53 protein-coding genes, 1 tRNA gene and 1 riboswitch (1 of these 55 cut by a window edge) are annotated in these 56,221 nt (G+C 63.6%); of the genes, 17 read left to right on the top strand and 37 right to left on the bottom strand.

The genetic code is table 11. From position 1 onward, the window contains the following. Positions 1-273 precede the first annotated feature (273 nt). The 7 genes from IFT60_RS23500 to IFT60_RS23530 form a co-directional block, all read right to left on the bottom strand. Positions 274-657, bottom strand: a complete 384-nt coding sequence (locus IFT60_RS23500; protein ID WP_192056362.1) for a nucleotide pyrophosphohydrolase — start codon at positions 655-657, stop codon at positions 274-276. Further along, complete coding sequence (gene can / locus IFT60_RS23505) at positions 654-1,331, bottom strand: carbonate dehydratase (RefSeq protein WP_192056364.1); 678 nt, start codon at positions 1,329-1,331, stop codon at positions 654-656. The genes IFT60_RS23500 and can overlap by 4 nt, the downstream gene beginning before the upstream one ends. Positions 1,332-1,455: 124 nt before the next feature. After that, positions 1,456-2,586: a molecular chaperone DnaJ gene (gene dnaJ / locus IFT60_RS23510; RefSeq protein ID WP_192056366.1), complete on the bottom strand. Its 1,131-nt coding sequence runs from the start codon at positions 2,584-2,586 to the stop codon at positions 1,456-1,458. A 104-nt stretch (positions 2,587-2,690) separates the two neighbouring features. Continuing rightward, positions 2,691-4,646 carry a molecular chaperone DnaK gene (gene dnaK / locus IFT60_RS23515; protein ID WP_192056369.1) on the bottom strand — a complete coding sequence of 652 codons (1,956 nt, stop codon included), beginning with the start codon at positions 4,644-4,646 and terminating at the stop codon, positions 2,691-2,693. A gap of 101 nt (positions 4,647-4,747) precedes the next feature. After that, a complete protein-coding gene (gene grpE / locus IFT60_RS23520) occupies positions 4,748-5,287 on the bottom strand; it encodes a nucleotide exchange factor GrpE (protein WP_192056372.1) in 540 nt (179 codons plus the stop codon). Between the two features lie 481 nt (positions 5,288-5,768). After that, positions 5,769-6,872, bottom strand: a complete 1,104-nt coding sequence (hemH, locus tag IFT60_RS23525) for a ferrochelatase (protein ID WP_192056470.1) — start codon at positions 6,870-6,872, stop codon at positions 5,769-5,771. Between the two features lie 163 nt (positions 6,873-7,035). Further along, positions 7,036-7,464, bottom strand: coding sequence for an organic hydroperoxide resistance protein (locus tag IFT60_RS23530; RefSeq protein ID WP_192056375.1), 429 nt, complete (start codon positions 7,462-7,464; stop codon positions 7,036-7,038). Between the two features lie 191 nt (positions 7,465-7,655). Here IFT60_RS23530 and IFT60_RS23535 point away from each other — a divergent pair, with 191 nt between their 5' ends. Further along, complete coding sequence (locus tag IFT60_RS23535; protein ID WP_192056377.1) at positions 7,656-8,630, top strand: hypothetical protein; 975 nt, start codon at positions 7,656-7,658, stop codon at positions 8,628-8,630. Between the two features lie 50 nt (positions 8,631-8,680). On the opposite strand, the gene recN is transcribed toward IFT60_RS23535, so the two are convergent. The 3 genes from recN to IFT60_RS23550 all read right to left on the bottom strand — a co-directional run bounded on the left by recN (position 8,681) and on the right by IFT60_RS23550 (position 12,393). Beyond that, positions 8,681-10,345, bottom strand: a complete 1,665-nt coding sequence (gene recN / locus IFT60_RS23540; RefSeq protein WP_192056380.1) for a DNA repair protein RecN — start codon at positions 10,343-10,345, stop codon at positions 8,681-8,683. Positions 10,346-10,379: 34 nt separating this feature from the next. Further along, entirely contained in the window at positions 10,380-11,282 is a 903-nt protein-coding gene (locus IFT60_RS23545) for an NAD kinase (RefSeq protein ID WP_192056382.1), read from the bottom strand. A 130-nt stretch (positions 11,283-11,412) separates the two neighbouring features. Then, positions 11,413-12,393, bottom strand: a complete 981-nt coding sequence (locus tag IFT60_RS23550) for a DUF3667 domain-containing protein (RefSeq protein ID WP_374011022.1) — start codon at positions 12,391-12,393, stop codon at positions 11,413-11,415. 129 nt (positions 12,394-12,522) lie between these two features. On the opposite strand from IFT60_RS23550, the gene IFT60_RS23555 reads away from it, so the two are divergent. The 5 genes from IFT60_RS23555 to IFT60_RS23575 all read left to right on the top strand — a co-directional run bounded on the left by IFT60_RS23555 (position 12,523) and on the right by IFT60_RS23575 (position 16,377). Continuing rightward, positions 12,523-12,834, top strand: a complete 312-nt coding sequence (locus IFT60_RS23555) for a serine hydrolase family protein (protein WP_192056384.1) — start codon at positions 12,523-12,525, stop codon at positions 12,832-12,834. A 12-nt stretch (positions 12,835-12,846) separates the two neighbouring features. Then, positions 12,847-13,278, top strand: a complete 432-nt coding sequence (locus tag IFT60_RS23560; RefSeq protein ID WP_192056386.1) for an OsmC family protein — start codon at positions 12,847-12,849, stop codon at positions 13,276-13,278. 236 nt (positions 13,279-13,514) lie between these two features. Further along, positions 13,515-13,928, top strand: a complete 414-nt coding sequence (gene gloA / locus IFT60_RS23565; protein ID WP_192056388.1) for a lactoylglutathione lyase — start codon at positions 13,515-13,517, stop codon at positions 13,926-13,928. A gap of 63 nt (positions 13,929-13,991) precedes the next feature. Further along, a riboswitch (FMN riboswitch) is annotated at positions 13,992-14,143 on the top strand. A gap of 121 nt (positions 14,144-14,264) precedes the next feature. Next, the gene (ribB, locus tag IFT60_RS23570; RefSeq protein ID WP_192056391.1) at positions 14,265-14,909 is read left to right on the top strand and encodes a 3,4-dihydroxy-2-butanone-4-phosphate synthase; all 645 of its coding nucleotides are present in this window, start codon (positions 14,265-14,267) and stop codon (positions 14,907-14,909) included. Between the two features lie 166 nt (positions 14,910-15,075). Continuing rightward, positions 15,076-16,377: an HAF repeat-containing protein gene (locus IFT60_RS23575; protein ID WP_192056393.1), complete on the top strand. Its 1,302-nt coding sequence runs from the start codon at positions 15,076-15,078 to the stop codon at positions 16,375-16,377. 136 nt (positions 16,378-16,513) lie between these two features. Here IFT60_RS23575 and IFT60_RS23580 read toward each other — a convergent pair whose 3' ends face one another. The 5 genes from IFT60_RS23580 to IFT60_RS23600 form a co-directional block, all read right to left on the bottom strand. After that, on the bottom strand, positions 16,514-17,872 hold the full coding sequence (locus IFT60_RS23580; RefSeq protein ID WP_192056395.1) for a TolC family outer membrane protein: 1,359 nt from the start codon (positions 17,870-17,872) through the stop codon (positions 16,514-16,516). A 40-nt stretch (positions 17,873-17,912) separates the two neighbouring features. Then, complete coding sequence (locus IFT60_RS23585) at positions 17,913-18,236, bottom strand: rhodanese-like domain-containing protein (protein WP_192056397.1); 324 nt, start codon at positions 18,234-18,236, stop codon at positions 17,913-17,915. A gap of 12 nt (positions 18,237-18,248) precedes the next feature. Continuing rightward, a complete protein-coding gene (locus IFT60_RS23590) occupies positions 18,249-18,902 on the bottom strand; it encodes a protein-L-isoaspartate O-methyltransferase family protein (RefSeq protein ID WP_192056399.1) in 654 nt (217 codons plus the stop codon). A gap of 170 nt (positions 18,903-19,072) precedes the next feature. Next, positions 19,073-19,735 (bottom strand): TetR/AcrR family transcriptional regulator, encoded by a 663-nt coding sequence (locus tag IFT60_RS23595; protein WP_192056401.1) that lies wholly within the window; start codon positions 19,733-19,735, stop codon positions 19,073-19,075. 114 nt (positions 19,736-19,849) lie between these two features. After that, entirely contained in the window at positions 19,850-20,746 is an 897-nt protein-coding gene (locus tag IFT60_RS23600) for an SDR family oxidoreductase (RefSeq protein WP_192056403.1), read from the bottom strand. Positions 20,747-20,870: 124 nt separating this feature from the next. Between IFT60_RS23600 and IFT60_RS23605 the strand changes: the two genes are divergently transcribed. Further along, positions 20,871-21,128 (top strand): YkgJ family cysteine cluster protein, encoded by a 258-nt coding sequence (locus tag IFT60_RS23605; protein WP_192056405.1) that lies wholly within the window; start codon positions 20,871-20,873, stop codon positions 21,126-21,128. A gap of 246 nt (positions 21,129-21,374) precedes the next feature. Here the strand turns inward: IFT60_RS23605 and IFT60_RS23610 are convergent, their stop codons facing one another. Together IFT60_RS23610 and IFT60_RS23615 are read right to left on the bottom strand one after the other, a co-directional pair. Beyond that, positions 21,375-21,581, bottom strand: a complete 207-nt coding sequence (locus IFT60_RS23610; protein WP_192056407.1) for a hypothetical protein — start codon at positions 21,579-21,581, stop codon at positions 21,375-21,377. A gap of 65 nt (positions 21,582-21,646) precedes the next feature. After that, a complete protein-coding gene (locus tag IFT60_RS23615; protein WP_192056409.1) occupies positions 21,647-22,123 on the bottom strand; it encodes a hypothetical protein in 477 nt (158 codons plus the stop codon). A 198-nt stretch (positions 22,124-22,321) separates the two neighbouring features. Between IFT60_RS23615 and IFT60_RS23620 the strand changes: the two genes are divergently transcribed. Genes IFT60_RS23620 through IFT60_RS23630 form a run of 3 tightly spaced genes read left to right on the top strand, consistent with a single transcriptional unit; the run spans position 22,322 to position 26,325 of the window. After that, the gene (locus IFT60_RS23620; RefSeq protein WP_192056411.1) at positions 22,322-23,167 is read left to right on the top strand and encodes an undecaprenyl-diphosphate phosphatase; all 846 of its coding nucleotides are present in this window, start codon (positions 22,322-22,324) and stop codon (positions 23,165-23,167) included. A 28-nt stretch (positions 23,168-23,195) separates the two neighbouring features. Next, positions 23,196-25,019 carry a DNA helicase RecQ gene (gene recQ, locus IFT60_RS23625; RefSeq protein WP_192056413.1) on the top strand — a complete coding sequence of 608 codons (1,824 nt, stop codon included), beginning with the start codon at positions 23,196-23,198 and terminating at the stop codon, positions 25,017-25,019. A gap of 31 nt (positions 25,020-25,050) precedes the next feature. Next, positions 25,051-26,325 carry a sugar MFS transporter gene (locus IFT60_RS23630; RefSeq protein WP_192056415.1) on the top strand — a complete coding sequence of 425 codons (1,275 nt, stop codon included), beginning with the start codon at positions 25,051-25,053 and terminating at the stop codon, positions 26,323-26,325. A gap of 76 nt (positions 26,326-26,401) precedes the next feature. On the opposite strand, the gene trmB is transcribed toward IFT60_RS23630, so the two are convergent. Beyond that, the gene (trmB, locus tag IFT60_RS23635; protein WP_192056474.1) at positions 26,402-27,082 is read right to left on the bottom strand and encodes a tRNA (guanosine(46)-N7)-methyltransferase TrmB; all 681 of its coding nucleotides are present in this window, start codon (positions 27,080-27,082) and stop codon (positions 26,402-26,404) included. A 205-nt stretch (positions 27,083-27,287) separates the two neighbouring features. Between trmB and IFT60_RS23640 the strand changes: the two genes are divergently transcribed. Further along, positions 27,288-28,406 (top strand): succinylglutamate desuccinylase/aspartoacylase family protein, encoded by a 1,119-nt coding sequence (locus IFT60_RS23640; RefSeq protein WP_192056417.1) that lies wholly within the window; start codon positions 27,288-27,290, stop codon positions 28,404-28,406. 3 nt (positions 28,407-28,409) lie between these two features. Here IFT60_RS23640 and IFT60_RS23645 read toward each other — a convergent pair whose 3' ends face one another. From IFT60_RS23645 to IFT60_RS23655, 3 genes are all read right to left on the bottom strand, one after another. Then, positions 28,410-29,075 carry a DUF6064 family protein gene (locus tag IFT60_RS23645; protein ID WP_192056419.1) on the bottom strand — a complete coding sequence of 222 codons (666 nt, stop codon included), beginning with the start codon at positions 29,073-29,075 and terminating at the stop codon, positions 28,410-28,412. After that, the gene (locus IFT60_RS23650; protein ID WP_192056421.1) at positions 29,072-30,001 is read right to left on the bottom strand and encodes an aldo/keto reductase; all 930 of its coding nucleotides are present in this window, start codon (positions 29,999-30,001) and stop codon (positions 29,072-29,074) included. Before IFT60_RS23650 ends, IFT60_RS23645 begins: the two co-directional genes overlap by 4 nt. A gap of 84 nt (positions 30,002-30,085) precedes the next feature. Then, positions 30,086-30,316 carry a holin gene (locus tag IFT60_RS23655; RefSeq protein ID WP_192056423.1) on the bottom strand — a complete coding sequence of 77 codons (231 nt, stop codon included), beginning with the start codon at positions 30,314-30,316 and terminating at the stop codon, positions 30,086-30,088. Between the two features lie 126 nt (positions 30,317-30,442). Here IFT60_RS23655 and IFT60_RS23660 point away from each other — a divergent pair, with 126 nt between their 5' ends. Together IFT60_RS23660 and IFT60_RS23665 are read left to right on the top strand one after the other, a co-directional pair. Further along, positions 30,443-31,150, top strand: coding sequence for an XRE family transcriptional regulator (locus IFT60_RS23660; protein WP_192056425.1), 708 nt, complete (start codon positions 30,443-30,445; stop codon positions 31,148-31,150). Further along, positions 31,150-31,440: a hypothetical protein gene (locus tag IFT60_RS23665; RefSeq protein WP_192056427.1), complete on the top strand. Its 291-nt coding sequence runs from the start codon at positions 31,150-31,152 to the stop codon at positions 31,438-31,440. The genes IFT60_RS23660 and IFT60_RS23665 overlap by 1 nt, the downstream gene beginning before the upstream one ends. A gap of 47 nt (positions 31,441-31,487) precedes the next feature. On the opposite strand, the gene IFT60_RS23670 is transcribed toward IFT60_RS23665, so the two are convergent. Next, a tRNA-Gly gene (locus IFT60_RS23670) sits at positions 31,488-31,561 on the bottom strand. Positions 31,562-31,760: 199 nt separating this feature from the next. Here IFT60_RS23670 and xdp1 point away from each other — a divergent pair. Then, positions 31,761-32,570, top strand: coding sequence for an exosortase-dependent surface protein XDP1 (xdp1, locus tag IFT60_RS23675; RefSeq protein WP_192056429.1), 810 nt, complete (start codon positions 31,761-31,763; stop codon positions 32,568-32,570). A 59-nt stretch (positions 32,571-32,629) separates the two neighbouring features. Here xdp1 and IFT60_RS23680 read toward each other — a convergent pair whose 3' ends face one another. Then, on the bottom strand, positions 32,630-33,670 hold the full coding sequence (locus tag IFT60_RS23680; protein WP_192056431.1) for a TraB/GumN family protein: 1,041 nt from the start codon (positions 33,668-33,670) through the stop codon (positions 32,630-32,632). 115 nt (positions 33,671-33,785) lie between these two features. After that, positions 33,786-34,082 carry a helix-turn-helix domain-containing protein gene (locus IFT60_RS23685; RefSeq protein ID WP_192056433.1) on the bottom strand — a complete coding sequence of 99 codons (297 nt, stop codon included), beginning with the start codon at positions 34,080-34,082 and terminating at the stop codon, positions 33,786-33,788. An 85-nt stretch (positions 34,083-34,167) separates the two neighbouring features. Between IFT60_RS23685 and IFT60_RS23690 the strand changes: the two genes are divergently transcribed. The 3 genes from IFT60_RS23690 to IFT60_RS23700 all read left to right on the top strand — a co-directional run bounded on the left by IFT60_RS23690 (position 34,168) and on the right by IFT60_RS23700 (position 36,409). After that, positions 34,168-34,530: a VOC family protein gene (locus IFT60_RS23690; protein WP_192056435.1), complete on the top strand. Its 363-nt coding sequence runs from the start codon at positions 34,168-34,170 to the stop codon at positions 34,528-34,530. 159 nt (positions 34,531-34,689) lie between these two features. Beyond that, entirely contained in the window at positions 34,690-35,241 is a 552-nt protein-coding gene (locus IFT60_RS23695; RefSeq protein ID WP_192056437.1) for an LPP20 family lipoprotein, read from the top strand. After that, a complete protein-coding gene (locus IFT60_RS23700; protein WP_192056439.1) occupies positions 35,231-36,409 on the top strand; it encodes a flagellar assembly protein T N-terminal domain-containing protein in 1,179 nt (392 codons plus the stop codon). Before IFT60_RS23695 ends, IFT60_RS23700 begins: the two co-directional genes overlap by 11 nt. Positions 36,410-36,442: 33 nt before the next feature. On the opposite strand, the gene IFT60_RS23705 is transcribed toward IFT60_RS23700, so the two are convergent. From IFT60_RS23705 to leuS, 13 genes are all read right to left on the bottom strand, one after another. Continuing rightward, positions 36,443-37,927: a UdgX family uracil-DNA binding protein gene (locus IFT60_RS23705; RefSeq protein WP_192056441.1), complete on the bottom strand. Its 1,485-nt coding sequence runs from the start codon at positions 37,925-37,927 to the stop codon at positions 36,443-36,445. Continuing rightward, positions 37,924-39,156: a putative DNA modification/repair radical SAM protein gene (locus tag IFT60_RS23710; protein WP_192056443.1), complete on the bottom strand. Its 1,233-nt coding sequence runs from the start codon at positions 39,154-39,156 to the stop codon at positions 37,924-37,926. Before IFT60_RS23710 ends, IFT60_RS23705 begins: the two co-directional genes overlap by 4 nt. Before the next feature lie 276 nt (positions 39,157-39,432). After that, positions 39,433-42,198, bottom strand: a complete 2,766-nt coding sequence (locus IFT60_RS23715; RefSeq protein ID WP_192056445.1) for a M16 family metallopeptidase — start codon at positions 42,196-42,198, stop codon at positions 39,433-39,435. Positions 42,199-42,372: 174 nt separating this feature from the next. Beyond that, entirely contained in the window at positions 42,373-43,887 is a 1,515-nt protein-coding gene (locus IFT60_RS23720) for an SEL1-like repeat protein (RefSeq protein WP_307729709.1), read from the bottom strand. An 81-nt stretch (positions 43,888-43,968) separates the two neighbouring features. Beyond that, the coding region (locus IFT60_RS23725; RefSeq protein WP_229511131.1) for a putative bifunctional diguanylate cyclase/phosphodiesterase at positions 43,969-45,934 on the bottom strand (1,966 nt) is incomplete at its 5' end. Between the two features lie 166 nt (positions 45,935-46,100). Further along, positions 46,101-48,263, bottom strand: a complete 2,163-nt coding sequence (locus tag IFT60_RS23730; RefSeq protein ID WP_229511133.1) for an HDOD domain-containing protein — start codon at positions 48,261-48,263, stop codon at positions 46,101-46,103. Between the two features lie 283 nt (positions 48,264-48,546). After that, positions 48,547-49,827, bottom strand: coding sequence for a multidrug effflux MFS transporter (locus tag IFT60_RS23735; RefSeq protein WP_192056448.1), 1,281 nt, complete (start codon positions 49,825-49,827; stop codon positions 48,547-48,549). A gap of 19 nt (positions 49,828-49,846) precedes the next feature. Further along, positions 49,847-51,058, bottom strand: a complete 1,212-nt coding sequence (locus IFT60_RS23740; protein ID WP_374001267.1) for a THUMP domain-containing class I SAM-dependent RNA methyltransferase — start codon at positions 51,056-51,058, stop codon at positions 49,847-49,849. Positions 51,059-51,164: 106 nt separating this feature from the next. Then, entirely contained in the window at positions 51,165-51,578 is a 414-nt protein-coding gene (locus IFT60_RS23745; RefSeq protein ID WP_192056450.1) for a CopD family protein, read from the bottom strand. 14 nt (positions 51,579-51,592) lie between these two features. After that, entirely contained in the window at positions 51,593-52,858 is a 1,266-nt protein-coding gene (locus IFT60_RS23750) for a glutamate-5-semialdehyde dehydrogenase (RefSeq protein WP_192056452.1), read from the bottom strand. A gap of 183 nt (positions 52,859-53,041) precedes the next feature. Continuing rightward, on the bottom strand, positions 53,042-54,055 hold the full coding sequence (holA, locus tag IFT60_RS23755) for a DNA polymerase III subunit delta (protein WP_192056454.1): 1,014 nt from the start codon (positions 54,053-54,055) through the stop codon (positions 53,042-53,044). A gap of 16 nt (positions 54,056-54,071) precedes the next feature. Further along, positions 54,072-54,587, bottom strand: a complete 516-nt coding sequence (locus IFT60_RS23760) for an LPS-assembly lipoprotein LptE (protein ID WP_192056456.1) — start codon at positions 54,585-54,587, stop codon at positions 54,072-54,074. Positions 54,588-54,590: 3 nt separating this feature from the next. Continuing rightward, positions 54,591-56,221 carry the 3' portion of a leucine--tRNA ligase gene (leuS, locus tag IFT60_RS23765; protein ID WP_192056458.1) on the bottom strand. It continues 1,015 nt past the right edge of the window, so only the last 1,631 of its 2,646 coding nucleotides appear in the window; the start codon falls outside the window, past its right edge — the gene reads right to left on this strand; its stop codon occupies positions 54,591-54,593.

The following is a 56,221-nucleotide window of genomic DNA, read 5'->3' on the forward strand; positions in this document are numbered from 1 at the left end:
TATCGAGCAAAATCAGACATTTCTACTTTGCTCAAACCGGACATTACTACTTTGCTCTTACAGGGTGGGCTCTCCGAGCCCACGCGTTACGGGCGTATCACGTGGGCCATAACGGCGATGTGCCGCTCGTTGACGTTTGCACACGCTGCGTGGGATATGTCACGGTCGCCGCGAAACAGAGACGCGCGTAACGCGTGGGCTCGGAGAGCCCACCCTACGGTACGCAACCGTCAGCAGTGTTGACAGACATTCCAGGACACCATCGTCTCGAACTTAAACGTCTTTGTACTCGTGGTATTTGCGCGCATCGCCGCGCACTTTATCGGCGGGATATTTGGCGCGGTTGAGGATCATCTTTTCCTCGACCGCCGCCATCAGGTCGACGTCGAGTTTATCGGCCAGGCTCACCAGGTAGACCAGTACGTCGGCCATCTCGTGGCGCACTGCGGTCAATTTGGCCTCGCCGAGTTCATCGCTGCGCCCATGCTGCAGCCACTGGAAATGTTCGAGCAGCTCGGCCGCCTCGACCGCCAGCGCCGACGACAGATTCTTCGGCGTATGAAACTGGTCCCAGTCGCGCTCGTCGACGAAGGTGCGCACCAGTTCGCGCAAGCGGGACAGGTCTCCAACCTTGCCCTGTCCCTCGCCAGAACTCACAGCTCTTCCCCGCGGTCGCGGTAGCCGTCCAGCACGACTTCGAGCTTGGGGGCGATTTCATCGAAACTGCTGACCGTGATGCCAAGGTCGCGCAGCAGGCCGTCGTGCACGCCGTAGACCCAGCTGTGGATGGTCAGCGGCTGGCCGCGTTCCCAGGCGTCGCGCACGATCGTCGTGTGGGCGACATTGATGACCTGCTCGGCCACGTTGAGTTCGACCAGGCGATTCGTCGCCGACACGCCGGCCACGTTGCCCAGGTATTTGCCGTGCTTGTCGCGCACGTCGCGCACGTGGCCGAGCCAGTTGTCGGCCAGGCCGACGCGGGTGTTGGTGAGCGCCGCATGCACGCCGCCGCAGCCATAATGGCCGCAGATGATGATGTGCTTGACCTTCAGGACGTCGACCGCGAATTGCAACACGGACAGGCAGTTCAGGTCCGAGTGCACGACCACGTTGGCGATATTGCGGTGGACGAACAGTTCGCCCGGCGCCATGCCGAGCAGTTCGTTGGCCGGCACGCGGCTGTCGGAGCAGCCGATCCACAGGTATTCGGGTGCTTGCTGCGAGGCCAGGTCTTTAAAATAGCCCGGGTCTTGCTCGACCATCGAGCCCGCCCATTCACGGTTGCGCTTGAAAAGGTCGGCAGCCGTGAGGCCGGTCGGGGTTTTTGCCATCTGATTCTCCTGCTGGTTTAAGCTGCGCGTATTGTAAACGCAACACACGAACGCGACACCGCCGCACGCGGGACGAAAAAAACCGCCGGGGGCTTGCACCACCCGGCGGTTCGTCTTGCAGCGATTACTCGAAGAAGTCTTTGACCTTGTCCATCCAGCCCTTGCTTTGCGGGCTGTGCTTGGCGCCGCCCTCGTTGGTGAGGCGGTCGAACTCGCGCAGCAGGTCTTTCTGCTTGTCGGTAAGTTTGACCGGGGTCTCGACGATCATGTGGCAGAACAAATCGCCGGCATAGCCCGAACGCACGCCCTTGATCCCTTTCCCCTTGAGGCGGAAGGTCTTGCCGGTCTGCGTACCTTCCGGCACCGTGAACGAGACTTTACCGGTCAGCGTCGGCACTTCGATCTCGCCACCCAGAGCCGCTTTCGAGAACGAGATCGGCATTTCGCAATGCAGGTCGTCGCCTTCGCGCTGGAACACCGCGTGCGGCTTGATGTGGATCTCGACGTACAGGTCGCCCGACGGACCGCCATTCGTGCCCGGCTCGCCGTTGCCGGTCGAGCGGATGCGCATGCCGTTGTCGATACCGGCCGGAATCTTGACTTCCAGCGTCTTGTTGCGCTTGATGCGGCCGGCGCCCGAGCACGATGGGCACGGTTCCGGGATCATCTTGCCGCTGCCATGGCACTTCGGGCAGGTTTGCTGGATGCTGAAGAAGCCCTGCTGCATGCGCACCTGGCCATGGCCGGCGCAGGTGGTGCAAGTGACCGGCTGCGTGCCCGGCTTGGCGCCGCTGCCATGGCAGGTGTCGCACTTGTCCCAGCTCGGCACGCGAATCGTCGTGTCGAAGCCGTTGGCCGCCTGCTCGAGCGTGATCTCGAGGTTGTAGCGCAGGTCGGCGCCGCGGTAGACCTGCGGTCCGCCGCCGCCGCGCCCGCCGCGGCCGCCGCCGAAGATGTCGCCGAAGATGTCGCCAAAGGCATCGCCGAAACCACCGGCGCCGCCACCGAAGCCGCCGCCACCCATGTTCGGATCGACGCCGGCGTGACCGTAGCGGTCATAGGCCTCGCGCTTCTCCGGATTGGTCAGCATCTCGTAGGCTTCCTTGACCTCCTTGAACTTCTCTTCCGCTTCCTTGTTGTCCGGGTTGCGGTCAGGGTGGTACTTCATCGCCAGTTTGCGATAAGACTTTTTAATTTCTTCTTCCGAAGCACCCTTTGCGACCCCAAGGATCTCGTAAAAATCACGCTTTGCCATTTGGCACCTTGCTGTTATCTACTGAATCGAACTGTCTGAGCAAAAAAGCCGAGCCGCGAACCTTTTGGGATTCATCGGCTCGGCCGTTCTACGCGAATACCAAATTACTTCGCGTCTTTGACTTCCTTGAAATCGGCGTCGACGACGTCGTCAGCCTGGGCCGACGCGTTGGTGCCCTGCTGTGCGCCACCCTGCTGTGCACCCCCTTCGGCGCCCGCACCGCCAGCCTGCTGGGCCTGCATGTCGGCGTACATCTTCTCGCCCAGCTTTTGCGCAGCGGTCGTCAGGGCCGCGGTCTTGGCTTCGATGTCGCCCTTGTCGCCGGACTTGATCGAACCTTCCAGATCGGTGATGGCCGCTTCGATCTTTTCCTTCTCGCCCGCTTCCAGCTTGTCGCCGTATTCGGTCAGCGACTTGCGGGTCGAGTGCACCAGCGCGTCGGCCTGGTTGCGCGACTCGGCCAGTTCCTTGATCTTCTTGTCTTCCTCGGCGTTCAGCTCGGCGTCCTTCACCATCTTCTGGATTTCGTCCTCGGTCAGGCCCGAGTTCGCCTTGATGGTGATCTTGTTTTCCTTGCCGGTGGCCTTGTCTTTCGCACCGACGTGCAGGATGCCGTTGGCGTCGATGTCGAAGGTCACTTCGATCTGCGGGGTGCCGCGTGCTGCCGGCGGGATGCCCTCGAGATTGAATTCGCCCAGGCCCTTGTTGCCGGCCGCGATTTCACGCTCGCCCTGGTACACCTTGATGGTCACTGCCGGCTGGTTATCGTCGGCGGTCGAGAACACTTGCGAGAACTTGGTCGGAATCGTGGTGTTCTTGTGGATCATCTTGGTCATCACGCCGCCCAGGGTTTCGATACCCAGCGACAGTGGCGTCACGTCCAGCAGCAGCAAGTCCTTGCGCTCGCCCGACAGGACCGAACCTTGAATCGCGGCGCCGACGGCGACGGCTTCGTCCGGGTTCACGTCCTTGCGTGCATCCTTGCCGAAGAACTCTTTGACTTTTTCCTGCACCTTCGGCATGCGGGTCATGCCGCCGACCAGGATGATGTCGTCGATGTCCGAGACCTTGACGCCCGCATCCTTGATGGCGATGCGGCATGGCTCGATCGTTTTGGCGATCAGTTCCTCGACCAGCGACTCCAGCTTGGCGCGGGTCATTTTCAGGTTCAGGTGGACCGGCGCGCCGTTCGCCATGGCGATGTACGGCTCGTTGATTTCGGTCTGCTGCGACGACGACAGTTCGATCTTCGCGCGCTCGGCCGAGGCCTTGATGCGCTGCAGGGCGATCGCGTCTTTCGACAGGTCGAGGCCGTTGATCTTCTTGAATTCGTCGATGATGTAATCGATGATGCGCTGGTCGAAGTCTTCGCCGCCGAGGAAGGTGTCGCCGTTGGTCGACAGCACTTCGAACTGCTTCTCGCCGTCCACGTCCGCGATCTCGATGATCGAGACGTCAAAGGTACCGCCGCCGAGGTCATACACGGCGATCTTGCGGTCGCCCTTGTCGGTCTTGTCCAGGCCGAAGGCCAGCGCGGCCGCGGTCGGCTCGTTGATGATGCGCTTGACGTCCAGGCCCGCGATACGGCCGGCGTCCTTGGTTGCCTGGCGCTGCGAGTCGTTGAAGTAGGCCGGCACGGTAATGACCGCTTCGGTGACTTCTTCGCCGAGGTAGTCTTCGGCGGTCTTCTTCATCTTGCGCAGGGTTTCAGCCGACACCTGCTGTGGCGCCAGCTTTTTATCGCGCACGCTGATCCAGGCGTCGCCATTGTCGGCCTTGACGATAGCGTACGGCATCAGGCCGATGTCCTTCTGGACTTCCTTCTCGTCGTACTTGCGGCCGATCAGGCGCTTGACGGCGAACAGGGTATTTTTTGGATTGGTGACAGCCTGGCGTTTCGCAGGTGCACCGACGAGGATCTCGCCATCTTCCTGGTAAGCGATGATCGACGGCGTGGTACGCGCGCCTTCCGCGTTTTCAATGACCTTTGGCTGGCCGTTTTCCATGATCGCAACGCACGAGTTGGTGGTGCCCAGGTCGATACCGATGATTCTGCCCATGATTTTTTTCCTTTGAATTACTGAAGTTTCGGATGTAGTGGAATATTGGGAAAAACTGCGTGCTTTCAAGGGGTTTTGCCAATCAGCACAGGATGTTTTTCTTATTTTGCCTGCGCTGCGGTGACGATGGCCGGACGCAACAGGCGGTCGGCGATCATGTAACCCTTTTGCAGCACGCTGACCACGGTATTGGCTTCCTGGTCGGCCGGGACCACGGCCACGGCCTGGTGCTTGTTCGGATCGAGCTTGTCGCCCTGCGCCGGCAGCACTTCGACCAGGCGGTTCTTCTCGAACGCGGCGGTCAATTGCTTGAGCGTCATCTCGACGCCTTCCTTGATCGATTCGACCGTCGGGCTTTCCACTTTCAATGCCATCTCGAGGCTGTCGCGCACCGGAACCATGGCCTCGGCGAAGCTTTCGATGGCAAATTTGTGGGCCTTGCTCACGTCTTCCTGGGCGCGACGGCGGATGTTCTCGGCGTCGGCCTTGGCGCGCATGAACGCGTCGTGCATTTCAGCCAGCTTGGCTTCGGTCGCACTCAGCTGTTCTTCGAGGCCTGGCTCTGCCGCGGCGGCCTGGGCAGCAGGAGCAGCATCGCTCTCCGGCTGGGGAATTACCTCTGGATTTTCTTGATCATGCATCGAAAACACTCCTGAAATCAAATACTTGGCTGAATAATGAGACGGACACAACTCGTCGTACAGCGCCGCATATGGGGCGATCTCCTACAACTTCAAGGGGTATTGCACAGAGGCCGGCAGAAAGACTGACAACATTTGTTACAACAGTTACCGATGAGCTGATTCTTTCCGGCGCGAGGCGCTCTACCATGCTCGCAAGACGCGTAACGACGTCTTTCGAACAAGAACCAAGGCCAAGGGAGCCAGCATGAAATTGCGAATGATCAGCAGCGCCGTCGTGATCTACACCGTGCTTGCGGTGGCGTGCATCTGCTACGCCGGGGTGTAGGCACGCCGTCAAAACGTGCCATTTTAACAGGTCGGCGGAGCCGACCTGCGTAGGCTGGGCCTAGGCGGCCCCGCGGTCCCCCGGTAGGCTGGGCGGGTCCCCCGCCCAGTGGTGATAGGTAACGCCCGATATGGCACGCCAGTACTGGCTGATCTATGCGCCTAAGCGCAAAGCATGCTCCCGCCCCACCTCCGCCTCGCGCCGCTCCGCCTCCCGCTGCGACGGACTCATCATGGTCGGCCAGCCAATCAAATGCTGCTCGGCGATCTCGGCCAACCCGACGATCCAGGTCGGCGCCTCGTTCAGGCAGGCAATATAGTGAAACTCCTTGCCGCCGGCCGCCTCGAAATCGTGCTTCACTTCCATCGAGATCTCTTCCAGCGTCTCCAGGCAATCGCTAGTGAATCCGGGACAGATCACATCTACGCGCTGAACACCCTGGCGCGCCAGTTCAGCCACGGTCGGCGCCGTGTACGGCTGCAGCCACTCGGCCTTGCCGAATCGCGACTGGAAGGTCACCAGGTAGTCGTCGGGCGACAAGCGCAGGCGCGCCGCCAGTAATCTCGCCGTCTTCTGGCATTCGCAGTAATACGGGTCGCCCAGCATCAGGGTGCGCTTGGGTACGCCGTGGAAACTCATGATGAGCTTCTGCCCGCGCCCGTGGGCTTCCCAGTGCGCCAGAACGGTATCGTGCAGCGCGTCGATATAGCCGTCGTGGTCGTGGTAATGCTTGACCAGGCGCAGCTCGGGCACGTTGCGAATGTTCTTGTAATGGGCAAACACCGCGTCCCAAATCGAACCGGTGGTCGTGCCCGAATACTGCGGATAGGCCGGCAGCACCACGATCCGGTCGCAACCCTCCGCCTTCAACGCATCCAGCACCTCCGGCAGCGAAGGCGAACCGTAACGCATCGCCATGCGCACCTGCACGCCTTCATGGCCGCGCTCCTGCAAGGCTTCGCCCAGCAGGTCCGCCTGCTTCTGCGTGTGCACCTTTAGAGGCGATCCTTCGCGCGTCCAGATCATCTGGTATTTCTTGGCCGACGCGCCGGAGCGGAACGGCAGGATGATCAGGTTCAGGATGAACCACCACACCAGGCGCGGGATCTCGACCACGCGCGGGTCGGACAGGAACTGCTTCAGATAGCGCTTCACCGCCGAGCGCGTCGGCGCGTCTGGCGTGCCGAGATTGACGAGCACGATGGCGCTGCGAGGGAGCGCGCCGTGGGTGTGAGCGGGTTCTTTTCTGAAGGACATGAGCGAACGGGTGATGAATGGGGCCTTCATTATAGGTGCGCCCGCTGCGCCTTCGCGTTGATATTCTCGATCGGTGCGATAGCCCAGCCGTTCGGCAAAGTGATTGTCGCGGGAGGCAAAAAAAACGCCGCTCAAGTAGCGGCGTCTGGTTTCTACATGCTGCTCAGGTCGTGACCTTCAGGCGCACGTCGATGTTGTTGCGCGTCGCATTCGAATACGGGCAGACGATGTGGGCCTTGTCGACCAGTTCCTGCAACTGCCCCTGCTCCATGCCAGGGCCGTGAATCGCCAGGTCGACTTCGATACCAAAGCCGGTCGGGATCGGGCCGATACCGACGTCGCCGGTTACGGTCAACTCTTCCGGCAGTTTCACTTTGGCCTGGCCGGCGACGAATTTCAGCGCGCCGAGGAAGCAAGCCGAATAGCCGGCCGCAAACAGCTGTTCGGGATTGGTGCCGGTAGCGCCATTGCCGCCGAGTTCTTTCGGCGTTGTCAGTTTGACGTCCAGCACGCCGTTGTCGCTGCGCGAGGTGCCTTCGCGGCCGCCCTGCGAGGTGGCCTTGGCGCGGTACAGGACTTTGTCGATGCTCATGCGAACCTCCTTTGTTTTGGTTGGAGAGAGATTGTGGCAGATGACGGTAGAGCGGCGCGCCCGGTAGGTGTCATGCACAACACCAGCAGCGGCATAATTTGATCGACTAGCGACCAGATAATCAATTCCCCCACAGTAAAAAAACACATGTTGGGGCTTCAAAACTTCATTGCTGCTGGGCGTTAAATATCTTGAACAGTAAATTCATTTGGCGCGTATTATGTTATGCATCCGGTAATGGCAATCCTATTATTTCGGGAGGGAAAATGCGTTTTTCTCGATGGATAATTCGAACTGCAGCAGTTTTCTTGATGGCCTTCGCAAAGCCTGGCCTGACAGCGAACGAGTCAGCCTCTCTCACATATCCCAACTGTCCCACGCAGTCCTTCGAAGAAATTCGCGCTCAAACAAAACCAACTGCGGTTGGGCGAGGAGAGGCACTGATCGATCGCGCGGTTTTTTGGAATCGCATTGAAAAGATCGCCAACACAAAGGAAGTCTTTAAATTTAAGACAAGCAAGAAAAACAAGGTTACTGGATTGACAACAGTCGTGGAAAAGGAAGTCACTTTCCACAAGAGCATTACTGATAATGAACATAGGACTGTCATAGAAGCGGTTTTTGATCGTTGGGAAGCCACCGGAGGTGGCCACCCCAAGCATCTGGCGCTTCTCCTCGGTACGGCCTATCGAGAGACTTGCGGCATCATGGCGAGCACCGTTGGAGAAGCCTGCGGATGCAGAAAGACCTGCAGCAAGGATGAATTTCAAGCTAGCAAATACGGACGAAAGGATAGTTGCGGCCGAGCTTACTTTGGCCGTGGATTCGTGCAGCTCACAGGCACAAGTAATTACGACTCGGTAGGGAAGCGGCTTAGCATCCCCTTACAGGACTATCCGAACCTGGCATACGAGCAGCCTTTCGCGATCATGATGCTGGTCGATGGCGTCAAAGGCCGTTGGTACGCCGGAAAGCCCCTGAATACCTATCTCGATGACGAACGTTCAGATTGGGTACGTGCTCGCGAGTCAGTCAACCCTGGCTCTGCGAACAAGGCTGCTACCGGATATCTGTCATGTCGTTTTTATGATGCAATCAAGCCGGCCTACCATAAGCCAGCACCGGCACAAGACCCGGCGCTATGTATGGCACTCAAGAATTTGTAACTCTCAATGCGAAGTCGCGGTGCTGATTAAACGTCAGGCAACGACGTGTATTAGGAAGCCAGCAACTCCCGCGCATGCTTCCGCGTCGTCTCCGTAATCTCGATCCCACCCAGCATCCTGGCCACTTCTTCCACGCGCGCGCGGTTGTTCAGCACCTCGATGCGCGAGACCGTGCGCCCTTCGCCGGTCGTGCCCTTGGCCACCTGGAAGTGTTGATTTGCCTGGCTCGCCACCTGCGGCAAGTGGGTCACGCACAGCACCTGCCGTTCCTGGCCCAAGCGTTTTAATAAGCGCCCGACCACTTCGGCCACGCCGCCGCCGATGCCGCTGTCGACTTCGTCGAAGATCAGGGTTGGCGTGGTGGTGGCGTTCGAGGTGATGACGGAAATGGCCAGCGAGATGCGCGCCAGTTCGCCGCCCGAGGCGACCTTGGCCAGCGGGCGCGCGGCGACGCCGGCGTGGCCGGCAACCAGGAATTCGACCACCTCGAGGCCATGCGCGCCCGGCTCGGCTGGATTGAGGCCGACTTCGAAGCGCCCGCCCCCCATGCTCAGTTCCTGCATCGCGTTCGTCACCTGCTCGCTCAGTGCGCGCGCGGCGTGCAGGCGCCGGTTCGACAGGCGCTCGGCCACCTTGCGGTAGGCGGCTTCCGCATTCGCTTCCTGGCGTTTGAGTCCTTCCATGTCACTGGCGTCGGCCAGTTGGCGCAGCTTGGCGGCCAGGGTGGCGTGTTCTTCGTGCAGTTCTTCCGGCGTGACGTGGTACTTGCGGGATGCGCTGTGCAGCGCGTCCATGCGCGCATCGACGACGCGCAGGCGGCCCGGGTCGAGTTCGACCTTGTCGATGTAGCTATTGAGCGCGTACACCGCTTCCTGCAGCTGGATGCGCGCCGGTTCCATGCAGTCGAGCACGGTCTGCAGTTCGGCGTCGACGTCGACCAGTTTGCCGAGCTTGGTGTTCAGCGAACTCAATTGCGACAGGATCGGGTGGTCCGATTCGGAAATCGCAGCCAGCGCTTCCTGCGCGCCTTCGATCAGGCTGGCGGCGTGCGACAGGCGGCTGTGCTCGTTGGTGATCTCGGTCCACTCGCCGGCTTTCGGCGCCAGTTTATCCAGTTCGCTCACCTGCCATTCGAGGCGCTCACGCTCGATCAGGACGTTCTTCGCATTCGTTTCGTATTCCTCGCGCTGGCGCGACAGCGCACGCCAGGCGCGCCAGGCGAGCGCCACTTCCTGCGCTTCGGCGGCGGCTTGCGGGTCGCGCACGGCGATCTGGTTGTCGAGCAGGGCGCGCTGGGCGTCGGCTTTCAATAAACTCTGGTGCGCGTGCTGGCCGTGGATGTCGACCAGCATTTCGCCGAGTTCGCGCAGCTGGCTGGCGGTGGCGGCGATGCCGTTGATATAGGCTTTCGAGCGGCCGGCGTTGTCGATCACGCGGCGCAGCAGGGCGCCGCCCTCTTCCACCGCGAACTCGTTTTGTTCGAGCCAGCTGGTGGCCGTTTCCGTGAGCGCGAAGTCGGCCGTGATGTCGGCCTTGGCCGCGCCTTCGCGCACCATGCTGGCGTCGCCGCGCCCGCCCAGGGCCAGCTGCAGCGCATCGATCAGGATCGATTTACCGGCGCCGGTCTCGCCGGTGAAAACCGAGAAGCCGCGGGCGAATTCGAGTTCGATGGTGTCGACGATAACGAAGTCGCGGATGGTCAGTGTGCGCAGCATGAAAAAGGGTGTCTCCCGGTTCTGGAAAAATTTTTTATTTCAGTTTGCCGTCGTTCGACGGGTACTCGTGCCAGTGCAGCTTTTCGCGCAGCGTGTGGTAATAGCTCCAGCCTTCCGGATGCAGGAAGGTGATGGTGTTGGGCGAGCGCGAGATGACGATCTCATCGCCATGCTGCAGCGAGGCGAAGGTCTGCATGTCGAAATTCACCGAGATGTCGCGTCCGCTGACGATCTCGACCACGATCTCGCTGGTGTCGGGAATCGCGATCGGCCGGTTCGACAGCGCGTGCGGGGCGATCGGCACCAGTACCACGCCTTGCAGGCTCGGGTGCAGCAGCGGGCCGCCGGCCGACAGCGCGTAGGCGGTGGAACCGGTCGGCGTCGAGACAATCAGGCCGTCCGAGCGCTGGTTGTACATGAAGTGGCCATCGACCGTGACGCGCAATTCCGCCATGCCGGCGCCGCTGCCGCGCGCCACCACCACGTCGTTGACGGCCACGCCGCAATAGATCATTTCTCCGCCGCGCATGACACGTCCTTCGAGCAGCGTGCGCTTTTCGGCGGTGGACTTGCCTTGCAGGATTTCGCCGAGCGCGGGCAGCATGCGGTCGACCGGGATGTCGGTAATAAAACCGAGGCGGCCGAGGTTAATGCCGATCAGGGCGATGTCGTATTTGGCGAGCTGGCGCGCGATGCCGAGCATGGTGCCGTCGCCGCCCATGACGATGACGAGCGGTACTTGCGCGCCGATCTCGGCCACCGTCATGGTCTCGACGCCGGGCATGCCGAGGTTGGCCGCCGTGTCCGCCTCGAATACGACGCGGTGCCCGGCTTCCTGCAGGAAGGCGACGATGCTGGCGACCGGCTCTTCGATGCCGGCCGTATTTTGCCGCACTACCAGCGCGATGATCGATTGCGATTCGGGTGTGGCGGGCATAAAGGTCTCTCGGCGATGGATGGGCGAACACGCTGGAGATTAACCGATAATCCCGGCCGCTGCCACCCGGCCGCGCATCAAATACTGTACAAAATCACAGTATAGATGCGGCAGGGTAGGAACCGCAAGATCAGGCGATCACGGCCAGTGCGGCGGCGGCAACAACGGCCAGCACCGCGCAGCACAAATGCATGCTCATCAGCACCAGCCAGCGCAGCGCGGTCAGGAGGCGACTACCCCCATACACCTTGCGCATCGCCGTCGGCAAGTAGAAGGCCAGCCACAGCATCAACAGCGGCGACAGCAGCGGAATACCGTCGGGCAGAACCAACACCAGGCTCAGCATCAGGAAGGCAAAGGCATTCGTGTGCAACGCGAATAGCAAGTGCTCGCCATAGCGCCGCCCCGAGCCCAGGTACAGTAGCTTGAGCAGGGCTGCAAACACCGGCATCAGCAGGAAGATCGCATACGGTGCATAGCTGAAGAAGGCCCGGGTCAGGGCATCGCGCTGTGCGTCGTGCGACAGTGCAATGAAATTCTTGACCTTCTTTCCTAGCGCTGGGTGGATCGCCGCCGCTTTGCTGCCTATCTTGTCGTCGTCACCTACGTCGAATTCGATCAGGCTGTCGGGTTTTCGCCTCTTTCCCAGTTCCTCGCGTCCTTCTTCGAGCGTCCCCGGCTGCGTTTTAGGGACCAGCACCGCGGATTTTGCGTCGAGCGGTACGCCCTTTTCCCGCGCGGACGCCTGCGCCTGCTCCTTGGGCGGCGCGTCTGGCACCGCGTTGCCAAAACTGAGGCCGCTGAACTTGAAGATTGCAAAGAAGATGATACTGAAGCTCAGGTACAGGCGCAGCGGCTCGACATAGCGCGCACGTTTGCCTTCGATGTAGTCGCGCGTCAAACGGCCCGGCCGGAACAGCAGCAGCGCCACCGACTTCCACAGTTTTCCTTCCAGCGCGACATAGTGCGCGATGAATTCGTGCAGGAATTCGCGCGCGCTCGGCACGTGCAGGTGCGCCGCCTGGCCGCATCCCTGGCAGAACTGACCGGCAATGTGGGTGCTGCAATTCGGGCAAACGGTGACGTGGTCCAACAGCAGCTCGTTTTTCACGGTAGGTTCCGACAAAGATGGCGAATACACATGGTAACTATTTAATTGCAAAAAAGCATCATCCAATTGCGCGACTCGCGTCCGAACGACACGTTAGGATTCATGCAAGAGTCAGCAGAGGAGAACCATATGGTTACCGAAACCAAAGATCGCTTCGTCAATACCGATGCGAAGATCGAAAACGACGGCGTCAAGCGCCAGCCGCACGAGCGCGACGAGTCGCCCGACGGCCAGGACACCAAACCGCGCGGCGTCATGAAGCAAGCCGCCGAAGACCTGGCCCAGGGCCTGGTCGACACCGACCTGCGCAACACGCCCGGCATCAGCGAAGCCGTCGAACCCGAAGCCGGCGCCACCGGCCAAGCCAACCCACAACCCGACCGCCATCGTTCGATGCGCGATCACGATTCGGTCGAGCCCGTTCCGGGCAAGAACCGCTGAAAGGATTTACCCATGACCATCAAACGCAACGGCAGCGCCGTCTGGAGCGGCGGTTTAAAGGACGGCAAGGGCGCCGTCTCGACCGGCAGCGGCGTGCTTCAAGATTCGCAATATGGTTTCAATACCCGTTTTGAAGACGGCCCCGGCACCAATCCGGAAGAACTGATCGGCGCCGCGCACGCGGGCTGCTTCACCATGGCCCTGTCCGGCCAGCTGGGCCAGGCCGGCTTGACGGCCGAGGAACTGCGCACCACCGCAACGGTCTCGATGGAAAAGGTCGAGGGCGGCTTTTCGATCACGGCCGTGCACCTGGACCTGGTGGCGAAGATCCCCGGCGCCAGCCAGGAAGCCTTTGATAAGGCAGCCACGACCGCAAAGGAAAACTGCCCGGTGTCGAAGCTGCTCAATGCCGAGATCACGCTGACGTCGCGCCTGGAAAACTAGCGCACTACACGGCTTATGCCGGAGGGCGTAGGGTGGGCACTCGTGCCCACGCGGGCTCATCGGTCGATCTGAAGAGCAAACGAGCCTAAGCCGCGATGCGTGTGCAAGCATCGCTATTGTTCACATGCCGTACCGCGTGGGCACAAGTGCCCACCCTACAGTACATGGCCGCATCGGCAAAAATTGTCCCAAGCGCATAAAATTACCGCTTTCAGAACCAACCAGAAAGACACCCCATGCGCTTCCTGCATACCATGCTCCGCGTCGGCGACCTGCAACGCTCGATCGACTTCTACACCAACGTGCTCGGCATGAAACTGCTGCGCACCAGCGACAATCCCGAATACAAATACAAACTCGCCTTCCTCGGCTACGGCAGCAATCCCGACCATGCCGAACTCGAGCTGACCTACAACTACGGCACCGACAGCTATGACATGGGCACCGCCTATGGCCACATCGCCATTTCCGCCGAAGACATCTACGCCACCTGCGACGCTGTGCGCGCCGCCGGCGGCAACATCACGCGCGAACCGGGCCCGGTCAAGGGCGGATCGACCGTGATTGCTTTCGTCACCGATCCGGATGGCTACAAGATCGAGTTCATCCAGCGCAAGGACGACGGCGCTCCGGGCGGCCTGAGCAATTAAGCGCCCGTCGGCAGCATCTGGACGATGCTGCTACAATCCTCTCGCCTGATTTCCAGGCAACAAATACGTCTTCGGGGCGGGGTGGAATTCCCCACCGGCGGTATGACCGGCAACGGTCGAGCCCGCGAGCGCCTGTTTTCATCCTGAAAATAGGGTCAGCAGATCTGGTGCGATGCCAGAGCCGACGGTCATAGTCCGGATGAAAGAAGATGTGCGTTATGACGTGTGAAGCACGTGCGTGCTCGCCAGCTTGCCTGGCAGCCCGCCGGCGTGCTCGCGCGTGCCTTCGCTTGCCCTGATGCGTTTTTCGCCAACTGACCGCGAGGAGCGTTTCACATGTTAGTCAATACCTACACCCTTCACAGTCCTGACCTGGACGGCCGCATCGCAGCAGCACTGGCCGCGACCCGTGCCGGGATTCCCGTCATCCTGCTCGACGACTTCGACCGCGAGAACGAAGCCGACCTGATCGTCGCCGCTGACAAGCTGACCGTCGAAACGATGGCCCTGATGATCCGCGAATGCAGCGGCATCGTCTGCCTGTGCCTGGCGGCCGATACCGTGCGCAACTTGCAGCTGCCGCCGATGGCGGCCGAGAACGGCAGCCGCTACGGCACGCCGTTTACGGTGTCGATCGAGGCGCGCGACGGCGTCACCACCGGCGTGTCGGCACAGGACCGCGTCACGACGATCCGCGCCGCCATCGCCCACGACGCCAAGCCGGAACACCTGGTGCGTCCAGGTCACGTGTTCCCGCTGCGGGCGACACCGAACGGCGTGCTGGCCCGCGCCGGCCACACCGAAGGCTCGGTCGATCTGGCGACCATGGCGGGCTTGCAGCCGGCCGCCGTCCTCTGCGAACTGATGAACCCGGACGGCACCATGATGCGTGGCGACGCCATCGAACGCTTCGCCGAAGAGCGCGGCTTTCCGATCCTGACGATTGCCGAGCTGATCGCATGGCGCAAGCGCCAGGCGTAACAAAGCATCGGCATGAATCGACGGCGCTGCGGCGCCGTTTTTCATTTGAGAAATTTTTGCACAAGGTCACCGAGCCGTTTGACCGTGGCCAAGCAAACTCTTCAATGGGCGAACGAACCCGCGCGTGCGTCCTAGACTGGACCGTCAACTCGTCAATGGAGGCGTCATGTTCACGTTCCGGTCAGCAAGCACAACTTTTCGTCCCGCGCATGCAGCGGCACTCGCACTGGTCGCCGTGCTCGCCGGCTGCGGCGGTGGCAGTGGTGGTCATGGCGGTGGCAATGGCGGTGGGGGCGGTGGTGGTGGCGGCGGTGTATCGCCCCCAGCGCCAGCACCTGCACCAGCGCCAGCGCCAGAACCGACACCGGCCAATCCGCCGCCACAGGCCGATCAGGGCCCGGTCTACGATTTCATCGCACTCGGCCTGCCCGGCAGCACCTATGGCGACATCGGGCGCTACGGTCTGACCCATAACAACTGGGTCGCGGGCACCTCGTACGACGCGTCAGGCAACCCGCGTGTCTTCGTCTTCAACGGCAAGACCAATGTCGATATCGGCACCTTCGGCGGTAGCGGCGGCCGGGCCCTGTCGATCAACCGCTGCGGCCAGGTAGCGGGCTGGGCCCTGACGGCAGCGGGCGTCCCGCATGCATTCTTCTATGACGGCACCAAACACGACATCGGCACGCTGGGGGGCACCGAATCCTACGGCTATGCGATTACCACCTGCGGCAGGGTGGCGGGCTGGGCCAGCACGGCGCAAGGCGAGACCCACGCTTTCTACTACGACAGCAACGGCATGCGCGACCTCGGCACCTTCGGCGGCAATGGCTCGTATGCACTGGCCTTGAATAGCGTCGGCCAGGCGGTCGGCTATGCGTATGGTCCGAACAACGCCTGGTTCCGCGCCTTCCTGTACGACGCCCGCACCGGCGCGCCGATCCAGGACCTCGGCGCACTGGGCACCAGTTCGCTGGCGCAAGACATCAACGATGCCGGCCAGGTTGTCGGTTATGCCCGTGACGGCTTCGGCCCGCTGCGCGCCTTCCGCTACGAAGCCGGAACAATGCACGACCTGGGCTTGCTGCCCGGTGCGGAAGGGGCGGAGGCGCGTGCCATCAATGCCGCCGGCCACGTCGTCGGGTATGCCTATTTTGCCGGCAGCCGCCACGCATTCCTGCACGACGGCAGCACGCTGCGCGACCTGGGTACGCTCGGTGGCAGCAATTATTCCGATGCGCTCGCGATCAATGCCGGCGGCCTGGTGGTCGGCTCGTCCGTGAATCCCACGGCCGGGGCCGAGCACGCAACCGCATGGGGTCCCGGCTACGGCATCGTCGACCTCAACGAGCGCGTCAAGGAGCTGCCGGCGGGGACAGTGCTGGTGTCGGCGCTGGCGGTGGCGGATGACGGCGCGATCGCGGTACGTACGAATACCGGATTGGGATTGCTGCGTCCGCGTAAGTAAGTAAGTAAATAAGTAAATAAGTAAATAAGTAAGTAAGTAGCACAACAACGAAAAACGGCGCCAGATCGGCGCCGTTTTTTATTTGCACTCCGAGCTCAGGATGCAAATTTTATGTGCACGCGTAATTCCCGCGGAATTACTTTTGCAGCAGGTTATTCACCGGCACCAGGTCCGCTTCGCGCAGCGAGCCGGACGCGGCCTTTAAACGCAGGCCGTTCAGGATCGTGTTGTAGCGGGCGCGCGCCAGGTCGGTGCGGGTCGAGTACAGCTGGCGCTGGGCATTCAGGACGTCGATGTTGATGCGCACGCCGACCTGGTAACCGAGCTTGTTCGACTCCAGCGCCGACTGGCTCGACACTTCGGCTGCCTGCAGCGCCTTGACTTGCGCCAGGCCGCTGTTCACGCCAAGGAAGGCCTGGCGTGCCTGCAGGGCGGCATTGCGGCGCGTGGTCTCGAGGTCGTTGCGCGCCCGGTCTTCCAGCGCGATGGCTTCGCGCACGCGGCTGGTGACGGCAAAGCCGCTAAAGATCGGCACCGTCCATTGCACGCCGATGGCATTGCCGCGCGAGTCGCCCGACGCGCCCGCGACGCGGCCGTTGACGTCGCGGCGGGTAGAGCTGGCCACCAGGTCGAGCGTCGGCAGGTGGCCGGCGCGGTTTTTCGAGATGTCGCGCTTGGCCGACTCGAGCGACAGCTGCGACACCGTCACACCGTAGTTCTGGTTCTCGGCCGACGACACCCAGGGGTCGACGTTGGCCGGCTGCGGCGGCGCCAGCGTGACACCGCTCTGCAGCGGCGCCAGCGTGCCCGGCTCGGCGCCGATAATCATCTGCAGCATCGTGCGGCGGTTTTCCAGCTCGTTCACGGCCGCGAACTCCTGCGCCACCACCAGGTCGTAGGCCGCCTGCGCCTCATGGGTGTCGGTGATAGTCTGGGTGCCGACCTCGAAGTTGCGCTTGGCCGAGGCCAGCTGCTCGGTCACGGCGCTTTTCTGGGCGCGCGTCGATTCCAGCGTGTCCTGGGCCGACAACACGTCGAAATAGGCTTGCGCCACGCGCGTGATCAGGTCTTGCTGGGCCTGCGCGAACTGGGCTTCGGCGATCGCCTGGGCCAGCTTGCTTTGTTCATAGGTCTGCCAGCGGTCCCAGCGGAACAGCGGCTGGCTCAGCGCCAGCGTGTAGTCGTTGGTGCGCAGGTTCGAGCCGCTGGCGCCGACCACGGTCGGCACACCGCCCACGACGACCGTCTGGCCTTCGTTGAACGGCGAGAAATCGCTGTTGTTCTTGGTGATCGCGCCCGACAGGCCGACCGTCGGCAGCAGCCCCGCCCTCCCCTGGGTGATACGCTCGCGTCCCGCCGCGAGCGAAGCACGCGCGCTGGCATAGGTGGCGTCGTTGGCCAGGGCCTGCTGGTACACCTGGATCAGGTCGATCGCGTGCGCATTGAGCGACACGAAGGCGCTGGCCAGCAGCACGGCGATGAGGGGTTTCTGCATTGCGGTCTCCGTCGGAGTCATCAAAAGTTGAGGAATGAGGTCAATACTTCGGCATCGCCGGATCGACCTGCAAGGCCCAGGCGTGTATTCCGCCCGTTAAATTCGTTACGTTCTCGAACCCGTTGCGTTCGAGGAAAGCGGCTACCTGCATGCTGCGCGCACCGTGGTGGCAGATGCAGACGATGTCCCGGTCGTCCGGCAATTCGCCGGCGCGGATCGGTACCAGGTGCATCGGGATCTGGGTCGAGCCGGCGATGTGGCAGGTCTCGAATTCCCAGTTCTCGCGCACGTCGAGCAGGAGCGGCTGCGGCCTGGCCTGGTCAGCCAGGCGTTCGGCCAGCTCGGGCGCGGTCATGTGTTGCATCGCGCGTCCCGATCAGAAGGTGAAACGCGACACGGCCGGGGCGCCCGACAGCATCTTGACGTTGGTCTCGAATACCGTGACAGTCTCGTAGGCGGCATCGGACACGCGCGTCACCAGCACGCACTGCATGGCCGGCGCGTTACCGATGATGGCGGCGATGCGGCCGCCGACCTTCAACTGCTTCAGGAAGGCTTCCGGCATGTTTTCCAGGGCGCCCGAAATCACGATCACGTCGTAGGGGGCGTCCTTTTCCCAGCCGCTGGCGCCATTGCCTTCGACTACGGTGACGTTCTGGATGCCGGCGCGGGCGATGTTCTGTTCGGCCAGGGCCTTGATTTCCGGCGAGATCTCGACCGTGGTCACGTGACGCGCTTTATGCGCCATCAGCGCGGCCATGTAGCCCGAGCCGGCGCCGATTTCCAGCACGTTCTCGTGTTTTTGAATCTTCAATTCCTGCAGGATGCGCGCTTCGATCTTCGGATTAAACATCGCTTCGCCGCCCGGCAGCGGGATTTCCACGTCGGCGAACGCCAGGTTCTGATAGGACTGCGGCACGAACTGTTCGCGCTTGACCACATGCAGCAGGTCGAGCACGTCCTGGTCCAGCACGTTCCACGGACGGATCTGCTGTTCGATCATGTTAAAGCGGGCTTGTTCGATATTCATCTCAATACTCGGTGGAAAGGAAATAATCCGATATTTTATCGTTGAACTGCCATTGAGCGTGCATCTTATCGGGATGCCATTACGATCGCGTTAAATTGCGACAGTCTGCAGTTTGGGAGGGGTGAACGCCGGGAATCCGGCGCCATACCGATGAGGCGCGCCGGCGCCCGCTATGCGCCGGCTTGCGCAGCCTTGCAGTCCGGCGGCAGCAGGCCGTAGAGGGCCATGTCGAGGAAACTGGCGAGAAAGGCTTGCGGTTCGAGGTCGCCCCGTTCGCAGGGACCGACCGAGTGTTTCCAGGTGACGAGCATGAGCATCGGCGCCATCAGCACCTGCGTCATCTGGGTGACGTCGATCTGGCGGAACTCGCCGCGCGTGATGCCGCGCTCGAGCATGCTGGAAATCATGCGCGTGCCGCGGTTGATGACCTCGATCTGATAAAACTTGGCCAGTTCCGGGAAATTACCGGCTTCGGCCATGACGAGCTTGATGATGCCGGAGGCCTTGCTGGCGCCGATCCGGTCCCACCAGTCCATCAACACCTTGCGCAGCAGGTCGGCGCTGTGGCCTTCGAATTCGGCGACCGAGGATTCGGCCGCGCCGATGACGGGCACGATGCTGTTGCGCACGACGGCTTTGAAGAGCTCTTCCTTGTTCTCGAAATACAGGTACAAGGTGCCTTTCGACACGCCGGCGCGACGCGCCACGTCTTCCAGCCGGGTCGAGGCGAAACCGCGCTCGACGAACAGGTCGATCGCGGCCGCCAGCAGTTCATGCGGACGAGCATCCTTGCGGCGCTCCCAGCGCGGCTTGGTGTCAAAGGAACATTCCATGCTTCTGCCCGACAACATACCATTAAGTCATCGAATATAGACCCGAGCTCGGGGGTAGTCAAGCACGCTGCATGTCGACACCCGCGCACATCGTGTTCCGGTATCGACAAGCGCTCAGGGCGCCTTGCCGCCGTACCCGTAGATACGCCCGCTCGAGCCGGGCTTGAACAGGGTGCCGGCCGGATCGCGTGGGGCTGCATCCGTTTGCTGGCGCGGCGCCTGGAATACGGACAGCACGTCGACCACACCTGGCAGCAGCTTTTCCATGGCCACGTCGAAACTGGCGACGGCGCCGACTTTCAGGCTGCGCGTCGGCGTGGTGGCCGCCTGCAGGATGGCGTCGGCGACCTGGTGCGGGTCGAGGCGCGGCGCCGGCAACTTCGGTTCGTGCGGCAGGTAATTACGCGCATGCTGGGGCAGCGGTGTGTCGACCGCGGTCGGTTCGATCAGGGCAATCGAGACCGGCGCGCCATCCATGTGTTCGATTTCGATGCGCAGCGCATCCGTGAATCCTTTGACGGCATGCTTGCTGGCCGAATACATGCCCTGCAGGGGAATCGCCAGTTCCGACGCCTCGCTGCCGACATTCACCAGCGCGCCGCCCGTCATGCGCAGGTGCGGCAGCGCCGCCAGCGAACCGTTGACCATGCCCCAGAAATTGATGTCGAACAGGCGCCGGCTGTCGGCTTCGGTGACTTCGTCCAGCCGGCCGTAGATCGTGCTCCCAGCACAATTGACCCAAGTATCGATGCGGCCGAAATGGGCGATGGCCCGGCGCGCCACCTCATCCACCTGGGCGCGGTCGGACACGTCGGCCACCACGTGGATGGCCGCATGGCCGCCGGTGGCCAAGCCGTCGGCGATGGCTTCCAGCACATCGCCGCTGCGCGCCACCAGCACCAGCGTCGCCCCGCGCTGGGCCGCGTCCTGGGCCGTGGCCAGGCCGATGCCGCTGGAGGCGCCGGTAATGACGATGACTTGCTGGTCGAGTGGCTTGAGCGAACTTGCCATTGTAAAAACTCCAGTAGTTGACGAGTGCGCCAACCTTAGCAGGATCGATTCGGGGGCAGCGCCCGCCTGTTGGCCGGGCTTCGGGCGCGTTATACTGTGCGGTCCTTTTTCCTCCCCCTACCCGATGAATTGCCGCGACCATTGCGGTGCCTGCTGCACCGCGCCCTCGATTACCAGTCCGATTCCCGGCATGCCCAACGGCAAGCCGGCTGGCGTGCGTTGCGTGCAGCTCGACGACGACAACCGCTGCCGCGTGTTCGGCAAGCCCGAGCGGCCGGCGTTTTGCGGGGGCTTGCAGCCGTCGATCGAGATGTGCGGGGATGATCGCGGGCAGGCGATGATCTGGCTGGAGGAATTGGAACGGGCGACGGCGCCGGACTAAGTTGTGCTGGCGGACGTGGGCTGTTGCCTGGTGATGTGCCTGGTGTCTTCAATCACGGTGGGCATGCCCACCCTACGGATGAGGCTGCGGGTCCGGACAGCGGCGTCTCGTGTACGGTGGGCATGCCCACCCTACGAGGATGTGGTTCGGACTGCGGCGTCTCCGTAGGGTGGGCATGCCCACCGGAATTCAACCTACCGATAACCCGGCAGGCAACAACCCCGCGTCAAAAAGCAAACCGCACCCTTATTTCTCACCCTCATCCTGCGGCAGCACCAGCCCGCGCACCTTCGTCCGCTTCTTCTTTTTCACCGTCGTCGAGATCTCCTGCCCCGGCTTGATGGCGGGCGGCGGCGCCACTGGCAAGGGAAAGCCGAGGAACACCATGATCAATAAAATCGGCAGCAGCAAATAAAACAGGGGCCGGCGCCAGTTGAGTTTTTGTTTCAGCATTGCCAATAGATGCGTATTGACAATGCGCGTTCAAGTGGCGCGCGCCTGTTTATTCGGTATGTACGTCAGGCGGCGCGCTGATGGCCGCCGCGCTTCTTCTGCTGCACATGGGCGAATAGGGTGCCCAGCGTCATGCGTTCGTCCCAGATATCGGCCAGCGCCACGTCGTAGCGGTTGCGCAATTCGTTGGCCAGGCGCTCGACTTCCTTCGATTCCGGGATCCATTTGGCGGGATTGAGGGCACGATATACGCCCAACAATTGATCGTCGGGACGAAACTTTTGGGTTTCAGTGGCGCGGAAGGAAAATGCGTCGGCGAACAGGGCGAGGAATTCGCCGATTTGCCGTTTCGAGGCAGAAGGAAAGGCGCGGCGCCACAGGCGGGCCTGGGAAGTACGTGCACGGAAAGGATTGGGGATCTGTCCTATGGCAAGGGCGGACCATGCAACCGCCAGCAAGACCAGGATTGCAACAATACTCATCGTTGAACGGCAGAGTGAATCATGAACCCAGTCTAGCACGCGATTGGCGTCGTGGCGCATTGGCCTTGGATATTGTGCGGACGGCCGATGCGGCCTGAACACGCTGGCAAAACCTCAATATTTCCGCCATAAAATTCATTGGCCGCCGCTGCCTGGCTCGACGGTTAGGGCCTTGCTCGTGGTAAGCTTCGACCCCGCGCAATTCTTCCGCGTTCCAATTCGTTCCGCAGTCCGACCCTACAACAGACAAAGCATTTCATGGATATTCTTCTCGCCATCAAGGCGATCATTATGGGCCTGGTCGAGGGCTTTACCGAGTTCCTGCCGATCTCGTCCACCGGTCACCTGATCCTGGCGGGCAGCCTGCTGAATTTTACGGGCGAGAAAGTCAAAGTCTTCGAGATCGCAATCCAGGCCGGCGCCATGCTGGCCGTGATCTGGGAATTCCGCGAGCGCATCGCACGCGTACTGAGCGGCATGTTCACCGAGCGGCGCCAGCAGAAGTTCATCGTCAACGTGGTCGTCGCCTTCCTGCCGGCCGCCCTGCTCGGCCTGGTGTTCGCCAACGCCATCAAGGCCGAGCTGTTCAAGCCGGTGCCGGTGGCGCTCGCCTTCATCATCGGCGGGCTGGTGATCCTGTGGGTCGAGCGTCGTCCCAAAGGCGTGCAACAGGGCTTGCCGCATGCTGCACGGGTCGAAACCGTCGACGATATGACTTTATTGGACGCCCTCAAAATCGGCTGCGCCCAGGCCTTTGCCCTGATTCCCGGCACCAGCCGTTCAGGCGCCACCATCATCGGCGGCATGCTGTTCGGCCTGTCGCGCAAGGCGGCCACCGAATTCTCGTTCTTCCTCGCCATTCCGACCCTGCTCGGCGCCACCGCCTATTCGGTCTACAAGGAACGCGCCCTGCTGTCGCTGGCCGACCTGCCGATGTTCGGCATCGGCGGCCTGTCCGCCTTCATCTCCGCCTTCCTGTGCGTGCGCTGGCTCCTGCGCTACATCAGTTCGCACGACTTCACGATCTTCGCCTGGTACCGTATCGTGTTCGGCATCATCGTGCTCGTCACCGCGCATTACGACCTGGTGCACTGGGCGGAATAAGCCGGCGGCAATACTTAAACTCCCTATCATGACCACCGAACTGGAAGCGCGCGCCCTACACCTGCTGGAAACCGTCTTCGGTTACCCGGCTTTCCGCGGGCAGCAAGCCGACATCGTCAATCACGTCGCCAGCGGCGGCGACGCCCTCGTGCTGATGCCGACCGGCGGCGGCAAGTCGCTGTGCTACCAGATTCCCGCGCTCCTGCGCGAGGGGGTGGGCGTGGTCATTTCTCCGCTGATCGCGCTGATGCAGGACCAGGTCGACGCCCTGGAAGAAGTCGGCGTGCGCGCCGCTTTCCTGAATTCGACCCAGACCTTCGAGGAAACCCTGCGCATCGAGCGCCTGGTGCGCACCGGCGAAATCGACCTCGTTTACGTGGCGCCCGAGCGCTTGATGACGCAGCGCTGCCTCGACCTGTTCCACGATTCGCGCATCTCGCTGTTCGCAATCGACGAAGCGCACTGCGTGTCGCAATGGGGGCACGACTTCCGTCCGGAATACATCCGGCTCTCGATCCTGCACGAGCAATTTCCCACCGTGCCGCGCATCGCGCTCACGGCGACAGCCGACCAGCAGACGCGCGACGAGATCGCGCATCGCCTGCAGCTGGACGACGCCCGCAAATTCGTCTCGTCCTTCGATCGCCCCAACATCCGCTATTCGATCGTCGAAAAGACCACCGGGCGCAAGCAACTGCTCGACTTCATCAGCACCGAACACCCGGGTGATTCGGGCATCGTGTATTGCCTGTCGCGCAAAAAGGTCGAGGAAACCGCCGACTTCCTGAACGAGCACGGCATCCGCGCGATGGCCTATCACGCCGGCATGGAGCATGCGAAACGCGCCCAGAACCAGGCCAAGTTCTTGCGCGAAGAAAACATCGTGATGGTGGCAACGATCGCCTTCGGCATGGGCATCGACAAGCCGGACGTGCGTTTCGTCTGCCACCTGGATCTGCCGAAAAGTATCGAGGGCTATTACCAGGAAACGGGCCGCGCCGGCCGCGACGGCGCCCCGGCCAGCGCCTGGATGGCCTATGGTTTGCAGGACGTGGTGCTGCAGCGGCGCATGATCGACGAGTCGGAAGCCGACGAAACGTTTAAACGCGTGCTGTCGATGAAGCTCGACGCCATGCTGGGCTTGTGCGAAACCCTGAGTTGCCGGCGCATGCGCCTGCTCGACTATTTCGGCGAGCGCTCGGGGCCGTGCGGCAATTGCGATACGTGTTTGATCCCGCCGGTGAGTTTCGATGCGACCGTGCCGGTGCAAAAACTGTTGTCGACCATCTACCGGGTTGACCAGCGCTTTGCCGCCGGTCACGTGATCGACGTGCTGCGCGGCGTGCAGACCGACCGCATCAGCCAGTGGCACCACGATTCCTTGTCCGTGTACGGCATCGGCAGGGACATGGGCGAGCAGGAATGGCGCGCGCTCGTACGCCAGACCATCGCGCTGGGCCTGGTCACGGTCGACCATGAATCCTATAGTTCGCTGAAGCTGACCGACGCCGCGCGTCCGGTACTCAAAGGCGGGCAAAAGGTGCAGCTGCGCCAGTACCAGAAACCGGTCAAGCCGAAGCGCGCTTTCACCGCGTCCAAAGGCAGCTACGAAGAACTGGAGCTGTCGAAATCCGAACAAGCCCTGTTCGAGCGCCTGCGTTCCTGGCGCATGGGCGCGGCGCGCACGCATGGCGTGCCGGCGTATGTCGTGTTCCAGGATGCGACGCTGCGCGAGATCGCCAAGGTCAAACCGACGTCGCTCGATCAATTGCGCGGCGTGACGGGCGTCGGCGAAAAGAAACTGGTTTCCTACGGCGACGACATCGTCGGCATCATCAACGACATGCTGTAGCGCCCTGCGCAGCACTGATTAATTTTATTCCATGCACATCGATTCCCCTTCCAGCGCGACAGCCGCTGGCGTGCCGGCCAATGCCGCCAGCCTGCAAACCTTCGTGTTCGCCCTGTTCTTCATTTTCGGCGGTATCACGAGCCTCAACGACGTCATCATCCCGAAGCTGAAAGACCTGTTTACGCTGAGCTATGCACAGGCGATGCTGGTGCAGTCGGCGTTTTTCGCCGCGTATTTCATCGTCTCGATTCCGGCGGCCGCGATCGTGCGGCGGATCGGTTACATGCGCACCGCGGTCGTCGGCCTGCTGACCATGACGGCCGGCTGCCTGCTGTTCATTCCGGCCTCCTCGTCCGGCATGTTCCCGACCTTCCTGGTTGCCCTGTTCGTGCTCGCTTCGGGCATCACCATCGTGCAAGTGGTGGCCAATCCGCTCATCTCGCTGCTCGGGGCGCCGCACACCGCGCACAGCCGCCTGACCTTTGCCCAGGCCTTCAATTCGCTTGGCACGACCGTCTTTCCGTATGTCGGCGCCATCCTGATCCTCGGTTCGCTGGCCACCATCGACCCGGCCACCCTGTCGGGCGCGGCGCTGGACGCGTACCGCGCCGATGAAACGCGCATCGTGGTCCAAACCTATCTCGGCCTCGCTGTCGCACTGGTGGTCGTGGCGGCACTGGTCTGGCACAACCGCAAGAAGCTGGTCGAAGCGCCGGCGCCGAAGGTAAGCATGCTGCGCGCCTTCGAACTGCTGCGCCAGCCACGTTTCGCGCTGGGTGCGCTGTGCATCTTCCTGTACGTGGGCGCCGAAGTGGCGGTCGGCTCCGTGATCGTGAACTATCTGATGGAAGCGAACGTACTGGGACTGGATGCCGAAGCGGCCGGCAAGCACGTGCCGCTGTACTGGGGCGGCGCGATGGTCGGCCGCTTCATTGGTGCGGCCCTGCTGCGCATGTTCTCGCCGGGCAAAGTGCTGGCCTGCGCGGCAACCGTGACGATCACGCTGTTGCTCGTGTCGGCCAACAGCACGGGCATGGTGTCGGGCTGGTCGCTGCTGGCGGTCGGCCTGTTCAATTCGATCATGTTCCCGACGATTTTCTCGCTCGCCTGCGAAGGCCTGGGCGAGCGCGCGGCCGAGGGATCGGGCCTGATTTGCATGGCCATCGTCGGCGGTGCGATCGTGCCCCTGCTGATGGGCCATGCGGCCGACACGGTGGGCCTCAAAATGGCCTTGATCGTGCCGGCGCTGTGCTATGCGGTGATCGTGTGCTTTGGCATATTTGCGCGGCGGCCGCGGAAAGCTTGACAGGCTGCGCCAGCGTACAAAAAAGCCTCCGGACAATCGTTCGGAGGCTTTTTTTTGTCTAGGGCTTGTCCTGCGATTATTTCTTGGTAAACACCAGATCCCATACGCCGTGCCCCAATTTGAGGCCACGGTTCTCGAACTTGGTCAGCGGCCGGTACGCCGGCTGCGGCGCGTACCCTTCGGCCGTGTTCTGCAAGGCCGGCTCGGCGCCCAGCACCTCCAGCATTTGCACCGCGTAATCTTCCCAGTCGGTCGCCAGGTGGATATAGCCGCCGGTTTTCAGCTTCTCGCACAGCAGTTTCACGAAGGCTGGCTGGATCAGGCGCCGTTTGTTGTGGCGCGCCTTGTGCCAGGGGTCCGGGAAATACACGTGCACGCCGGCCAGCGAGCCGTCGGGAATCATGTGGTTCAGCACTTCGAAGGCGTCGTGCTGGATCAGGCGCAGGTTCTGGATACCCTGCTCGCCGATCTGTTTCAATAAACTGCCGACGCCCGGGGTGTGCACTTCGACGCCAATAAAATCCTTGTCCGGCATCTGGCGCGCGATGTGGGCGGTGGTGTCGCCCATGCCGAAACCGATTTCGAGGATGGTCGGCGCTTCGCGTCCGAAGGCGGCGGCGTAATCGAGCATTTCCTTCTTATACGGCACCAGGAATTGCGGCCCGAATTCTTCCAGCGCGCGTGCCTGCCCCGTCGACAGGCGGCCGGCGCGGGTGACGAAACTGCGGATACGGTGTTCGGTCGGGTCGTAAAGCATCGTACGGGCCGGGCCGTTGTCGGGGGTGTCTGCGGACATGGGAAATGAAAGTGAGGAGAATGAGGAAAGGAGGGCGGACATTATAGCTTACGCTGCTGCCCTGTTTCACCGGCACAAGCACCCACGCGGCGCCGCTCGCGTGTGTGGTCAAGAAGGCAATCTGCGCCATAATTGCTGCTCTCGCCAACCCTGCCAAGGCCCGTGGATGCATTCGACCAAACACCCGATCGCGATCGAAGACAACGTCGCGACCTTCCAGTTGACCTCCTTTCATTACGGCACGCCCGGCGCCGGCAAGAAGGTGTATATCCAGGCCTCGCTGCATGCGGACGAAGTACCGGCCATGCTGGTCGCCCATTACCTGCGCCAGGAACTGGACCGGCTCGATGCGCAAGGACACATCAAGGGAGAAATTATCCTGGTGCCGGCCGCGAATCCGATCGGCCTGTCGCAAACGATCCACGGTACGCCCTTCGGCCGCTACGACCTGTCGACCGGCGTGAATTTTAATCGCGCCTACAAACACGTCGCCGCCGACCTCAAGGAATCGCTGGCCGGCAAGCTCGGTACCGATGCCGATGCCAACGTCGCCCTGATCCGCGCCCATGCGCGCACCTCGCTCGGCGCCTGGAACCCGGCCACCAGCGGCGGGCTGCTGAAAAAAATCCTGCTGTCGATGGCGATCGATGCCGACATCATGCTCGACCTGCATTGCGATAACGAAGCGGTGCTGCACATGTATGCCGGCGAGCCGCTGGCCGACGCCGTCCAGCCGCTGGCCGACCTGATGGGCGCGCATGCGGTTTTACTCGCGCGCGAATCGGGCGGCGAACCGTTTGATGAAGCCTGCAGCCGCCTGTGGTGGGAGCTGGCCGAACATTTTGGCCCCGAAGTCGCGATTCCGCCGGCCGGCATCGCCATCACCGTCGAACTGCGCGGCGAAAACGACGTGCGCCATGAACTGGCGCAGCCGGATGCGCAAGCCATCCTGCAATACCTGGCGCGCGCCGGCGTGCTCGACCTGCCGCTCGCGCCGCTGCCGCAAGCGCTGTGCGCACCGACGCCCCTGGAAGCGGTCGAGCCTTTAAGTGCGCCCCACTCCGGCGTGCTGGTGTTCCTGAAAACGCTCGGAGACAAGGTCGCGCCCGAGGAAGCCGTGGCCGAAATCGTCAACCCGGTAACGGGGCAAGTGACGCCGGTGCGCAGCAAGCACGGCGGCGTGTTGTTCGCCAGCACCGCGCACCGTCATCTGCTGCGCGGCATGCACGTCTGCAAGATCGCGGGGGCGACTGCTTTTCGTGCCGGCGACTTGCTCGGTTCTTAGCGTTTATGCAGCGGCGCGGCGCGCGGCCAGCAGGCGCGCGCCGGCAGCCAGCAGCGCGAATATCGGCAGTACCCAGGCTTGGCCCGAACGCAATTCCACCAGCGTGGCCGTGCTGATCGCACACCACAGCAGCGGCACGATCCACAAGAGGGGGCGCGCACGCCACAGCAACAGGGCTGCAAAGGTAACAACCGCGGTCGGGTCGGGCGCCAGGCCGAACAGTTCGCCTTGCGTCCAGGGACGCCCGCTAAGGGGCGCCAGCAGCGGATACAGCAGCGCGACCAGGGCAATGCCGAGCGCCAGTTTTCCCAGCGAACCGACCGCTTCCGTCAGCCGCGGCGCCTGGCGCCGGCTGGCCAGCCACAGCAGCAGCACGGCCTGTAATGCAAACCCGATCGCAAAATAAGGCGCGCCGGTATTGATGGTCGCGTAGCGCTGGGCGAAATAAGTCCAGGCGACTTGCAGCCAGGCCAATGCTAACAACAGCGCCGCCGAGCGCCCTGCTTTGGCGCCGCCATGCCACAGGCAGGCGAACAAGGCGATGCCGACTGCCAGCGCCAGCAACTGCCCCGGCCACAGCGCCAGGTTGTGCAATTCGAACAGGCGAAAATACGTCGCCTTTGAAAACATCAGCAGGTCCGACAGCGAATACGTCCACCACTCGCTCATGTGAGCCGCTTCACGTCGGCAAGGATGCGTCGGCGCAGCGCCGCGTCCGGCAGCGGTCCGCGCGCGGCCCCCATGTTTTCCAGCGCATGCGCCGGGTTGGACGTGGCGGGAATGGCGCAGGTGATGGCGGGTTCCGACACGATGAATTTGAGTAAAACCTGGGCCCAGCTGGTGCAGCCGATCTCCGCCGCCCAGCCGGGCAAGGGTTTGCCGGCCAGTGCTTCGGTCAAGTCGCCCTGGCGGAATGGCCGGTTGACGATGACGGCGATCTTGCGCTCGCGCGCCAGCGGCAGGATGCGGTTTTCTACTTCACGGTCGAGCACGTTGTAGCTGATCTGCACGAAGTCGAGCGGCTGGGTTTCCATGATTTTCATGAATTCACCGTGGCGCCGGCCTTCGGAGGTGGTGATGCCGACGTAGCGCAGGCGGCCCGCGGCTTTCATCTGTTGCAGGGTACGCAGGTGCTCTTCCCAGGCCAGCAGGTTATGCACCTGCAGCAGGTCGAAGCGCGGCACACCCCACAGCGTGCGCGACGCCTCGATCTGGGCCGGACCACGCGCGCCGGCACCGGTCCACACCTTGTCGGCCGAGAACAGCGTCTTGGGAATTTTCAATTGCGCGAGCGCGTGGCCGATCACGGCCTGGGCCGAACCATACATCGGCGAGGAATCGATCAGGCGCCCGCCGCCCTGGAAAAACGCCCGTACCACCTCGGTACAGCGGGCGCGGGCGACCGGGTCGTCGCCGACATTGAAGGTGATCCAGCTGCCCAGGCCAACGACGGGCAGCAGTTCGCCGGACGACGGGATCGGCCGCGTGAGGAGCGGCACCGGCGTAGCGGCCAATACCGGCCCCATGGCGGCATACGCGCCGCCCGCAAGCACGGCGCGAAGCAGGCTCCTGCGTTCTTCGTAAACACCCTGCATACGTACTCCTGCTAAAGGCTGACCTGCCGACACGCCATGTCACCACAGTTTGGATGAGGAGACAACAGCGGCACGTTTGCGTGCCTACTTCTTTCCCTCCAGCGCCGCCAGCCGCGCCTCGGTCTCGCGAATGGCAAGCTCGGCCTGGCGCTGCTCGCGCGCATCCTTCCTCAGCATGTAAAACACGTTCAGGGCGCAGGTCGTCAAGCCGGTGAGGATGCCAGAGGCGACGCCGACCCGCTCGAGCGTCAGTGCCGTGCCGATCGATGCGAACGCACCAATCACGCTCGAGATTTCCACCATATTCAGTTTCATCGCCATCCCCCTTCGTATCGTTGAGCCAGATCAGCTCCGGTATAGTAATACTATACTTATTAGTAAACTTTTTCTATACTCGCACGTTTAGATTTGCTATACACTTTCACCATGGAAGCTAAAACGATGATTGCCAACTGGATCAAGGAGGCGCGGCAGGAAGCCGGCCTGTCGGGGGAAGCCCTGGGGACCAAGCTCGCCTTCGAGCTCGGTACGGCGCGCGGCCATACCAAGGCGAACATCTCGCACTGGGAGACGGAAAAACACAGCCCCAGCCTGCAGCAATTGCTGGCAATCGCCAAGGTCACCGGGCGCAGCTTGCCGGCCGCCATCATCGATGGCTTGCGCGGCAGCGATCCCGCTGCGCTCTTTCCCGGCGCCATGCGCGTGGTCGTCTCCGACGCCAGCGACGACACGTTTATCCAGGTGCCGATGGTGAAATTGCGCCTGTCCGCGGGCGTCACCGGGTTCCAGACCGAACCCGAGCAGCACGACGGCGGCACGGTCGGCATGCGCCGCGACTGGGTCGAGCGCAAGGGACTCAACCCGGGCAAGCTGATTGCGATCCTGGTCAAGGGCCAGAGCATGGAGCCGACCCTGTACGAAGACGACATCGTCGTCATCAACACCGCCGACCGCAAGCCGGCGGCCGGCCAGGTGTTCGCCGTCAATTTCAATGGCGAACCCGTCGTCAAGCGCATGCAAAAGGATGGCGGGCGCTGGTGGCTGGCCTCCGACAACCCCGACCAGCGCACCTACTACCGGCGTGCCTGCGAGGGCGATGGCTGCCTGGTCATCGGCCGCGTGGTGCGCAAGGAAAGCGACCGGATCTGATGCGCATCCACGTCACTCAGTTCGCCCCGCATGGCTCGCCGATCGTGGTGGCGCTTGTCGAACCGCGGTTTACCGTAAAAGGCGCCGCGGAGCCGGTCATCAGGAAAGTCGCCGAATACTTTCCGGCCAAGCCGGTCATGCTGGTGTCGGTGCAGCCCAATGGCTTTCGCGCCTATGCGTCCTTCCAGACCGGGGAATTGCTGGCATTGCTGCAGCTGGAGACGCTGCAGTTGCAGGAGATCGATATTTCCCTGCCGGCGCCGGAGAGCGACGAACCGCTGCCGTTCTAAGTAGCGGATTTTGCAGCGGCGCGCACGCAAAGTGGCGCCGTGAAGACTGGAGCGGGTGAAGGGAATCGAACCCTCGTCTTAAGCTTGGGAAGCTTCGGCTCTACCATTGAGCTACACCCGCGTTGCCGTCATTCTACGCCGGTTTACCCAACGTTGCCAGCTTGGCAGCAGCCCTGCCCCATTGTGGCGTGATGTGTACTGCACGCAACTAATCCCTAAATACTTAAAAAAATGCAAGCGGAGTGATCAAACTCGCCATAATTGTTGTAATATGCAAATGAACTTTACTTAACGGCAACAACAATAACCAAGGGGTAACTATGAAACTGCGTCACTTCGGCTCGTTCGCTTGCACACTCGCTTTCGTCACCGCACATGGCCTGGCTCAAGCTAGTCCGATTTCCTTCAACGAATCTTCCTGCGTATCTGGTTCCGTCAGCACCAGTGCCATCACCTGCGTGACCAAGGTCGCCAATGTCAATTACTCGAGCACGATGACGGCATGGTCGGCACCTAACACCGGTACCGGCAAGTTCGCTGCCGCGAGCCTGGGCTACTACGCGGGTTCCGGCATCGGTATCCTCGCCGCTGGCGAATCCACGGCGAATTCGCAGCACGCGGCTGACAACTACAATGGCACCGATGCCTTCCTGATCAACTTCGGCGCGAACAACTTCGCGTTGAACCAGATTTCGATCGGTTGGTTCAGCGGCGATGCCGACGTCAGCATCCTGCGCTATAACGGCACGCAGGCGCCAACGCTCGGCAACAGCACGGTGGCCAGCCTGGACAGCACGGCGGGATGGGATTGGGTGGGCGACTACTCGACGCTGAGCTCGAGCGCGAACGGTGTACTGAATTTCAATGACACCGGCGACATCAAGACCGGCTCCTGGTGGCTCGTCAGTGCTTACAATTCCGCTTATTCGACCGTCCCGGTGACGGGCGTCTTCGGCGATGGCAACGATTACTTCAAGCTGAACGGCTTCGGCGGCCAGCTCGTTACCGTCACGCCGCCACCGCAGCCGCCAGTGCCGCCGACCAAAGTGCCGGAGCCAGCCAGCTTCGCCCTGTTCGGCATTGCCCTGGTCGGCTTTGCTGCCGCACGCCGCAAATGGCAAGCCAAGTAATCGTTTCCTGACTGGCAAACGATCGTGGCCGGCGCGAAGCATCGCGACCGGCCTTTCGTTTATTTAGGTGGCTCGACCGTATATCCCTTGGCCTGCAAGGTGGCAATCACCCCTTTCGGGTCCAGGATTTCCTTGATGTGCACGGCCGTGAACGTGCTCGCGTTGGTCGCCAGCGCCTTTTCCGCGGCGGCTACCCAGGCGGCCAGCGAACGTTCGTTCAAGGTCTGCAGTTCCGGCTGGTTCTTTGCCAGCGAACTGCTCAGCACGGCCTGCTGGCAGGCGGTACGTTCGCTGTAATCGAGTTTGCGGATGTCCTCGTACTCGCCGACGGCCCAGGCGTTTGCACGGGCACGCATCGCGACGAGATCGCGGTCGAGCCGGTCGATGGTCTTGGCGAGGCAAGGGACGTCGTCCATCGCCGACTTCTTGAAGTCGCGCACGGCCTTGCCCGGCTCTTTGACTTCGACCCGCACCGTGGCATCGGTGACCTTGAGCTTGTGCTTGCCGACGAGTTTGTCGATGGTATTGCCGATCTGGTTGCTGCTCGTGAGGCCGGCCTGCTTGAGTGCGCGGTTCGACAGTTCGGCTGCGACGAAGGAGGGGCGCTCGCGCTCGATGCCGCCGTCGTTGCCAAAATAAACCTCCTTCAGCGGACGCCAGCGCGCATACACTTCCGGCGGCAGCAAATCCTTCAGTTCCGCACCATCCGGATTCTTTTTGACGCCAATCAGGAACGGCAAGGCCGTTACGGCACCCCAGCCGACGCTGATGCTTGATCCCGGCGGCTTCAGGTATTCCTGCGACTGGGCGATTGCCTTTTCGACGCCGCGTGAATGCCATTCCATCCCGGCCGGCAAAGGAGAATAGGTGCCGAACACCCACATCACATGGTCATCCTTCGAGACCTTCCACACGCCCGGTCCGGGGCGGCTGCCGGAGACGAGCACCTGCTGGGGAAGCGGCTCGCCGCTTTCCGTCGCGGGTTCGGTGGCCGCAGGGGCCGCAACAGCGGGGGCAGCGGGCTCGGCTGCGGTCTGCGCCAGGATAGGCAGGCTCAGGAAACACAGGCTCACGGCGGTAACGACACGTTTCAACAGCATGTTTACATCCTCGGTAGTTAGCTGGAGGACATTGTGTTGCTATCTAGCGATATAAGCAAGAAACAAGATGTTACAAGAGCCATATGTATATTGAATATCACTGATTCTCACCCGATCACTTGCGCGTCGCCCAGGGCTTGAGCACCAGATAGCTCGGCACTGCCGTGCGCGAGACGCTGGTGGCGCTGATCAGCTGCCGGCGCAGCAGCAAGGCGATGGCGCGTTGCGCGGTGATGCGCGACAGGCCGGTGTCGAGCGCCATCGTCGCATAGCTGAGCTGCACGGCACGTCCAGCGGCCGCTTCGCTCCGATGCCACAGGTAGCAATAGATCAGGAAAGCCGACGGCGCATGTTCGTGGCCGACCAGGTCGGGCATCAGCACGTCGAGCACATAGGGGTCAAAAGTCGGCACTCGGATCACCAAGAGTATAGTCACGATGATTATAGTTGCGCTGCCTGCCATGCGAGAATGCCGGGCCATCAATTACGGAGCGCACATGATCACCCATATCAAATTCGTCAGCATCCCGACCCGCGACCAGGACGCGGCGCTCGCGTTTTATACCGAGAAACTGGGCTTTCGGGTCATCACCGACCAGCCCTTCGGTCCGCAACGCTGGATCGAACTGCGCGTCGGCGCATCGGAAACGCGTTTCGTGCTGTTCACGCCGCCCGGCCAGGAAGAGCGCATCGGCAGCCAGTTCAACGGTTCCCTGGCCTGCGACGATGTCGAGGCGACCTACCGCCAGCTCTCGAGCCGCGGAGTCGAGTTCGTGTCGCCACCGCAAAAGCAGCCCTGGGGCGAGTACGCGATCATGAAGGACCCGGACGGCAATCAGTTCGTGCTGTCCTCGTCCTGAGCTCAGGCGGCTTCATCAACCTTGACATCCCGCCAATCAAGCGGTGAATGGGCGGGTTTGAAGCATAAATATTTCCCTGAATCCATCAAGATCTGGAACCGGCGGCCGTTATCAGGTGATCGCGCGCCGCTGCGCGCATGCACTTATTATGGATCCATCATGAAATTCGCCGCCGTCTTCGTTTTCGCCGCCGCCTCGCTGCTGTCCGCCTGCGGCGGCATGCGCACCTCCACCCAGCCGGCCGCGTTTGCGCCGCCGGCGATCGTTACCTTGCACGCCACCGGCTACGGCGCCGTCAACATGGCCGCCTGCAACGGTGAATGCGAGCGCGTTTCGCCGGCCCAGCGCAAACTGCTGGCCATGCGCGCCGCGCGCCTGGATGCCTACCGTTCCATGGCCGAACAGGTGTATGGCTTGCGCATCGAAGGCGGCAGCACGGTTGCTTCGCTCACGCTCAAGGACGACAGTTTCAAGGTGTATATTGACGCCTTCATCCGTGGCGCGCGCGTGACCAACGTCGCCCAGCGCGAAGACGGCACCTACGAGACGACCGTGGAGATGGATTTCGACACCAATGCGGCGCGCATCCCGGTTCCAGCCCGAGACCCTGCCCCACACGCCGCCCCGGCAGTGGCAAAGAACACCCGCACCATGCTGGGCAACGCCGGTCCCGGCGCTGCCTACGGCGCGTCGTTCTACCATGCCCAGTAAGCTGCGGTTTCTCGGCGCCGTCCTGGCGCTGCTGTGTCACTTCCCGTTGTCCGCCGCTGCGCCGGCCGAGGCCGAAGGCGTGGCCGCGATCGCCGACGGCGGCCTGGCACGCGCACGCCAGGCCGCCATCCGCGATGCCCTCGAACAGCTGGGCCTGCGCAGCGGCGCCCGCGTCGACGTCGCCGCCGGCGCGTCCACGCGCGGCAAGGCGTTCGAGAGCAGCCGCGTGCAAGCGGCCGCCGACTTCGACCGCTACACGGTGCTGCGCGAATGGCAAAGCGGCCAGCTGCTGCACGTGCGCATCGCCGTCAAAGAAGAAGACGCACGCCCGCGTGTCGGCGCCAATCTGGCGTACAAGAAGAAAATCGTCGTCACCCCCTTCCGCGTGCGCCGCTCGCCGCAGCTGGACGACGTCGACGACATCGCCACCCGCCTGCCGCAGGAACTGCTGCGCCGGATGGGCGCCAGCGGCAAATTCCTCGGCAAGGAAAGCCCGTACGTGATCTCTCCCGGCGTGAGCGGCCCGAGCAGCGACACGGCAGCGGTGCGCCGCCTGGCATCGATGTACGAGGGCCAGTTCGTGATCTCGGGCGAAATCGTCGACGCCGGCAATTACGAGCAGCCGGCCTATTACGGCCTGGTCAAGAAGGACGCGCGTCGCATCGAGATTGCCTTGTACGTGCATGATGGCCTCACCGGGGTATTGGTTGCACGGCGCACGGTGCTGGTCGAGCAGGTCGGCGAGCGCCGCGTCGGGCGCGATAAACCGTTCGGCAGCGCCAGCTTTGCCGCCACGCCCTTCGGCGGCGCGATCCTGCGCGCGCTCGACGACGGCATCGCCGCCATTTCCGCCGATATCGGCGCACTGCCGTTCATGGCCAAGGTGGTGCAGGTGCAGGGCGAACGCATCTTCATCGATGCCGGCAGCACCTCGTCGGTGGCGCCGGGAGACCAATTGGTGATCTACCGCGCCGACCCGCGCCAGCAGGTGTACGGGGCCGACCCGCTGGTGCCGCTCGGCGCCGTGGAGACGCCGGTCGGCACCCTGTCGGTGGTGCAGGTGCAGCCGGGGTTTGCGATCGGGACCGTGATGCCGCCGGGCGCCGCGAAGCAGGTCAGCGCGGGCGATATGGTGCGGTTCGATGTGGCGGTGATGCCGCCACGGTGATGCGATCCGTGGCCGCGACGTCACGCGTTATTTTTACGCCGGCGGCTCTTCCGGCGGCCGCTCCAACAGCTGCTGCGCCAGCTTGAACCCATCCACCATCACCTTGAACGCCTGGTGCTTGGTCTCCTCGTCCGGCACGCGCAGGATGTACGACGGGTGGTAGACGGTGACGACCCAATGCTCCCCGTGCCGGATCGCCTTGCCGAGCGACTCGCCCAGTTTTGCACTGCCGCTCCCCAAAACCGATTTCAGGGCGGTGGCGCCCAGCGCTACGATCACCTTCGGTTGGACTGCCGCCAGCTCCTTGTCGAGCCAGTAGTGGCAGGCCTCGACCTCGCGCTGCGCCGGGGTCTTGTGCAAGCGTCGCTTGCCGCGCGGCTCCCATTTGAAATGCTTGACGGCGTTGGTGAGATAGATCTCGCGCCGGTCCAGGCCGGCGCTCTCGAACACGCGGTCGAGCAGCTTGCCGGCGGGTCCAATAAAAGCTTTGCCGGCCAGGTCTTCCTGGTCGCCCGGCTGTTCACCCACCAGCATGATTTGCGCCTGCTTCGGCCCTTCCCCGCCGACGGCTTGCGTCGCGAACTGCCACAGCTCGCAGCGGCGGCATTCGTCGAGTTTCGACGGTTGCTGGCGTTCGGGCTGGGCGTCGGCGGGAGCGATCGCGATCGTGCGCCCGCTTTGCCGTCCGACGGCCTGGGCCTGGCCGGTGCTGCGCGCGCCCAGCTCGGCGTTGCTGACCATGGCGGGGACGATCGCGCCTTCGGGCAGGTTTTTCCAGAAGCGCGACGGAATATGGCTTTGCATCAGCTGGGCATTCACGCGCGCCGGATTGAAGATGCTGCGGTAGTAGGTGAGCCAGAGGGCTTCGCCGGCGTCGTCGAGGTCGGCCGCGCTTTTCATGAGGGGCCCCGTATGGTGCAAGGTCGCGCCATCCCACATAACGCTGGCCTCGGGCGTGCCGATCATCCAGGTGACGCCGCCCATGCGGTTCTTGAAATGCTCGGCGACCTGCGGCAGCACGTCGTGGCGCGGCTCGAACCAGGCGGCGAACTGCGGCGGGCCGGCGTCCAGCGGACGCTCGCGGAATCGGATATAGGCATGCATGTCGTGCTCCTCGCGGCGCACCGCCTTGACCATCGCGTGCAATTTGCCGCCGTCGGCATCGGCCGGCGACTGCACGTCGTGCTCGCCGTGCTGCCAGCGCCAGATCACCCGGTACAGGAAAGCCCAACGGTCGGGCACGCGGCAGCAGGCGGCCGACTGCAGCATCTCCATCAGCGCGCGTGGAATGTGAGGTGCAGGTTTTATCGGCTTCAAGCCGTCAGGAGGATTATCCGCAGGAGAAGCAGAATCCGGCGCACCCGAGAACAGGTCGGTTTCAAGAGAGCGCGCCTCGTTCCAGGTCACCAGTTCCGGCGCCACGTCATGCATCAAGAGGTCGCGCGCGGCGGCGCGCCATTCGGGGAAGCCGGACACCACCAGCGGTTGGCCGGCACTGACGCGGGCCGCCGCGTTCATGCCGCCTTCAACTCCGGCCACAGGTTCATCTGTTCCTGCGGTGCGCCCAGGTGGCGCCGCAGCAGGTCGGAACTGGCCAGTCCCTGCGCCGGCTTGTAGTCGGCGGTGACGACGAAGGGCGCGATTTTCTTCATGCCGCAGCGCAGGCGCGACAAATCTTCCCAGCGCACCCGGCGCAGCCGGCGCAGGTCGACGATGCGCTTGGCGTTGCGCAGGCCGATGCCGGGCACGCGCGCGATCATCTCGGCGTCGGCGCGGTTCAGGTCCATCGGGAAGTGCTCGCGGTTGGCCAGCGCCCAGGCCAGTTTCGGGTCGACGTCGAGCGCCAGGTTGCCGGCCGCCGGCATCAGTTCGCCCGCCGTAAAACCATAGCCGCGCAACAGGAAATCGGCCTGGTACAGGCGGTGCTCGCGCAGCAGCGGCGGCGGCGCCAGCGGCACGCTGTCCGGGCTTTGCGGAATCGGGCTGAAGGCGGAGTAATACACGCGCTTGAGTTTATAACTGCCGTACAGGGTTTCGGCCGTATTGAGGATGGTCTGGTCGTCGCTGGCGTCGGCGCCGACGATCATCTGCGTGCTCTGCCCGGCCGGGGCGAAGGCCGGCGCCTTCGGCTCCTCCGCCTTTTCGTCGAGCTTGCGCCGGATCGAACCCATCGCCAGCTTGATGGTGTGGACGTTTTTCTCGGGCGCGAGGCGGGACACGCTGTCGTGGGTCGGCAATTCGATGTTGACCGATAGCCGGTCGGCGTAGCGGCCGGCCTCGGCGATCAGCAAGGGGTCGGCGTCCGGAATCGTCTTGAGGTGGATGTAGCCCTTGAAATTGTGCTCTTCGCGCAGCGTGCGCGCGACGGCAACCAACTGCTCCATCGTGTAGTCGCTCGACTGGATGATGCCGGAACTCAGGAACAGGCCATCGATGTAATTGCGCAAGTAAAAATCGTGGGTCAATTTCACGACTTCGGCCACCGAAAAGCGTGCACGCGGGACATTCGAGGTACGGCGGTTGACGCAGTACTGGCAGTCGTAGACGCAGAAATTGGTGAGCAGGATTTTCAGCAGCGAGACGCAGCGGCCGTCGGGCGTATAGCTGTGGCAAATGCCCATGCCGGTGGTGGCGCCGACGCCACCGTCGCTGCCGTCGGAAGCACGCTTGGGCGCACCGCTGCTGGCGCAGGAGGCGTCGTATTTGGCGGCGTCCGCCAGGATTTCGAGCTTGTCGGAAAGTTTCATCGGAATGGAGAAACTGTATGGGTGTACAGTATAAACCAGCCCGGATATGTACGGCGCGCGGTACAGGTTGGTGCCGGGACAAAGGCGGGTCGCCGTTGTAGGGTGGACTCCTGAGTCCACGCGGTAGAACGGTTGCGCAATCGAAACGCATCATGCATGCGATGCGACTGCCAGTTATGTCGGCGGTACGTCACGGCACGACCGCGTGGACACAGGTGTCCACCCTACATTGAGTGGTCCGCCGATGTTTCCAATATCAGCGGACCGTCAAGTCGATTACCGGACTGGTTTTCCTTCCTGGTCCAGCACGACCACTTCGCCCCAGCCCAGCGAACGAATGCCCGCTTCCACCTTGCGCAGGTCGCCAATCACCACCCACACCACCTTCTCCGGCTGGACGAATTGTCCCGCCGCCTGGCCCAGCTGCGCCGGCGTCAGCGCCTTCAGGTTGGCCGAATAGCCGCTCCAGTAATTCTCCGGCAGGTTCAGGTTAACGCTCGCCAGCGCCGCCGCTTCCAGCGCGCCCAGGGTCTCGAAGCGGCCGGCCAGGCGCGAGGTCATGTTGCGCATGATGCTTTCGTATTCGGCGCCGACCAGCGGACGGGCACCGGCCACGCCCTTGACCTCGTTCGCCACTTCGCGCATCGCCTCGACCGTTTTATCGGTCTGCACCGGCGCCATCGTGATGAAACTGCGCTGGCCGCGCACTTCGGAGAGGCGCGCATTGGTGCCGTAGCTCCAGTGTTTATCGAGGCGCAGGTTGCGGTTCAAGCGCGAGGTGGCGATGCCGCCGAAGTTGTGCATCACCGGCTCGATGGCGAGATCTTCCGGCTGGCCGTAGGGCAGCGACAGGTGCGCGGCGACGATGGTCGATTGCGGCGCGTCCGGCTTGTCGATCAGGTAGACCTTCTTGCCGGTCGTGTCACCCAGCGCCGCTGCCGGTTTGGCCGGTGCTGTACCGGCGGCCCAGCGGCCGAACGACGCTTCCAGCGCCGGCAGCAACTTGTCCATCGTGGTGTCGCCGGCGACGACCAGGGTCGCGCTGCCCGGACGGAACCAGCTGGCGTGCCACTGCGCCAGGTCGTCGCGCGTGATGGCGTCGACGCTGGCGCTGGTGCCGCTGGCAGGCTTGCCGTAGGCGTGTTCCTGGCCGTACAGCAGGGCCGGGACGACGCGCATGGCGAGGCTGTTCGGCTGCGCCTTTTCCTGGCCGATCTGCGCCATGCGCCGCGATTTCTGCAGCGCGAACTGGTCTTGCGGGAAGCTTGGGGCGAGCGCGGCGTCGGCCATGATGGCGAGCGACGGCGCCAGGTTGGCGGCGGTCGCCTGCAGGCGCACCAGCGACTGGTCGGCACTGCTGGCGGTCGCCAGGCGTGCGCCCAGGTTTTCCAGCGCGTCCGACAGCGCAAAGGCGTCGCGCGTTTTGGTGCCCTTGTCGAGCAGGTCGAGCGCGAGCGAGGCGGCGCCGGCCTTGGCCGTGCTGTCCGAGGCCACGCCGGCATCGACCGCCAGCGTCGCATTCACGATCGGCGCCGTGTGGCGTTCGAGCAGGATCACCTTTAAACCGTTCTTCAGCTGGGCGCGCTGCATGGCCGGGAATTTGACGTCGGGCGCCTCGCCCAGGCCTGGCAGCACCTTGCGGTCGATGGTCGATTTCACGGCCGCCAGTTTCGCGAACGGACGCACCGTCATCGTGTAGTGGTTCGAGCGCAGCCAGCGGTTGCCGGCCGCCTTGACCTCGCCTGGCGTGGCCGTGGCCAGCTGCTCCAGGCGCGTCAGATACGCGTCGGGCGCGCCGCCATAGGTCATGCTCTCGGCCAGCACGTCGGAACGCCCGCCGAAGCCGCCCAGGCGCTCGATGCTGCGCGAGAAGTCGGACAGGGTGCGGGTTTTTACGCGCGCCAGTTCGGCGGCGGTCGGGCCCTTGGCCAGCAGGTCGGCGACGATGGCGTCGATCTCGCGCTCCACCTCGAGCGGATCGGCGCCCGGTTTCACGGTAGCGACAATGTTAAAAGTGCCGCCCAGTTCCGCATCGTTGACATAGGTGCTGACCGTGGTCGCCAGGCCCTTGTCGTAGACCAGGCGTTTATCCAGGCGCGCGCTCTTCGAGCCGGCCAGCACCTCCGCCAGCAGCGCCAGGCGCGGGGTGTCGGCATCCTTCCAGTTGGCCACGTGCCAGCTGCGGTAGATGCGCACCTGCGGCACATGGTCTTCCATCTCGTCGCGGATGTTGCGTTCGAGCTGGGGAATCCAGGTCTCGGTGCGCGGCAGCGGCGGGCCCGGCGGAATCGCGCCGAAGTATTTGGTGACGAGTTCGAGCGCCTTTTCGGGCGTGATGTCGCCGGCCAGCGAGATCACCGCGTTGTTCGGGCCATAGTAGGTGCGGTACCACTCGCGGATGTCTTCCAGCGAGGCGGCGGACAGATCTTCCATGGAGCCGATGGTCGACCACGAATACGGGTGAGAATAGGGGTACATCTTGGCGCCGATCTCGTTGCGCACGCGGCCATACGGCTGGTTCTCGCCCTGGCGCTTTTCGTTCTGCACCACGCCGCGTTCGCGCTCGAGCATCTCCTTGGAGATGTAGTTGCCGAGGAAGCCCATGCGGTCCGATTCGAGGAACAGGGTGCGCTCGAGCGCCGACACCGGCACGTCTTCGAAGAAGTTGGTGCGGTCGGTATTCGTGGTGCCGTTGCGGTTGTTCGCGCCGAGGTCATCCATCGCCTCGCGGAAGCCGTGCGGGTAGTTTTCGGAGCCGTTGAAGAAGAAGTGCTCGAACAGGTGTGCGAAACCGGTCTTGCCGCGCTTTTCGTTGCGCGAACCGACGTGGTACCACATGTTCACGCCGACCACGGGCACGCTGTGGTCTTCGTGCACGACCAGGGTCAGGCCGTTGGGCAGCACGAATTGTTTGTAGTTGATCGTGTAGGCCTTGCGGTCGAACGGTGCGGCTTTGGCGGCTGTTGCCGGCGCGGCGTGTGCGGGCAGTGCGACGGTCGAGGCGAAGGCGAGGGCCAGCGCGGCGAGAAGGGGTTTGTTCATGGGGCTCCGTAGACAGCGTGTGGTTGTTGTGGGAGGCATTTTAACTGTGGTCCTTCCATCCCCGGCAGGCTTTTAGATATGCATGTGTGCGTTGAACGCGTGGGCGGGGGACCCGCCCACCCTACGTCCCTGCGAGAAAAGTTCGTAGGGTGGACGGCTCTGCCGTTCACGCGTTCAAGCAGCAGCAGACCGTGCCATCTCCAGCTGCCCCGCATCCATGCGCGCCGCGACCTTCTTCAGGTACGCGCCCGCGCCCGCCACGCCAGCCGCGTCGGCGCGCGCCAGCCAGGCGTAGGCCGCCACCGCATCGCGACCGGTCCCCTGCCCCGCCGCATACATCACGCCCAGGTTGAACTGCGCGCGCGCATGTCCCTGGCGCGCGGCGCGCAGGTACCAGAAATGGGCGGCCTCGTAGTCGCGCTCGACGCCGTGGGCGCTGTCGTAACGCAGCGCCAGCGCGAACTGGGCCAGCGCATATTCGCCATCGGCGGCCTTGCGGTACCAGTGCGCCGCCTCCCTGGGGTCGCCGGCTTCCAGCCGGTCGAGCAGCACGCCCACCATGTGCTGGGCCGGCGCGTAGTCCTGGTCGGCCGCGCGCCGGTACCAGGCCAGGGCGCGCGCGGGGTCTTGCGCCACGCCGCTGCCCGACTCATAACGCAGGGCGAGATCGAACTGGGCGCGCAGGTGGCCCTGCTCGGCCGCCTGCTCGTACCAGTACAGCGCCTGCGCCGGGTCGGGGTCGACACCGTTGCCACTATCGTAAAGCTGGCCCAGGTGGTATTGCGCAGACGGCAAACCCTGGACGGCGGCGAGGCGGTACCAGTGCGCAGCCTGCGCCGGGTCGCGTTCCACGCCCTGGCCATGCTCGTGGCGCAGGCCGAGGTTGTCCTGGGCGGCGGCGTGGCCTTGGGTTGCGGCGCGCCGGTACCATGTCAATGCGGCCGCCTCGTCGCGCGGCACGCCATGGCCGCTGTCGTGGATCAGGGCCAGGTTGAACTGGGAACTGGCGTGGCCCTGGTGCGCGGCACGCTCGTACCAGTCGATCGCCTGCACGCTGTCCTGGCCGACGTCCTGGCCCTTGTCGAAGCGCAGTCCGAGGTTGAACTGGGCCGGCGCATAGCCTTGATCGGCGGCGCGGCGCAGCCAGTCGAGCGCCTGCGCCGGGTCGCGCGCGACGCCCTGGCCGCTGTCGTAGCGCAGCGCCAGCGCGAACTGCGAACGCGCATGGCCCTGCTCGGCCGCGCGCCGGTACCAGCCGGTCGCCGCCGCCGTGTCCTGGGCCACGCCCTTGCCGCCGTCGAACATCATGCCGAGGTTGTGCTGGGCGCCGGGGTCGCCCTGGTTGGCGGCCTGGCTGAACCAGTGCAGCGCCTGGCCGACGTCGGCCGCGGTGCCCTGGCCCTTGGCATGCATCCAGCCCAGGTTGTACTGGGCCGGCGCATAGCCCTGCTCGGCCGCGCAGCGGTACCAGTGCAGTGCCTGCGCCTGGTCCTGGGTCACGCCCTGCCCCTTCTGGTACATCAGGCCGAGGTTGTACTGGGCCTGCTCCAGGCCGGCGGCGGCGGCCTTGCGGTACCACTCGACGGCCAGTGCCTCGTTGCGCGGCACGGCCTGGCCACTGACGTACATGAAGCCGAGCTGGTGCTGGGCACTGGCGACACCCCGCTCGGCCAGGGCTTTTACGCGCAAAAATTCGGCTGTATGACGCGCGGCTGTATGACGTTCACCGGCGCCGGCTCCAGGCACGGCCGCACTGTCCATGGACGCGGATCAGGCGCGCAGCGCGGCCGCCGGCGACGCCTGGCCGCGCAGCACGCCAATGAAGCTGGACAGCGAAATCGGGCGGTGGAACAGGTAGCCCTGCATGGTCTCGCAGCCGTTGGAACGCAGGTAGTCCGCCTGCGTCTCGGTCTCGACGCCTTCGGCCACCAGGTGCAGGTTCAGGCCGCGCGCAATCGAGATGATCGCCAGGATCACCGGATAATGCCCTTGCGCGTCGTGGATCTCCTTGACGAAGGACTGGTCGATCTTCATCGTGTGGATCGGGAAGCGGTGCAGGTAAGACAGCGATGAATAACCGGTGCCGAAGTCGTCGATCGCCACCGACACGCCCAGCTGGCACAGTTTATTGAGCTGCTCGATCGCATATTGCGGATTGCGGATGCAGATGTTCTCGGTGATCTCGACTTCGATCTGGGCGGGCGAGATCCCGTAGCGCACCAGGGCGCCGCGCATCTTCTCGAAAAAGTCGCCGCGGTCGAGGTATTGCGGCGACAGGTTGAGCGACAGCCGCACGGCCTGCCCGCTGGCCAGGTTCCATTGCAGCATGTCGCGGCACAGCGCGCCGATCATCCAGTCCGAGATCGGCAGCATCAGGCCGTTCTCTTCGGCGAACGGCAAGAATTCGCCGGCCGACAGCAGCCCGCGCGTCGGGTGGTTCCAGCGCATCAGCGCCTCGGCGCCGACGATGCGCCCGCTGGTCGAGTCGATCTGCGGCTGGTAGTACATCTCCAGCTCGTTGTGCTCGAGCGCGCGGCGCAGCGCCTGCTCGAGCGCGATCTTTTGATGCGAGGCGTCGAGCATCGAGTCGTGATAAAAGCTGTGGCCGTTCTTGCCCAGCGCTTTCACCTGGTACATCGCGATGTCGGCGTGTCTCAACAGTTCGTCGATCGATTCGCCATCGCCCGGATAGATGGCGATGCCGATCGAGGCCGAGATGTGCACTTCGTGGCCGTCGAGGTCGAAGGGCCGGTGCAGGCTTTCCAGGAATTTGTCGGCGATGATGCGCGCATCTTCGCGGTCGCGCAATTCGGGCAGCACGATCGTGAACTCGTCGCCGCCCTGGCGCGCCAGCGTATCGCCCTTGCGCAGGCATGCCTTGAGGCGCACCGCCACCTGCTGCAGCAGCTCGTCCCCTTTGACATGGCCAAGGGTGTCGTTCACCAGCTTGAATCGGTCCAGGTCGATGAACATCACCGCCAGTTCGGTCAGCTTGCGCTTGGCCTGGATCACGGCCAGGCCGAGGCGGTCCTTGAACAGGATCCGGTTCGGCAGGTCCGTCAGGATGTCGTGGTAGGCCTGGTAGGAGATGACCTCTTCGGCGCGCTTGCGGTCGGTGACGTCGCGCGCCACGCCATAGGTGCCGAAGAATTCGAGCTTTTGCACTTCGCTGTCGGGCACGTGCATGCCGATCGAGTTCAGCGAGATCGTCATCAGGGTGTTGTTGAAGGTCCGGTCGCCGCTGTTGCTCCTGGCGCCTCGGCATTTCAAACGCAGCTCGACGTTGCGCGAGGCCCGTTCGTCGACCCGTCTCTCGTTGAACACGTAGCGCGCGCGCTCCAGGTCTTCGTCGTGCACCAGGATCGAGTAATGCTTGCCGATCAGTTCATCGCGCGAAAAACCCAGCAGCTGGTAGGCGCGGTCGTTGACGAACGTGAAGCGGCCTTCGTGGTTCAAGGTATAGATGATGTCCGGCGAGCTGTCGACCAGGTAGCGGTACATCTTTTCGGAGTTTTCCAGCTGCTGCGCCATGCGCGCATTGGCGACGGCCAGGCGGCGCTGTTCGAGCGCATTGCCCACCGTTTTCATCAGCTCTTCGCGGCTGTAGGGCTTGCGCAGGTAGTCATAGGCGCCACGCTTCAGGGCGCCGATCGCCGCGTCGATGCCGACTTCGCCGCTCATCACGATCACGTCGGCATCGACGCCGCGCTCGTTCATGAAGTCCATGATCTGGTGGNGAGCCGGCAGTGGTGAGATCGAAGCCGCGGTCGCGCAGCAATTCGTAGAGCGAGGCGAGCAGGCGCGGCTCGTCGTCGACCAGCAGCAAGCGCGGCTCGTGGACCGCCGCTCCATGCAGGGTGGATAAGGATGGCTCACCAGCAGAATACTCGTTCATCATGACCTTAAACAGAACCCAGGGCGCGCGCCGGCAAGGCCGGTGCTGCGCTGGCGCCGGACCATGCCGGCAGCAGAATTTCGAATGCGGTGCCGCCCCTGCCGCTGCGGCAGGCGATCTGGCCGTTCAGCTTACGGACCAGCCCATGCACGATCGACAGGCCGAGGCCGCGGTGCGCGCCATCCTTGGTGCTGCGCACCGGTGAGAACAGGTTCGCCATCACTTCCGGCGCCAGGCCCGGGCCGTTATCGAGCACGGCCAGTTCGACGTACAGGGTGCGCTCGCGGTGCACGGCGCCGCGGTTGACGATCTCGATGCGCCCGCCGCCGCTGCCGGCCAGCGCTTCGACCGCGTTTTTCACCAGGTTGACCAGGATCTGCTTGAGCAGGTCGGCATCGCCCTCGACCAGGCGCGCCTCCTCGCCCATGGTGGTGGCGATCTGCACGCTGGCGGGGACGAACTGGCCGGCGCGGAACAGGCGCACCACGTCGTCGACGACCTTGGTCACGTCGAGCGGACGCGGGCCGGTGTCGAGCGGCTTGACTTCGGCCAGGCTGCCGATCAGCTGGCCGACACGGTCGATCTCTTCGTTCAGCACCGACATCTCGGTGGCGACCGGTTCCTGGCGCGCCAGTTTGCTGTCGAGGACACTCAGGTAGTTCTTGATGATCGACAGCGGGTTGTTCACTTCGTGCACCACACGGCGCGAGGCTTCGCGGTATTCCTCGGCCACGCTGGCGATCTGGCGCCGTGCATTGCCGCGTTCGGCGATGGCGTTCTCCAGTGCGGTCGCCGCCTGCGTGCCGAACGACTGCAGGAAGCGCTCGCGCTTCTGGCAGGCGGCGAGCTGCCAGGCGGCCACGCCGCCGACCATCACGCCCAGGCAGCGGTTGCCGGCCACCAGCGGCAGGCAGACCATGCCGTCGGTGCCGAGCATGCGCAGCAGCTGCTCTTCGGCCAGGCCCAGCGGCTGGCCTTCGCGCCGCACATACACCAGGCGCCGCGCCAGCGCGGCATGGGCGACGCCCTCTTCCCTGGCAGCTTTATTGAGGGGAATCGCGAATTCGGCGATGCGCTGCGTGCTGGCGCCGGGCGCGCCGACCAGCATCTGGCCGGTCGGGTTCTCGAGCAGGATCACGGTATTGTCGAAGTCGAACAGGATGCGCGCCGAGCGCGTCATCGATTCGAGCAGGTCGGACTCGCCCTGCTGGCGCGCGAAGGTCTGCCCCACTTCCGACACCAGCACCAGGTTGCGCACTTCATCCTGCAGGCGCTGCTGGACCGGGTCGGCCAGCGGCGCGGCGTAGGCCGGCGGCGTCGGAATGTCGTCGGCGCCGGCCAGGTCGATGCCGAGGTGGATGGCGGCCTTGTCGACCTGGCGCGCGGCGCTGGCCAGCATGGCGCCCAGTTCGCGCGCGTCCAGGCCGCACAGCGCGGCGCCGTCGCCCAGCGCGGCCGCATCGTCCGGGTGGTGCGACATCAAATGCGCCAGGCGCACGATGCGGATCAGGGGGTGGGCCGACTCCAGGCGCTCGCTCGACTCGTGGTGGTACAGCACGGCGTCGGCGAGGAAGGAATCGAGCTGCCAGCGCTCGACCAGCCAGGCGCCCGCTTCGGCGTGAGTGATCTGCAGCGTGCGCTGCTCGACGGCGCACAGGTCCTCGTCGTCGAGCGCGGTGAAGTTATACGCGTATTCCTTGGGCGCGGTGGCAAGCAGGGCCAGGCGCCCGACGTTGTGCAGCAGGCCGGCGAGATAGGCTTCTTCCAGGTGCGGGTAATCGATGCGGCGCGCGATGTCGCGCGCAAGCACCGCCGCGCCGAGCGAACGCTTCCAGAAGGCGCGCAGGTCGGTGCTGCCCGAATGCGGAAAACTGTTAAAGGTCTGGAACACCGAATCGCTGATCACCAGCGTCTTGATCATGTCGGTGCCGAGGGCGACCAGCGACTGCTCGAGGTTCACGCCGCGCCCGCTGCGGTGGTAGGCCGAACTGCTGGCAACGGCCAGCAGCTTGCCGGTCATGCCGGCATCGTTGGCGATCAGCGCCGCCAGTTCCGGCATGCCGAGGTCGTCGGCCTGCAGATGCCCGATCAGCTTGACGAGTATTTGCGGCATCGCCGGCAGACGGGCAATCAACAGGCGATTGCGAATGTCCTGATCTGGTTGGTGCATTGTGTCGAGCGATGCCACGGAAGGTTTTTTCGGGTGGCATTCCCGACAGGGCTACCACGACAGACATTCACGCCATCTCTTAATAAGAAGGCAATTTATTATGTTAATCCAGATCAAACGGACGGCTTAGCATATATACATTTCTGAAAGGGAACAATACTTTCCATGAAAAGTACATATTTTTAGCGGGTCAATGATGTATAGACCAGACGATTCATTGCAATGGAAACAATAAAACTGTTTTGATCATTACTTTGTCATTGAGCGAAGGCGTGATTCCGTCTCAACTACCCCTGCGCGCCAGCACGCGCCGGTACTTGCGCGCAGTCAGCCAGCACCCCAGCGCCAGCAAGGTAAACCCGGCCTGGCCGAGCGCCAGCGCCAGCACCGAGTGCGACAGCGCCGGTGCGATCAGCCCCGCCACGATCGCGCCCATCAGCGTGACCAGGAAGGACTGGCAGGACGCCACCGTGCCGCGGATGTGCGGGAACAGGTCGAGTGCGAGCAGCGTGGCGCCCGGCGAAATCAGCGAACTGCCGAAGGTGAAGAAGAACATCGGCAGCACGGTCCAGGGCAGCGCCGGCGGCAGGAACAGGTGGTAGCCGACATTGAAGGTGACGGCGCACAGCATGAAGGCGAAGCCGATGCCGATCTGGCGCGCGAAGCTGTACTTGCCGGCCATGCGGTTGGCCGCCATCGAACCAAGGAAAATCCCGCTCACGGTGGGCACGAACAGCCAGGCGAATTCGGATGGCCCGAGCTTCAAATGCACCGGCAGCAGCACCGGAGAAGCGGTAATGTAGAGGAACAGGCCGGCGAAGTTCAGCGCCGTCACGCCCGCCTTCATGTGGAACAGGAAGGAACTGAAGATGGCGCTGTAGCTCTGCGCCAGGAAGCGCGGATTGAAGGGCTGGCGCTGCGCCAGCGGCACCGTTTCCGGCAGGTGCTTCCAGCACACCCAGCCCAGGATCACGGTGTAGGCGCACAGCGCCAGGAAAATCGCGCGCCAGTCGAACAGGGTCACGATCCAGCCGCCCAGCACCGGCGCCAGCGCCGGCGCGATCGAGAAGATCATCGTCACCATCGACAGCAGCCGCGCCGCCGGCGCATCCGAATACAAATCGCGGATGATGGCGCGCCCGACCACCACGCCGGCCCCGGCCGAGACCCCCTGCATGATGCGGAACACCCACAGGTAGTGGACGGTGGACGCCGCCGCGCAGCCGAAGGTGCCGATCGCGAACACGACCAGGGCGACCAGGATCACATTTCTCCGGCCAAAGGCGTCCGACAGCGCGCCATGCCACAGCACCATGCCGGCAAAGGCCAGCATGTAAGCCGTCAGGGTCTGCTGCACCTCGATGCTCGACGCGTGCAGGTTGGCCATGATCTGCGGGAAGGCCGGCAGATACGCATCGATCGAGAACGGGCCGAGCATCGACAAGCCCGCCAGCAGGGTAGCCAGGCCGCCGGCCGAGAGCATGACGATCTTGTGCGGCGCCGGCAGGGGCACTGGTACTACCGGGTCTTTCGGCAGCTGGTCGGGGTCGGTCGGTGGCAGCATCGGGGGCTTGGTGGCTCGTTTAGTTGGTGTCCAGCTTCGGCTTGGCTTCCTCGCGGCGGTTGTAGCCGGCCACCATGTCGAAGCGGAACAGGCGGCATTCGAGGGCGCCGTTGAAGAACGGCGTCTTGCGCGCTTCCTTCAGGCGCAGCAATTTCGGCAGCGACAGGTCGGCCGTGAACAGGAACACGGTCCAGCCGGCGAAGCGCTGCTTGAGCGTGGTGCCGAGCGCGGAATAGAAGGACACCGCCATCTCGTCCTGTGGAACCGTCGAGTCGCCGCGCACGCCGATGCGCTCGCCGTACGGGGGATTGGTCAGCAGGATGCCGGGGCCGTCGACCGGCGGGTTCACGTGCTGCGCCTCGATCTGTTTTAAAGGCACGTCGAACAGGATGCCGGCGATTTTCAGGTTATGGCGCGTCATCTCGACCATGTCGCCCGAGATGTCCGAGCCGAAGATCGTGGGTTCGGTCGGCAGCGGATTGGCCTTGATCGCGGCCTTCATCTCTTGCCAGGCTGCGCGGTCGAAATCGGCGAACTTTTCAAAGGCGAAGCGGCGGCGCGCGCCGGCCGGGATGCCCTGCACCATCTGCGCCGCCTCGACCAGGATCGTGCCCGAGCCGCACATCGGGTCGAACAATGGTACGCCCGGCTTCCAGCCCGACACGCGCAGCATGCCGGCGGCCAGGTTTTCGCGCAGCGGCGCGTCCCCGGTCTCTTCGCGCCAGCCGCGTTTAAATAGCGCCTCACCCGAGGTATCGAGGTAGATGATGAAATTGCGCGCGTCGAGGAAGCCGACGATGCGCATGTCCGGCTCGCGCGTATCGACCGAGGGGCGCTTGTTGAACTGGTCGCGGAAGCGGTCGCAGATCGCATCCTTGATCTTCAGGGTCGTGAATTCCAGGCTCTTTAACGGGGACTTCACGGCGGTGACGTCGACCCGGATCGTGTGGTCGACGCCGAACCAGTCTTCCCAGGGCTGCTCGAGCACGAGGTCGTAGATGTCGTTTTCGTTGTTGTAGCTGCGCTGGGCCATGCGCATCAGCACACGCGAGGCGATGCGCGAGTGCAGGTTGACGCGGTAGGCGTCGAGCATGGTGCCCGAGCAGTGGACGCCGCCGGGAACCTGGTTGTGGACTTTCAGTGTGTCGCTGTGCGCCTGGGCGATTTCAGCGAGTTCTTCGGCGAGCGCCGCTTCCATGCCGCGTGGGCAAGGGCAAAAATAGGAGGTCATGGGGGTACCCTTTGTCCGTTGGTGAAAAATTAAAAAACACCTGGAGCGCCGCCGCTTCAGGTGTGGATGTGTGTTGCGGTGTGCGCGGGGCGGCGCCCCGCAGCGATCAGAACGGCTTGACGACCACCAGGATCACGATCAGCGCCAGCAGCACGACCGGCACTTCGTTAAACCAGCGGAACCACGTATGGCTGCGCTTGTTCACGCCGGCCTCGAATTTCTTCAGGATCGAGCCGCAAGCGTGATGGTAGCCGATCGCCAGCAGCACCAGCGCCAGCTTCGCATGCAGCCAGCCGCCCTGGATGCCGAAGCCCAGCCATAACCATAGGCCCAGCAGCAGCGCGGGAATCGCCAGCATGGTGGTGAAGCGGTACAGGCGGCGCGCCATGCCGAGCAAACGGGTCGTTGCAGTAACGTCCGTCTCCTGCGCCAGGTTGACATAGATGCGCGGCAGGTAGAACAGGCCGGCGAACCAGGAAGCGATGAAGATGATGTGGAAGGCTTTGATCCAGAGGTACATGCGGTTCCTTGAAGTTAACTGCGTATTTCGCCGTGACCGAAGACGACGTATTTTAATGAAGTCAGCCCTTCCAGCCCGACCGGGCCGCGCGCATGCAGCTTGTCGTTCGAGATGCCGATCTCGGCGCCCAGGCCATATTCGAAGCCGTCGGCGAAGCGGGTCGAGGCATTCACCATCACCGAGGCCGAGTCGACTTCGCGCAGGAAGCGCAGCGCCGCGCTGTAATCCTCGGTGACGATGGCTTCCGTGTGCTTCGACGAATAGCGGTCGATGTGGTCCATCGCTTCCTCGATCCCCGCCACCACTTTAATGGCCAGGACCGGCGCCAGGTATTCGGTGCTCCAGTCTTCTTCCACCGCGGCGGCGAGAAACGGGTAGCCGGCCAGGATCGCCTGCGCCTCGGCGTCGGCGCGCAGTTCGACTTCCTTGGTCTTGTAGAGTTCGGCCAGTTGCGGCAGCACGACCGGCGCGATCGACCGGGCGACCAGCAGCGTTTCCATCGTATTACACGTGCCGTAGCGGTGGCACTTGGCGTTGAAGGCGATCGGCAGCGCCTTGCCGAGATCCGCCTTGTCGTCGATGTAGACGTGGCAGATGCCGTCCAGGTGCTTGATCATCGGCACCGTCGCTTCCTCGATCAGGCGCGCAATCAGCCCCTTGCCGCCGCGCGGGACGATGACGTCGACGTACTGCGGCATCGTGATCAGGGCGCCGACGGCGGCGCGGTCGGTGGTGTCGACCACCTGCACCGCGTCCAGCGGCAGGCCAGCCTTGCTGACACCCTCGCTGACGAGCTTGGCCAGCGCGCGGTTGCAGTGGATCGCTTCCGAACCGCCGCGCAGGATCGCCGCGTTGCCGCTCTTGATGCACAGGCCGGCCGCATCGACCGTCACGTTCGGACGGGCCTCGTAGATGATGCCGATCACGCCCAGTGGCACGCGCATCTGGCCAACCTGGATGCCGCTCGGGCGCGATTTCATGTTCGATATCTCGCCGATCGGGTCCGGCAAGGTGGCGATCTGGCGCAGTCCTTCGACCATGGTCGCGATCGCCGCTGGCGACAGCGCCAGGCGGTCGAGCAGCGCCGGCGCCAGGCCGGCGGCGCGCGCGGCGTCGAGGTCGAGCGCGTTGGCGGCGGCCAGCTGCGCCGTGTCGCGTTCGATGGCCTCGGCAATCAGGAGCAGCGCGCGGTTGCGCGTGGCGCCGTCGGCGCGCGCCATCGCTCGCGCGGCGGCGCGGGCGTTGCGGCCCAGCGTGTGCATGTAGTCGGTGATGTCCATGGTGTTGGTTCCAATGTGCGTTTCGAAATGCTAACGTGCGTTGAACGCGTGGGCGGGAGACCCGCCCACCTTACGGGTTTAGCGCATGCGGATCGATACGCATCCTGTAGGGTGGGCACTTGTGCCCACGCGGATCAAGCGAACCGATAACGGCGCACCCGCAGGTCCCGCAGCCGCCGATAGTTAGCGCGCCACCTTCAACGCCAGCTGCAACATCGCATCCCACGCATCCCCCGCAAACGCCCTGGCCCGTAATCCCTTGACTATCTTGTCCACCTGCGCCGCCTCCTGCAGCGCCGCTTCCAGCGTCGGCAGGGAAATGCGGCGCAGCGCCGGGTCCATCATCCGTTCGCGCGGGCCCCAGATGCGGTATTCCTTCAGCAGCGCGCCGAGCGGCCGTCCCTGCGCCATCCCGGCTTTCAATTTTAACAGCGTGCGGATTTCTTCGGAGACGGCCCACAAGACCAGCGGCAGCGCTTCGCCCTCCCCCTTCAGCCCCTCGAGCATGCGCGCCAGGCGCGCCGGGTCGCCCATCAGCATCGCTTCCGACAATTTGAAGACGTCGTAGCGCGCCACGTTCAGCACGGCGTCCTGCACCTGCTCGTAGCTCAGCTTGCCGGGTTCGTGCAGCAAACCGAGCTTCTGGATTTCCTGGTGCGCGGCCAGCAAATTGCCTTCGACCCGGTCCGCGATGAAGTCGAGCGCGGCGCGGTCGGCGCTCTGCCCTTGCGCACTCAAACGCATGCCGATCCAGCCGGGCAGCTGCGCCCGCTCCACGCTGGGGATCTCGATATACACCGCGGCCTGCTGCAGCGCCGCCGCCCACGACGCCTTGGCCGTCTGCCAGTCGAGCTTGGGCAGCGTGATCAGGGTGAGATTATCGGGGCTGAGGTCCTTGGCATAGGCTTGCAGCGCGGCGCTGCCGTCCTTGCCGGGTTTGCCGCTCGGGATGCGCAGCTCGATCAGCTTCTTGTCGCCGAACAGCGACAGGGCCTGGTTCGCCGCCAGCAACTCTCCCCATTTGAAGGTGCGCTCGACGGTGAGCACGTCGCGTTCGGTGTGGCCGGCCGCGCGCGCGGCGCGGCGTATTTTATCGGCCGCTTCCAGCGCCAGCAGGTGCTCGTCGCTGGTGATCACATACAGGGGCGCCAGCCCCTTTGCCAGGTGGGGCTCGAGCGCTTCAGGCCGTAACTGCATTACCGTCTCGCTGCGCTCATTGTGGCTTCAATGCAGCCAGGCGGCGCATGATCTGCTGCACCAGGTCGGACTGCATGTCGCGGTACAGCAGCGCTTCTTCGCCTTCCTTGGCCAGCAGGGCTTCTTCGCTGAAGGTGAGGTTGCGGCGCAGCGTGATCTCGGTCGGTCCCAGCAGCAGGTTGCCGGCGGCGTCGCGCACCTGGAATACCAGCGTGTAGCTGAGCAGGTATTCGCGCACGCGGCCGAGGTTGTTCAGCGACAGGACCGCCTTGTTGCGCGCCTCCGAGAGCACCTCGAAGCGCGCCTGCGCCTCCTGCGGCGTACTGGCGATGACGACGCGGTCGCCGGCGCGCAGGTTGCGCTTGAGTTCATTACCCAGCGGCGACGCATCCGAGAACGCCAGGTGGATGCTCGAGAACGGCATGTTGTAGGCGCCGTCGGACCCGCGCAGGTGGAAACCGCAGGCACTCAGGGTGGCCGCGAGCACGAGCGCCGCACCGGCGCGCACAACGAAGGAAGATTGGGCGCGCATGCCTTACACCACGATGTTGACGAGTTTGCCGGGTACGACGATGACCTTCTTCGGCGTGCCTTCGATGAACTTCTGGACCGCCTCGGACGCCAGCGCCGCCGCCTCGATCGCCGCCTTGTCGGCCGCCTTCGGCACCTTCACCGAACCGCGCAGCTTGCCGTTCACCTGGATCATCATCTCGATCTCGGCCTGTTCCAGCGCGGCAGGGTCGACTTCCGGCCACTGCACGTTCAGGATGTCGCCGTGGACCGCGGCATAGCCGAGCTCCTGCCACAGCGCGTGGGTGATGTGCGGTGCGACCGGGTTCAGCAGGCGCAGGAAGATCGAGAAGCCTTCGGCGATGACCTTACTTGACGCGGCGTCATCCGCCAGCTTGGCCGACTCCAGCGTGTTGAGCATCTTCATGCAGGCCGAGACGACCGTGTTGTACTGGATGCGCTTTAAATCGTAGTCGGCCTGCTGCAGCACCTTGTGCACTTCGCGGCGCAGGGTTTTCTGGGCGTCGTCCAGCGTGGCACCGGAAGCACCCGCGGCCAGCGCCGCGGCGATGCGTTCGCGCTGGGCGTAGCCGTAGGCCCAGACCCGGCGCAGGAAGCGGCTCGCGCCTTCGACGCCGCTGTTCGACCACTCCAGGGTCTGCTCCGGCGGCGACGCGAACATCGTAAACAGGCGCGCGGTGTCGGCGCCGTATTGTTCGATCTGCGCTGCCGGGTCGATGCCGTTGTTCTTCGACTTCGACATCTTTTCGGTGCCGCCGATCGTGACCGGCTGGCCGTCTGCCTTCAACACGGCGTTCTGCGGCCGGCCCTTGTCGTCAAACGTCAGTTCGACGTCGGCCGGGTTGAACCAGGTTTTTTTACCGGACGCGTCGTCGCGATAATAGGTTTCGTTCAGCACCATCCCCTGCGTGAGCAGGTTCACAAAAGGCTCGTCGAATGTCACCAGGCCGAAGTCGCGCATGACCTTGGTCCAGAAGCGCGCGTACAGCAGGTGCATGACGGCGTGTTCGATGCCGCCGATGTACTGGTCCATCGGCATCCAGTAATCGTTGCGCGCGTCGACCATGGCGTCGTTCGAACCCGGCGAGGTATAGCGCATGTAGTACCAGGACGAATCGATGAAGGTGTCCATGGTGTCGGTCTCGCGGCGCGCCGGCTTGCCGCATTTCGGGCAATCGCACTTGAGGAAGGCTTCGTCCTTGTTCAGCGGGTTGCCGGTACCGTCCGGGACCAGGTGCTCGGGCAGCACGACCGGCAGGTCGGACTCGGGCACCGGCACCACGCCGCAGTCGGCACAATGGATCATCGGGATTGGCGTGCCCCAGTAGCGCTGGCGCGAGATGCCCCAGTCGCGCAGGCGGAAGGTGACCTTCTTGTCGCCCAGCTCCTGCGCGGCGAGGTCGCCCGAGACGGCGTTCACGGCGGCCGTGTAATCGAGGCCGTCGTACTTGCCCGAGTTGATGGTGCGGCCGTTCTCCTTGTCGCCGTACCACTCCTGCCAGCCGTCGAGCGAGTATTCCTGCCCTTCGACCGCGACCACCTGTTTGATTGGCAGATCGTACTTCTTGGCGAATTCGAAATCGCGCTCGTCGTGGCCCGGCACGCCCATCACGGCGCCGTCGCCATAGGTGATCA

The organism is Massilia sp. CFBP 13721 (genome assembly GCF_014842025.1).
Classification (GTDB): Bacteria; Pseudomonadota; Gammaproteobacteria; order Burkholderiales; family Burkholderiaceae_D; genus Telluria.

Coding starts and splice junctions, on each gene's coding strand:
- can (WP_192056364.1), bottom strand. CDS start 1,331: ATGGCAAAAACCCCGACCGGCCTCACGGCTGCCGACCTTTTCAAGCGC.
- dnaJ (WP_192056366.1), bottom strand. CDS start 2,586: ATGGCAAAGCGTGATTTTTACGAGATCCTTGGGGTCGCAAAGGGTGCT.
- dnaK (WP_192056369.1), bottom strand. CDS start 4,646: ATGGGCAGAATCATCGGTATCGACCTGGGCACCACCAACTCGTGCGTT.
- grpE (WP_192056372.1), bottom strand. CDS start 5,287: ATGCATGATCAAGAAAATCCAGAGGTAATTCCCCAGCCGGAGAGCGAT.
- hemH (WP_192056470.1), bottom strand. CDS start 6,872: ATGTCCTTCAGAAAAGAACCCGCTCACACCCACGGCGCGCTCCCTCGC.
- IFT60_RS23530 (WP_192056375.1), bottom strand. CDS start 7,464: ATGAGCATCGACAAAGTCCTGTACCGCGCCAAGGCCACCTCGCAGGGC.
- recN (WP_192056380.1), bottom strand. CDS start 10,345: ATGCTGCGCACACTGACCATCCGCGACTTCGTTATCGTCGACACCATC.
- IFT60_RS23545 (WP_192056382.1), bottom strand. CDS start 11,282: ATGCCCGCCACACCCGAATCGCAATCGATCATCGCGCTGGTAGTGCGG.
- IFT60_RS23555 (WP_192056384.1), top strand. CDS start 12,523: ATGGTTACCGAAACCAAAGATCGCTTCGTCAATACCGATGCGAAGATC.
- IFT60_RS23560 (WP_192056386.1), top strand. CDS start 12,847: ATGACCATCAAACGCAACGGCAGCGCCGTCTGGAGCGGCGGTTTAAAG.
- gloA (WP_192056388.1), top strand. CDS start 13,515: ATGCGCTTCCTGCATACCATGCTCCGCGTCGGCGACCTGCAACGCTCG.
- ribB (WP_192056391.1), top strand. CDS start 14,265: ATGTTAGTCAATACCTACACCCTTCACAGTCCTGACCTGGACGGCCGC.
- IFT60_RS23575 (WP_192056393.1), top strand. CDS start 15,076: ATGTTCACGTTCCGGTCAGCAAGCACAACTTTTCGTCCCGCGCATGCA.
- IFT60_RS23580 (WP_192056395.1), bottom strand. CDS start 17,872: ATGCAGAAACCCCTCATCGCCGTGCTGCTGGCCAGCGCCTTCGTGTCG.
- IFT60_RS23585 (WP_192056397.1), bottom strand. CDS start 18,236: ATGCAACACATGACCGCGCCCGAGCTGGCCGAACGCCTGGCTGACCAG.
- IFT60_RS23590 (WP_192056399.1), bottom strand. CDS start 18,902: ATGAATATCGAACAAGCCCGCTTTAACATGATCGAACAGCAGATCCGT.
- IFT60_RS23595 (WP_192056401.1), bottom strand. CDS start 19,735: ATGGAATGTTCCTTTGACACCAAGCCGCGCTGGGAGCGCCGCAAGGAT.
- IFT60_RS23600 (WP_192056403.1), bottom strand. CDS start 20,746: ATGGCAAGTTCGCTCAAGCCACTCGACCAGCAAGTCATCGTCATTACC.
- IFT60_RS23605 (WP_192056405.1), top strand. CDS start 20,871: ATGAATTGCCGCGACCATTGCGGTGCCTGCTGCACCGCGCCCTCGATT.
- IFT60_RS23610 (WP_192056407.1), bottom strand. CDS start 21,581: ATGCTGAAACAAAAACTCAACTGGCGCCGGCCCCTGTTTTATTTGCTG.
- IFT60_RS23615 (WP_192056409.1), bottom strand. CDS start 22,123: ATGCGCCACGACGCCAATCGCGTGCTAGACTGGGTTCATGATTCACTC.
- IFT60_RS23620 (WP_192056411.1), top strand. CDS start 22,322: ATGGATATTCTTCTCGCCATCAAGGCGATCATTATGGGCCTGGTCGAG.
- recQ (WP_192056413.1), top strand. CDS start 23,196: ATGACCACCGAACTGGAAGCGCGCGCCCTACACCTGCTGGAAACCGTC.
- IFT60_RS23630 (WP_192056415.1), top strand. CDS start 25,051: ATGCACATCGATTCCCCTTCCAGCGCGACAGCCGCTGGCGTGCCGGCC.
- trmB (WP_192056474.1), bottom strand. CDS start 27,082: ATGCTTTACGACCCGACCGAACACCGTATCCGCAGTTTCGTCACCCGC.
- IFT60_RS23640 (WP_192056417.1), top strand. CDS start 27,288: ATGCATTCGACCAAACACCCGATCGCGATCGAAGACAACGTCGCGACC.
- IFT60_RS23645 (WP_192056419.1), bottom strand. CDS start 29,075: ATGAGCGAGTGGTGGACGTATTCGCTGTCGGACCTGCTGATGTTTTCA.
- IFT60_RS23650 (WP_192056421.1), bottom strand. CDS start 30,001: ATGCAGGGTGTTTACGAAGAACGCAGGAGCCTGCTTCGCGCCGTGCTT.
- IFT60_RS23655 (WP_192056423.1), bottom strand. CDS start 30,316: ATGAAACTGAATATGGTGGAAATCTCGAGCGTGATTGGTGCGTTCGCA.
- IFT60_RS23660 (WP_192056425.1), top strand. CDS start 30,443: ATGATTGCCAACTGGATCAAGGAGGCGCGGCAGGAAGCCGGCCTGTCG.
- IFT60_RS23665 (WP_192056427.1), top strand. CDS start 31,150: ATGCGCATCCACGTCACTCAGTTCGCCCCGCATGGCTCGCCGATCGTG.
- xdp1 (WP_192056429.1), top strand. CDS start 31,761: ATGAAACTGCGTCACTTCGGCTCGTTCGCTTGCACACTCGCTTTCGTC.
- IFT60_RS23680 (WP_192056431.1), bottom strand. CDS start 33,670: ATGCTGTTGAAACGTGTCGTTACCGCCGTGAGCCTGTGTTTCCTGAGC.
- IFT60_RS23690 (WP_192056435.1), top strand. CDS start 34,168: ATGATCACCCATATCAAATTCGTCAGCATCCCGACCCGCGACCAGGAC.
- IFT60_RS23695 (WP_192056437.1), top strand. CDS start 34,690: ATGAAATTCGCCGCCGTCTTCGTTTTCGCCGCCGCCTCGCTGCTGTCC.
- IFT60_RS23700 (WP_192056439.1), top strand. CDS start 35,231: ATGCCCAGTAAGCTGCGGTTTCTCGGCGCCGTCCTGGCGCTGCTGTGT.
- IFT60_RS23705 (WP_192056441.1), bottom strand. CDS start 37,927: ATGAACGCGGCGGCCCGCGTCAGTGCCGGCCAACCGCTGGTGGTGTCC.
- IFT60_RS23710 (WP_192056443.1), bottom strand. CDS start 39,156: ATGAAACTTTCCGACAAGCTCGAAATCCTGGCGGACGCCGCCAAATAC.
- IFT60_RS23715 (WP_192056445.1), bottom strand. CDS start 42,198: ATGAACAAACCCCTTCTCGCCGCGCTGGCCCTCGCCTTCGCCTCGACC.
- IFT60_RS23730 (WP_229511133.1), bottom strand. CDS start 48,263: ATGCACCAACCAGATCAGGACATTCGCAATCGCCTGTTGATTGCCCGT.
- IFT60_RS23735 (WP_192056448.1), bottom strand. CDS start 49,827: ATGCTGCCACCGACCGACCCCGACCAGCTGCCGAAAGACCCGGTAGTA.
- IFT60_RS23740 (WP_374001267.1), bottom strand. CDS start 51,058: ATGACCTCCTATTTTTGCCCTTGCCCACGCGGCATGGAAGCGGCGCTC.
- IFT60_RS23745 (WP_192056450.1), bottom strand. CDS start 51,578: ATGTACCTCTGGATCAAAGCCTTCCACATCATCTTCATCGCTTCCTGG.
- IFT60_RS23750 (WP_192056452.1), bottom strand. CDS start 52,858: ATGGACATCACCGACTACATGCACACGCTGGGCCGCAACGCCCGCGCC.
- holA (WP_192056454.1), bottom strand. CDS start 54,055: ATGCAGTTACGGCCTGAAGCGCTCGAGCCCCACCTGGCAAAGGGGCTG.
- IFT60_RS23760 (WP_192056456.1), bottom strand. CDS start 54,587: ATGCGCGCCCAATCTTCCTTCGTTGTGCGCGCCGGTGCGGCGCTCGTG.